Source organism: Mycobacterium sp. FW102-FHT13B02 (assembly GCF_058790275.1).
In genome coordinates this window covers 1-54481 of record NZ_JBYTCM010000007.1, presented here as the reverse complement: position 1 = coordinate 54481, position 54481 = coordinate 1, and the positions used below count along the sequence as shown (strand labels likewise).

Genomic DNA, 54481 nt, shown 5'->3' with positions numbered 1-54481 from the left:
ACTGCGGCGGCACCGGTGGGGATGGGCAGGCTCTGGCCGCTGAGCAGCCCCAGTGTTGAGGTGGGTGAGCCGGCGAGTTTGTTCCACTGGCCGCAGGTCACCGGGGCATCGACTGGGCTGAGAATTTTCAGTGGCGCGTCGGGGTAGTTGCTGGTGGCAATGGCGTGTACCGCCGGTGTTTTGGCGATTTGATCGGGTGTCAGCGAGGGCGGGTCGATCAGGCCGTAGGCGGCGTTGGCGCGCAGGATCGCGGCGATCACTGGTGAGATCGGTTGCAGCCCTTCGGCGGTGACTGCGTAGTAGCGGCGCTGGTTGTTCTCGTGGTCGGTGATCACCGAGCCGATCGCGGGGGCGGCGCCGGGGGCGGGCCAGACGAATCGGGGCGGGTCGCCGGCGTTGGCGATGAACGGCACGACCAGGGGCGGCGACTCGGGGATCAAGTTGAGCAGCTGGCGGGCGATGGGGCGGGGTGCGGGGGCGTCGACGGTGATACCGACCGAGGCGGCCACGGCGGGGTTGTTGAGGTCGATCTGGCTGCGCTTGTTGCCCCAGATCAGCCAGGTGGTGGCGCCGGCGTCACTGGTGGCCAGGATCGCCGAGTTCTCTGGAAGGCTGGAGGCGTGTCCGGGTCCGGGTGCGGGGTCACCGGCGATCACGGTGGTGCCTTCATCGGCGCCAGTGACGGCGTCGCACACGATCCAGCGTGAATTTTTGTCTGGGCTTTGCACCATGCGCTCTGGGGCGCCGAAGATTCCCATCTTGTTGCCCAGTGGGTATTTGTCGATCTCGGTGGGCTTGACGATGGTGGGCTCATCGGGACGGCCGGCGATGAGGCGGGCGCTGGCCAGGTTGGGGACGGGGTGGGCTTGATCGTTGACGATTACGTACAGGGCGTTGGTGTCGTGGTCGGCCAGGATCACGTGATTGCCTGCCGCGCCGGCACCTTTGAACATGGTCATCAGGAAGGTGCCGATGCAGACAATGACGGCCAGCGCCACTCCGACCATGGCTGCGCGGGCCTGGCGGCGCAGGGGGTCTGAGAGCATCTCGGTGTTGCGCAGCGCCACCCCGTTGGCGATGCGGCGGATCAGGAATCGCCAGCCAGACAGCTGGTGTCGGGTGACGAATCCCCAAGGCCGGTTCTTCGGTGTGGTGGGGCCGGATGAGGTCCGGGATTTGAAGCCGCGGCGTTCGGGGGGGCCGGAGGGAAAAGTCATTGTTGTCCTCCTTGCGCGGCGCCGGTAACGGTGGGTTGGCTAGCTAGGAGTTGCCGCAGCACCACCTGCACGGCGGTGGCGGCATCGTCGGCGGTGATGGTGGTGAGCAGCTCGTCCTGTTGCTCCTCGGACAGGCTGTCGAGTGCGTCGGTCGCGCCTGAGGTGTCCAGGCGGTAGTCGCGGACTTCCTGGGCATGTTTGAGCACGGTCTCGGCCGCTAGGCGCCCGTTGCCGGCGACGTCAAGGGCCGCCCGCACTTCGCCTTTGGTGTCGATGAGCGTGCGGTGGGACAGTTCGGTATAGAGCTCTCTCAGCGGCGCCGGGTCGGCCCATCGGCAGTTGTCGTTCGTGGCGGCGCGGATGCTGATCTCGACGAGCTCGTCGACGGTGTAGGACGGCATGTCGATGCGCCGGTCGATACGGGAGCGAAGGCCGTCGTTGCTGTCGAGGAACTCGTCCATTTTCGTCTTGTAGCCGGCGAAGATCATCATGATCTTGTCTTTGTGGTCGACCATGATTGTGAGAAATTCGGCGATGACGAGCGGCCCGAAGTCGTTCTTGGAGCCCGAGTCAGTCAGCGCGTAGGCCTCATCGACGAGCATCACACCGCCGCCGGCCTTTAGCAGTTCCTTGACGTGTTGCTTCACCTTGTCTTCACTGCCGCCGATGTGTTTGTCGACAAGGTCGCCGCGGGTGAGGACCTTGACCGTGTCGCCAGGCAGAACTTCGGCGGCACACAGCAGCAGGGCGATAATTTTGGCGAGTTTGGTCTTGCCAGTGCCGGTCTCGCCGGTGATCAGCATGTGCAGGGATTTGGGTGAGCCTGCCAGCCCACGGGCGGCCCGGAGTCTCTCGACCTTGAGGTTGCTCACAATCCGCGCGACTGCAGCCTTCGCCTCGGCCTGTCCGACCATGTCGGCCAGCATCTTCTCTGCTTCGGCCTTCATCGCGGCGCGTTCGCCCGCGCCGCGGGCGCGGCGATACTCGCGCTCGCCGGGTTCGGTGGCGGGGTCCCAGGGGTCGGTGCGGGCGTCGATCAGTGCCGGGGTGGTCGGCAGGATTCCGTACCCGGAGTCGCTGATGGCGCTGGCAATCTGCTCGCGCAGAGCATGATCTATGTGTGGTACCCCGTAGGCCTCGTTGAGCAGCGCGTGTGCCTGCGTGTCGTCGCCCAGGGCCCGGGCGCATAGTCCGGCGGTGAGCAGTGCCTCGGCGGTGGCTGTGGGGATGGGTCCGCGGCCGTTGAGGGTCAGGGTCTCCAGTGCCTGGTCCCACATTCCTAGTTGGGCGGTGGCCACGCCGCAGGCCACGGACATGGACTGGTGCAGGAACTCGTCGTCGATGGTGTGGGCGAGCAGCGGTTGCAGGGTGCGATTGAGGTCGTGCCAGCGCCCTGAGCTTTGGTAGATGACCGCCAGCGCCCAGCTGGCCTGTGCCGGCCACTGAGCTGTGAGTGTCTGGTCGATGACGCTGCGGGCTTGCTCATATTTCTGGTCGGCAGTCAGGGTCGCGCTGTAGGCCAGTTTCACCCCTGCTGGGCCGGGCACGCTGACCGTCGCGTAGAGGCCGGTGTAGAACACGAAGTTGACCACGTTGGGGGAGACATCGGTGGCGCGCACGAGATCGCCACATGTGTCGATGTGAGCGAAGGCGTTCTGCACTACCGCTGGGGGGATGGTCCAGTTGGTGTCTCTGGTGGACAGAGCGGCGGCCAGGCCGCGCCAGCCGTCGCACTGTTCGGGGTAGCGGGTGGTGAGTTCTTCGAATGTGGTGCGGGCGCGCGGCAGATTTGGCCTCTGCTGGCGGCCGTAAACCTCGGCGCCGAGCGCGACGCAGCCGGCGGTGAACAGTTCGGTGACTGCGGGGTCGATCATTGCGCGGGGCCTCCGAGGGCGGCTGCGGTGGCGGCGTCGGCGTGCTGCTGCACTTGTGCGAATCCTTCTTGGCACATGGCGGTGAGGACGTCGCTGAGTTGGCCTTTGAACCGGTCGAAGAGGTCATCGGGGGTGTCTGCGGCGATGATCATGCCGGTGCCGTCGAATGTCAGCGAGCCTTCGCCGTCGTCGGGGAACGGGATGGTGACGGTGTGGGTGGCGAATGATTTCAGGAGTGTGTTGACGCGGTCGAGGAAATCGTTGCCGTTGGCCAGTGCTGCGATGGTCGCGGGGTGCAGTGGGATGTCCATGGGTGATGTGCCTTCAGGAGTTGACCGTTGTAGGACTGGTGCAGACGCCCGTGCTGTTCATGGTTTCAATCTGGCACATGTTTCGGACATCCCGCGCTCACATGCTGGGTTGATCGGCGGCACCGGGGAGTTGGCGCGGCCGGGTGGCCAGTTCGGTGCTGGCTGAGCGCAAATCTGGCGGTTGGTGGTGATGTGCTCGTCGAGCTGCGAGGTGTATTAAGCGCCATCGCTGGAGGCGGCTGGCGTCTGCCGTTTGGCCATCCGGTTCATTACAGCGTTCTTGGAGGCGCTGTCCACTACGGGCGCCGGGCGGGCAGTGGTGTCGCCGACGACGCCGGGGGTTCCGATGTCTTCAACTTCGGTGCGGCTGTCCTCGGGGTATGGGCTCTTGATGGTCTTCGACTTGCCGTTGTCCATCTTGCGCCCCATGGGCATCATGCCGCCGCCCATCGATGCGCCGCCGGCACCGCTCCGAGCACCACCAGCAGCGCCGGTCGTGGCAGCGGGCTTGGCTGATGCCGGGGTTGTTGGAGGGGAGGCGGAGGCCGCGGCGGGCCGCGTCCCTGCACCGATGCCGCCGCCTTTGATGCCGCCGCCTCCGCCGGCACCTTTTCCTGCGCCCAGGTGCGGAGAGTTCAGTGCGGCGGGCTTGATGGGCGATGTCGGTAGGTGGTGCTGACCCGGGCCGCCCTTGCCGAACTGGCCGAGGCCCTGGCTGAGGGCCTGGCCGAGTTGGCCGACCGATGACAGCGGATTCGCCTTACCGAGGGATTGCATCATGGGGCCGAGGGCTCCCATGAGCGGTTTGAGCATGTCCTGGGACTTGGAGTTGACGTCGTCGGCGGAATGCTTCTTCTTGTTCTTCGTCGGGTCGTCCGGTTGCGGCTGGCCGGGCCCGTTGGGGTTCAGCGCGGGGTCGGTCAGTGCACCCGGTGGTGTGCTGACCAGTTGCCCGGTGCCCTGGTATCCGGTGGCCGACGCTGACGCCTGCTGCTGCTTGGTGGTCAGTGCGGTATCGAAAGCGTCGACGAGCCCTTGGGCCATTCCGCCGGTGGCGGCGTTTTCGGCGACGGCGTCCGAGTAACCCTGTTTGAGCACGGTCCATTCCACCGATGGCCCCACGCCTTGGGAGACCATCTGGTGCGATAGGCCGGCTGCGGTAAAGCCGGCGGACAAGGCGGCGGCATGCGTGGCCACGCCCTGGGTCCAGGCCATGGCGTTGCTGATGCGGGCCATCAGCGGTGGGTGCAGTGCTGATTGGCCCGAGGCGATCAGATGGGTCTGCGCCAGGAGCAGGTTCTCGGTGGCGGCGTTGGCCTGAGTGGCCACCGCTTCGGCGCGGGATGCGGCACTGGTGACCGGGCCTACGCCGGCGCCGGACTCGAGTAGGCGAGCGAGCTGTTCGCCCTCGTGGCCGCTGATGTCGGGGATGTCTTTGAGGGCGGGTGGCGCGGCCGGCGGGGGTGGTGCTGCACCGCTGGTGCCGGCCACAGGGCCCGCGGGCGCGGCACTGACGGGTGCGCCGTACGCGGCGGCATTCTGGGTGTCGGTGGCCCGGTATGCCTGGGCGTTGCCGCTGACCGTGTCGGCAGCGGAGAGGGCCTGCCCGCTTCCCGCCTTGAGATGTTCGGCCAGCCAGCCCTTGCGGGCATTGAGGTTGCCGACCATGGCCTTGGAGACAGCGTCATCGCCGCAGGCGGCAGCGTCGGGCCCCAGGTCGGCATTGAGCAGTGCAGCGGTGCAGCGGAACGCTTCGGCGACCCGGTGCAGGCCGTCGGGGTCCAGGTTGAGTCCGGTCATCGCAGTCTGGGGCTACACCGTCGGGTATTGGATGCCGGCGTAGTTGGCCGCACCTTCGGCGTCTCGGCTTGAGTAGGCCGCAGCGTGCTCGGTGAACCGTTCGGCGTGCTTGCCGAAGTCCGCGGCCTTGGCAGTGGCGGCTTGGTCGGCGGCGACCATACCGCGCAGGATGCCGACGGCGACCGGGTAGCCCATCGGGCCGTGAGTGGCGACGACACGCTGCACTTCGTCGGCAACACGAGGGGACATGGCGGCGACCCGGTTGGCCAGTTCTGTGTAGCTGTCGGCCGTCTTGAGCAGGTCGGCGGGGTTGACGTTGAGCTGGCCGGGGCTGTTGTTGGTGCCGTGCTGCGGGTCGTGCGGGTCGGCTGGCGCATTCTTGTCGTCGGTGTCGGCTGGCTTGGGTGTGTGGTTGGGTTGGTAGGAGGCCGGGACGGTGCTGCCCGGGGGCAGCGGCCGGTTGTCGGGGTACCACACGTGAGGGTCGTTGGGGGATTGAATGTAGTTGGGGCCGTGGGCAAGTGGGGCTGGTCCCAGTGTTTGGTTGGGCGGGGTGATGATCACACCGTCATCGCCGTGCAGCTTTTCCAGCGTCGACTCCGGCAGATGCGAGCCGTCTACCTGGCGCTCGCTGATGTACGGAGGGTAAGGCGGCAACGTCGACGGGGGCGAGTAGGGCTCAGCGGGCGGCAGCAGCGGCTCGGGTGTCGTCATAGTGATGTCCTCCCAATGGATTTCGATATCGACGAGGCGTCAGCGGGGTCAGGGGACCAGGGGGCCCGGTGGGGTGTTGAAGGCGATGCGGTGTTTGCCGTCCGGTCCGATCTCTTCGGTGACGATATTTCCGCCGCGCGGGTAGGTCCAGGATGTTGTGCCTGGTCCACAGATGGACCGATTCGCGTCAGCGCTTGGCAGCCAGCACGCCGTGGGATTTCCCTCTGACGGGCCCAGGGGGTGTATCTCGGTCTCTTCGGTTTTCAGGTCCTTGATGACGTAGCGGCCGGCTTTGTCGAAGTAGGACACCTGTTTGGTGTCGGGCGGGCAGATGCGCTTGACATCGCCATCTTCGGTGCCGATGTAGCAGATGAACGGGTTCGCCTGGCCGGGCGGGGGCGGACTGGGATCTTTGTACGCGTCTGGGGTGTTCGGGAAGCCGATGGAGTTCATACGTGCCGCGCCAGCGCGGTCGGCGGCGGTGTAAGCGGCGGCGTGCTCGGTGAACCGTTCGGCGTGCTTGCCGAAGTCCGCGGCCTTGGCAGTGGCGGCTTGGTCGGCGGCGACCATACCGCGCAGGATGCCGACGGCGACCGGGTAGCCCATCGGGCCGTGAGTGGCGACGACACGCTGCACTTCGTCGGCGACACGAGGTCCGATCATGCTGGCGCGGGCCGCGAGATCCTTGTACTGGTCGGCCATGCGTTCCAGGGTGCCCGCCTGGACGTTGAGTTGTGTCATCGCTGAGCCCTCAGTCCTTGCTTAATAGTGGATCGTAGCGCTGCAGGAACGCTGCTTGGCCGCACGTGACGAGTAGTTCGGATAGTCCAGCGCCGCCGAGTGGGCGCAGACGAGATTCGTCTGCGTAGACATCGGCCGCCTCACCGTTGGTGTACACCGAGTAGGACAGTGCGTCGGGGTCGGTGGCGGCGGTAGTGATCACGTTGTCGTCGTCGTCGACGAATTGGCCGACAATGATCTCGTGCATCGGGTTAACCTCCGGTTTATCCGATCAGCGCCGCGAGCGCCGAATCCATTTTGGCTGTGGGTATTTCGGTGATGCACTGGTTGCGCAGGTCGCGGACTGCGGCATCGTCGCGGCCGTCGAGGGCCGCCGCCAAGGCCACTTGCCACAGGTCCTGGCGGTCCGTGTCGTACCAGAGTCCTTTGCGGGCGATCTGCAGTGCGGCCGCGTGGTTTTCGTTTTGGTGGTAGTGGCTGGCCAGGGTGACCGCTGTTTCGGCGACGCGGTTGCGGATGCGCTCGCGCAGTTCGGTGGCCCAAGCCCACTCCTTGTCTCCGACGCCGCCCAGCGGTGCTCCGGTGACCAGGTTCATCGCTGCCGCCAGGTGGGACACCGGGGTTGTGGGGATGATGGGTTCGACGAGCCGGTCGAATTCCATCCAGTCGGAGCGCACCTCGGGCAGCAGCAGGAATTTTGTGTCGGAGGTTCCGCGGGGGCGTTGAGGCAGAGCGGGGGGCCCGCCTGGGTGCGTGTCGCCGAGCGAGCGGCGAAGGAGTGACATCGCCGAAGTGAGGGATTGCACCGATGTTCCGCCGTTGTAGACGGCACCGACGATTTCCTCGACGCTCGCTCCGGAGGATCGGCGCCACTGCAGGAAGGCCACCAGCTCGCAGTGGCGTTTTGCCCGGTCCTTGGCGGGAGGTCCGGGATGTGGGGGGGTCAGCGTGATTTGCCCCAGCAGGGTGTTCCAGATTCTGGCGACTTCTACCGTTTGGGTCGCCGGCAGGGGCGGTTCAGTGGCCTGCGTGCCCGGTGACGCCGCGACCAGCTGCGGGCCGGCGGGGGCGGAAGCTGTTGTCGGCGGGGTGGTTTGGATCGGATCGTCTTCGTCATGGTCGTCGATGGGCTCTGCTGTGGCGATCGCGGCGGGTGGTGCGTCGGGGTCGGCGGCGGCCGGGTCGGCCCACACGGGGCTATGCGGTTCGTCCACGTCCCAGGCTGTGGAGTTCGGGTCGAAGTAGTCGTCGTAGCCGAAGTCGTCGGGCGCGTGGGTGGTCTCGGTGGGCTCGACGAGTGCCGGGGAGGGGTCCGCCGGCGCGGGAGCTGGCGCTGGGTCGGTGGCCTCGGGGCCGGCAGGAGCTGCGCCTGTCGCCGGTTCGGTTAGCCAGCCTGGCCACTGCTTCATGGCGGCACTGGTGGGGATGATCAGAGTGACATCGGTGGGGTTGGCAGGGCGGTCCTCGTTGAGGATCTGGCCGGTGTGGTCTTTGTCGCACGTGATCACCCATTTGGTGGTCACCGCCGCGTCGGCTCCGAGATCGATCAGGATGCCGCTGCTTGAGCCTTCCACGATCTGGGTGCGCTCGGCATAGCTCAGGTGTGGTCCGAGGATCAACACGTCGGTGCCCGGGACGTGTCCGGCGGCGACGCGGTGGATGCGGCGGGTCAGGGGCCCGTCCCACACATCGGAAGAAGCCCCGATGGTGGTGCTGGGGTGGGTTGCCAGCATCTCCACTATCCAGCGGCTCACCAGGGCTCGGGCGGTGTCGATGTCCCCCGAAACGCGGATTCGTGAGAATGCGGCCAGGTTCAGGACTAACAGGTCGCCGGGGCCGGTAATGCCGAACCCCACCGCGTATACGGGGTGGTCCGGATCGGGTGGCAGGTCGGGATTGACTGTGGTGCAGTCGATTTCGGAGGCATTGTCTCCCGCTGGACGCCAGGGGTGCGGCAGCGGGGTTTTGAGGGATTCGACGAATGTCACCTTGAGCGTGTCGCGGCGCACGGTGATCACGCCGGGTTGGCTGGGTCGCGGGCTCAGGGCGTACAGCGACTCCAGGCGGCGCACGGCTTGCTCGGCGCCGCCTTGCCCGTACCACCACGATGTGATGGCGCTGCTGCTCAAGGCAGTTGACATTCGTTTTCCCTGGTTTCAGTCGTCAGGAGCCGGACGGGTCGGGTGGTGCGGATGCGCCGTCGCCGCCGAAGTCGGAGGTCTCCAGACCGCTGGAGGTGGTGTTGGATGCGGCGTTGGTGCGGCCGCCCGAGGAACCGGATGAGGATGCCGCTGCTGCCCCGGTAGTCGCCCCGCCACCGCCACCGCTGGAACCGTTCTGGCCGTGGTTGGAGCCGTCGGAGGTGGAGGAGCCGTCGGTTCCGGTTCCTGTTCCGGTCGAAGGCGTTGAGGCGAAGGGGTCCGGACTGGTTCCGGGGGTGTAGCTGGCTGTGGTGACCGGCGTCGTGCCGGGTGTCGGTGCAAAGGGGTCAGCTGCCGGCGCGCCACCGGCCCCGCCTGCGCCCGCGGGGCTGTACGCGCCGGTCATGGCGTAGGGGTCCGCCCCACCCATACCGCCGCCGAACGGGCTGCCCATGCCGCCACCCATACCGCTGCCGAACGGACTCATCATGTCGCCCATCCCGCCCATGCCGCCGCCACCGCCGCCGAGCAGTGACGACAGGATGTCCATCAGCCCGGAACCGCCCGAGCCGGAGCCGCCGCTGTCGCTGCCGCTGCCGCTGTCCTTGCTGGACCCGTTGTCCTTGCTGTTGCTGTTGTCGCTGCTGCCGTTGCTGTTGCCCTGGGCTGCTTGTTGGCCGGCTGCTTGGTTGGTCGTGGCCGCGGTTTGGACCGTGTCGGTGGACTGGCCTTGGTATTTGGCGATGATCGCGGCGATCGCCGCTTGGCCGGCCGGGGATTGAGGGTCGGGAACTTGGGCGATCTCGGCGGCTTCGGCCTGGCTGTTGGCCGCGACGTTGTTGGCTCCGGTGACGTTGGTTTGGGCGCTGGTGTTGGTGGCATCGCCGGCGGCATCTGATGCGCCGGCCATGCCGTCCAGGGGTTTGTTGTCGAATCCGGTGGCCTGAATGTAGGGGCCCATGACGGCATCGGAGAAGTTCGCGCTGATGACCCCGGCGCGAACGTCGCGTTCCTGTTGGCCGAGGCCTCGGCTGTACTGGGACAGTTCGCGGAATCCGCTGCCGTCGGCGGGGCTCTTGCCGAATAGGTCGTAGTAGCTCTGGTGCTGGGCTTGTGAGTCGAGCTCGAGCTGCTCAATGGGTGAGGTCATGCGGTCCCTCCATCGGTGCTGGCTCCGGCGAGAGCCGGGGTGGGCGTTCCGTTGCTTTGCGTGCTTTTCGGTGTCGGTGAGCTGGGTGTGATGGGCGCGGCCGCAGCGGGGTGGGCGGCGAGTTGGGGAAGTCGCTGCGTCTTCTTGTAGCCGAGCTGGTCGAGCTGATCGGCGGAAATCGCTTGGCCTTTGATGGCCGCGGTGCGTGCTTCCTCATAGAGGTCGCGGGCTGCGGATGCCGCCGCGAGCAGGGTGGCGTATTCCTCGAATGCGGCGCCGACGTTGCCGACGAGTGTGGTTTGTGTCTTCATCAGATCGGCGTATGCGGCTTCGGCGGCGGCGCGGCCGGTCTTCTTCTTGGGTGCCATGGGGAGTTCTCCTGTTTGGTGCTGCGGGGTCGGCGGTGTCGCGGACATATCGACTCTGCCTCACTGACGAGGAAGTGAGCACCTGGAGTCGCGAATTTCCACGGCGAATCCGGCGGCTCGTGCCCGTGCAAACCAGCCTTGAACCACGGCGGTTTTTCCGGTCGTGGGGCTGTGGATATGCCGCGGTCCGGTCGCCGTCCCCGCCCCGTCGAGAGCGGGCTGGCTGCGCGTCCCCGGGCTGTTCTGTTGTTCGGACATGGGCTCGCTCATTTCTGTCAGTTGATGTGGAGTTTTCGGGCCTGCAGCAGTTCGTAGGGGTCGACGTCGACGTCGTCTACGGCGCAGCTGTCGTCGAGGTCCCGGTGCGGGATGACCAGCCGCTCTGTGCCGTCATCGTCGTCGGTCACGTACGGGTCAGCGTGAACGTATCGCCAGGTTGTGACACCGTCAACGGATAGGTCGACCAGGTCGCCTTTTTCTAGATCGTTGGCGGCGATGGTGACCGGGGGGCCGTACTCGTCGTCGATTCCCGGTAGGTAATCGTCGGCGAAGCCGTCGACGGGCTGGCCGAAGGACGCGCCCTGAACGGATGCGGGGTTCTCGCTCGCCGGCGGTCCTGTCTCCAGGGAGTCGGGTTCGTCGTGGTCGTCGTCCATGGTGGGCCGGCGCTCGCCGGTGCGGGGGCGGATGTATTGGTCGCTGAGTTGGTCGAGGTCGGGGCGATCGGCGGCCTTGACGATCTCGGAATTACGGATCGCGGCGAACGACATTTCCGCGTACTGCTCAGGGTCCTCGGGGTCGTAGCCGCGCAGTGCACTGTTGACGACGCGGCGAGGCCAGAAGCTGTCCACATTGTTGAGCGCAGCGAGGACCTCGCGGTCCGTGTCGGAGAGCTTGGCTTCCTGCTCGGGAGTGGCCGGGGGCGTGGGGGTGTAGAACACCTGGATTTCGCGGAAGGTGCCGTCGGGCAGCTGCACGGTGCCCCGGCCTTTGATTCCGGGCTGGATGCGGGTGCCGGCGGTGGCGTCGCCGAACATCATCAGGGCGGCGTCCTTGGACCGCAGGCGGCCCATAGACACTCGCAGTGAAGTGTTGTCGCGGGCTTCACCTTCGATGAACTTGGTATCGGGCCGCTGGATACCGATCGCCATGTGGATGCCCACCGCGCGGGAGGTGCGCAAGATGGTGTTGACGTCTTCCTCAGTCGGCGGTGCGCCCTTGTCAACCGAAGAGTTTTTGAAGCGCAGAAAGAAGCGTTTGAGCTCCATTACGAGGTTCGCGAACTCGTCCGTTACCACGATGATCGGATCGAAGTCCTGTGCTCGGTTCGGGTTGATCTTCACCTGCTCCATGCGGTCGCGCATGGTGTCGGCGATGTACCGCAGTGCGGACGCGTGCCCCACCATCCCGTCGTCGTCGAATCCTGCGGTGACGAGCGAAAAGTTTGGATTGTCGTGCAGGCCTTGGCTGTCGACTGCTTTCGGGTCGATCCATACGACGTTCATTCCCAGGCGGGCGCACTGTTTGCCCACGGTCATGAGCAGTGATGTCTTGCCGGTGGAGGTGGCACCGGAGATCAAAAAATGTGGGCTTTGGGTGAAGTCCCAATAGATGTGGTTGCCGTAGGCGTCGACGGCGAACGGAATCTTGGCATTTTTGAACAGCTTGCGGATATTGGCGCGGGTGACCTCAGGGAATTCCAGGGGCGGGGACACCATGGTGGGCAGTCCGGGGTAGCGCACGAAGCGGGCACGCCGGGAGGGCAGTGACCATTCAGCTTCCCAGGAGCCACCGAGCGAGTCGGCGACCATGCCTTCGATCACGCCGCGGCGGTAGCCGTTGGACACCTTGGTGTTGAGCATGAATTCGACGGTGAATTCTTTGATCCGCTCGGCGATTCGGTCTGCTTCGGTGGTGGCCGCGCGCTGGGCCTGATCCGGGTCGGGAACGTCGACGTCGGTTCCGACAACCGGGTTGCCGTCCTCGTCGATCACCAGGGGCGGGTCGTTCATGACGATCGAGGGAATCGTGGCGGTGGTGTCGAACCAGAAGGCCACCAGCGGCGCCAGGACCGCTTCGGCGCCGCCGATCGGGTCGGCTTCGACGACTTGGGATTCAGTGGCCAGCAGGGTCCGGGTCAAGGGCTGATGCTCGAGGGTGTAGGTGTGGCCGGTCGTGTCCAGCAGGACCGCGCACACTTCGGCGGTCAGTTCGTCGCCGATATTGCGGGGATGCTGTCCGTAGAACAGCTTCACTTTGGCGGGGTAGGCGTCTTCGCCGCGCGGGTAGCAGCAGGTGACGGCACGGACGCGGCCCGCACGCAGGTCGGGCCAGTTGAGGGCGGGGGACAGCAGGTACGTGATGACGTTGATTTGGCGGGTGATCTTGCCGCGGGCGTAGGCCCAGCGGACGAACTGTACGTAGGCCCAGCCGCCAACGCCGAGGACAGCGACCAAGAGCAGCCGGCCCAGTAGGACGGTGGCAGCAGGTCCGGCCCAACGCAGCAAAACGCCGGCGGCGACGAGCAGGACCGCGGTGGCGGCCAGAATGAGTGGGATGGTCGGATAGGTTTCGCCGGCCCATTGTTGGCCGGGGCGGGTGTGGCCGAGGTGGCCGCGGCGGGCCCGGTGGTTGGACATAGCCAGCATGGCCCACCAGATGCCGGCGAAGGCGGTGATGGCCAGGGGTGCGGCGATGAACAGCAGCCAGAAGGAACCGACGCCGACGCCGGCGACGGTGGCGATCGGGTCTGCCGACGGGGGCAGCAAGTAATTGCGTAGCGGGGACGGTCGGTAGAGCACGCTGGCCACGGCAGGCCAGATGACGGCGTAGCCGATGATGGCGATGACAGCGAGCGCGGCGAGGGTGATCCATTGCCAGCCCTGGGCGGCTTTGCGTCGTTCAGCGGAGGATTCACCGGGGATGTAGGGGCGGTTGAGCTCGTCGCTGTAAGTGGCGTACGGACGTCCAGCGGTATCGATGCTGGCAGCTGCGGCCAGAGACTTTCCCGCGGCGGCGACAGGGCGATTGCCGGGCCGCACGGCGAGGGCTTTGGTGGGGGCTGGTTTGGTGTTGCGGGCCATCACTGACCGCTCCCTGCCGGCGGGGCTGCGGTATCGGCGGCGGCCGGGGCGGGGGCGGGGTCCTCGGTTGCGGCGGCAACGGGCACCACGTTGATGACCTTCCATCCTTCAACGCCCATGTCCACACGGATCTGCACCCGGGTGTTGTCGCTGTAGTCGACGACGAAAGCCATGGTGCCGGGCTGGTGATCGGTGGGGCCTGTCACCGACTGCACGGTGGCAGCGTTGACGTTGCGGATGTCGGTGAGGCGGTATTGAGCCTGCAGTTGAGCTGAGAGGTCTGGGGCAATCCGGGCATACCATCCGTCGAATCCGCCCGCGGGGGAGGCGAAATTGGCGGCGAAGCGCTGGACGGTGGCGCGGGCTCCCTCCACCGATGAGTCAGGGGTCAGCTGGGCCGGATCATCTTGGGGGAAAGGGCTGCTCGGTGTGGGGTTGGCACCACCGTCGGGTACTGGTGCGGGCGGTGCGCTGCTGGCGTGGGGAGTCCTGGACGTGTCGGTGGGGTCGCTGGCGGTGTGGGTGCCGTGCTGCCAGGCAAGTCCGGCGATCGCGATGGCGGCGACCACCAGGCCCACCTTGGTGCGCAGCGGAATTCGGCGCAGCAGCACACGCAGCCGCCGCCAGCCTCTGCGAATCGCGGAGCTCACCTGTGGTGCTCTGGTCATGGTGGACGGTCCCTTTCGTGGAATGCGTTGTCGCGCAGGATAGATCGCTGGTCGTCAAAGTCGAAGAGTTAGGCGTGTCTGCGGCGCCTTCAATTTGCGCTGGTGAATGTCGGCGGCGATCCCGGGCATGGTCGGCCGGGCCGGGCAGCTCATGTTCACCAGCGTGCACTACCACTGATCGGGACTGGCCCGGTCGGAATACTGTGGGCGAGAGTCCACGGCATTGACCAGATGACCAGCAGAATCAGTCCGAGCACCACGAGGTGCTTGACGGCCTTTGAAAGGTGGGCAGTGGCGAAGGTGTCGGTGCCCACCGGGTGACGCCAAGCCGCCCAGGACCCGACGATGATTGCCACGACGGCCGCGCCCAGTGCAACGAGACCGAGGACGCCGGCCCCGTCGAACACCGGCCTGGGGATCAGTTCAATATTCCATACATGCATAGCGAATTCCTGTCTCAGAGAACGCGTTTGATGGCGAGGAATTTCTGCGGGAAGGGGGATAGTTTTACCGGGACACCGAAGTCGTAGGCCTCGACGACGGTGGTGGGGTTGACAACCATCTGGACGTGTCCGGGTCCCCATCGGCCGGTGGAGCTGTCCTGCTCAAGATTGCTGTATACGAGATCGCCGGGCTGGACGGCGTTTCGGGGAACGCTGCGCCCGACGTCGACCATGAACCAGGTGGTGCGCGGCAGGACGATGCGGTGGTTGGACGCCTGGTAGATGGCGAAGCGGACTAAGCCGCTGCAGTCGAAGCCTCCGCCTGTGGGTCCGTCGAGGCTTCCGCCGCCCCAGACGTAGGGCAGCCCGATCTGGCGTTCTGCGTCTTTGGCTGCAGCAACCCCGGCCGCGGTGCCGGCGCGAGGCTCGGATGTGGCGGTGTTGTTGTTGGGGTCCTCGACGAGAGCGCCGCAGACGTCGCGGCCGCTGTTGTCTTCGACGGCCGCCGGAGGCGCTACCCCGCCCGATGAGGCGATGACTTCCTGCAGGTGGTCGTGGTAAAAGACGGTCGCGCGCGGAACAAAGGCGGCGTACGCGTCGGGAAACGCCGAACCCTGGACGGCCTGGGCCGCGGCGGTCGGTGCCATCGCTTGCCAGCCACCGACTTTCAACAGCCGGTCGTAGAACTTTTGCGCGGCAACCCCGGGCGTCATGAGGTCGCGAATCGTCCCCCACCAAGGCTGCTGCTGGAAGATACCCACCGACAGGTGATCGTGGCCCTCGCCTTCATGTGGAATCGACATCGATTCCGGCACATTGGGATTGGCGAGGTTGCGCAGACTGGACTCCTCCATGGAGGTAGCCAGAGCGATGATGATCCCCTTGTCGGGGACCTTCATGCGCACGCCGGTGGCGATGACGGCCTTGCCGTTGGCCAGTGGGCCGGCGCCGAACGAGACCCCAGGGGTGGCGCTGACGCCGTGGTCTTGCAGCTGCTTCTGGCATTGCGGGGTGATGACCGCGGCGGTGTTGCTGATGCCGCCGCCACCGCCGAGGACGACGAGCAGTATCAGCGCGCCGGTGAGAATGAATGGTGCAAGCACGGCGAGCGCGGCGTACACCTTGCGACGGTGCCGCCATACGGTGCGGGCGAATGCAGCCCATTCCATCGGTTCCACTACGCGTTACCTGTCAGGCGCTCTCGGACATGGCGTAGCGGCCGTCGGCGCCGCGGGCGGCACCGCTGTAGGCCAGTTCCCGGTCCTGTGAGTTGGATGCGCGGCGGCGCTGCTGCATGATCTGCCATGCGGCCTGCAGACTGCCCGAACGCTGACCGGCCGCGGGCTGCGCGGTGCTCGGGGTTGCACCGCCGCCGGTGCTCGGCGCCGATTCGTTCCCAGTTCCGTTGTCGGGCAACGTTGTCGGCTGTGCGGGTCCGCCGGTCGGGCCCGCGCCGGCGGAGCCGGCCGAGTCGGCGTCGACATTGGCGTGCCCATCGTCGCCGCTGCCGGAAGAATCGGCGGAGCTCGTCGAGGATTCCGAGTCCGAGTCCATGCTGACCGGCCCCCGGGATCCGGCGCCGCCTCCGGAGCCGCCGCGCCGGTCCCAGCCCATTCCTTCGCTGATCTCCTTTTTGATGCGGGCGGCGTCAGCTGCCTTATGCACCAGTTCTTTGAGTCCGCCGCCGCCGGAGGCGTTGAAGGTGCCGCGTCCAAGGGTCGAGGCCATGTTGTCGCGGCCGCGGGTGAACATCTTGTGCAGCGGGCCAAAGAACGCGAAGCCGATCGCCAACACGAACGAGGTCAGGTAGAGCGCTTCGATCGGGGAGCCGCTGTAGCGGTGGAACACCGAGTCCAGCACCACGTTGTAGGCGCCGAATCCGCCTGTGTAGACGATCATGGCCAGGTATGCCATGACGCAGTCCAGGACGGTTTTCCAGGCGAAGACCGTTGGGCCGCCAGGGATAACGCCAATCATGAACGCAGGTGGGGCCAGGGCCGCGTACAACATCGCCTGCACTGCGCACCGGACGACGTGCCAGACGAAAAAGCATGCGAACCCGATCAGGACCAGTCCCAGAAGCCATGCCACGCCGATCGCGACCAGGATGGTCCCTGGGAAGCCCATCGTCCGGTCATGCATGGCTTTGCCCTCTTTGGAGTCGCAGTTCTGCATGTCGTCTTTGAGGTTGTCGCCGTGGTCGTTCTTGATGCCGTTGGTCCAGGCCTCTTGGCATTTGCGGGAGATGGAGTCGCTGACGCGGCCGAAGTTGATCATTTGCGTGGGGGATCTGACGAAGCGGTCGGCAAGTTGGCTGACCAGGCCATCGACATCGGCCTTTCCGTCGCCGGAGTGGAAAGCGCCGCCTGACACGGTGGTGGCGATGCCTAGACCGGTATCGCGGCCCTGTGCCAGCCACCCATTGGACCCGAGCAGGTCTGCAAGCGGGTTGGCGAAAATCGTTGCGGCCAAACCGATCATCATCATGGCCATGACGATGTGTGAGACGGCTTTGGCGACTTTCCCGGCGAGCGCGGTGATCACCACGACGACGGCCAGGATTCCCAGGGCGATCGGCAGGAGACCGACTTGGTCCATCGCCTTGTTGATGCCGTCGCCGATCGTCTGGAACGGTGTGGTGAACAGATCGAGCCACTGGAATTGCAAGCAGAACTTGATGATCCAGAGCCCGGTCGCCCAGATGATGAGCGCGTTTTCGTAGAAGATGGAGTCGATCCAGGCGAACAGCCCGTTGGCGGCGCCGCTGGGAGTGGCGTTTCCTTGGTTAAGGGTGAGGGTGTACTTGGCGATGGGTACGCCCTGAGTGTCTTTGATGCCCATCCATGCGATGAGCGGGTCGCCGGGTGCGTCCGACGCACCGGTTCCCGAGTCGGCCCATGCGTGGCCGGCGGCGAGCAGGATGGCAGCGCCGATCAGCACGGTGGCCGTGAGGATCCAGTGGCGTCGGCACCAGCGCACCAACAGCCAGGGAGTCCAGGCGCGCGTCCAGGCCGCGTAGCGGGCCAGCTGCTCCTGGTCGAGGCTCAGCGTCGGAAAGGTCATAGCCGGCTCCCGGTGGTGGCGGTGCATCCGGAAGCTCGGGCGGCTTCGGCGTCATTGACATGTGTGCGGTAGAACGCCGCCGCTGCGGGGATTTCGGCGGCGTACGGGTCGGGGGTGGTTGCGCGCTGGACTAGCTGGGCGAGGCGGGCCGGTGGCGATGTCTGCCAGTCGGGGACCGTGCGCATGGCCACGTAGAAGGCGTGGGCGGCGCCGCCGGGTGTCATCAGGGTGGCGGTCGGTCCCCAGCCGGGTGGCTGTTGGAGCAAGATGCCCACTCCGAGGTGATCGCTGGCCAGGGCATCGTGCGGAATCGTCAGGGAGGCGGGCACGTTCGGGTTGGCCACGATCTGCAACCTGGTCTCGGTCAGGGCGGCGGTCAGGGCCGTGGTGATGCCGTGCTGATCGATGCCCATGTCCAGGCCGGTGGCGATCACCGTGGTGCCGTTGGCGGTCGGCCCGGCCGCCGCCGGCGGGCAGTGCTCTGTGACTGCGATGTCGGTGGAGCCGGTGGTGGTGGCGAGCTCGGCGCCTGTAGCCGCCGCGGCAATGGTGCAGACGGCGGCAATCGCGATCCGGATGCCTGTGCTGGTGGGTTTCATGCGCGGGTGCTCCGATGACGGGTTAGGCGACGTTGTCGCGCTGTTCGGGGGGTGTGGTGGTCATGGCCAGGCGGCGGTGTTGTGACGACGGGCCGAGGACCTTGATGCGGCCGATGCGGCCGCGGGCGTCCTTGAGGTAGCCCTCGCCTTCGCGGCCGGGAATAACCCTGTTGTCGGCACCTTTGGGGGAGGTGTTGGTCATCAGGTCGTTGAGGATGTGCTCGCTCTTGTCGGGGTCGATGCCCAGCCAGTTCAATGAGCGGCGGGCCAGCGGCTCGGAGCGGTGGCGCATGGCGATCCGGATGGGGATGAGGTCCAGCGCGGTGTTGGTGGGGTAATCGTTGACCGGGTCGTGGCTGCCCAGGATCAGGGACGTGTTGTCTTTGCGGCCGTCACGGATGATGCGGGTCACTGCGGCCAGGCCACGTGGAGAGCTGGTGACGTGGTAGGCCTCGTCCATCACCACTGCGCCGACGCGGTTCTTGTTGTTGCCGAACGCTTGTCGGCCGATCTCGGCGGCCAGGCCGTAGATGGCGCGGCCGAAAACCTTGGATGGGTCGAGCGGTTCGGCGGACTTGATTTCCTCCTGGGTCGGGACCTCGACACGGTTGGTGCGGATGACGATGCCCTGAGCGTTGAGGTCCATCGGCGGCAAGTTGATGTCCATCAGGGCGGACGCGTAGCGCCGGGTGGACCAGAAGGACAGGGCGCGGCAGAGTTCGGACCAGCCCATCGGCAGGGCGCGGCCGTCGCTCATCCGGCCCTCGTCGACGCCGCGTTGAAGAACGCTGAGCATCTCGGGGATGGAGCGCAGTCCGTGTTGGGGGTGCAGCAGCTCGCCGAGGGTCAGTCCCATGGGGGAATCTGGCGGGCATCCGAACAGGGGCAGCAGCAGCTCGACGGCTTTTTCGACGCCGATGTCGGCGGAGAAGATGCGCAGCGGGTCCATCGACCACTGCGGGGAGTACAGGTCGACGATGACGTGCCGGCCCAGGGTCTTGGTGGGGTTGGCATATTCGCCCTGGTCGGTTCGGTCGATCGCGAGGTATTGGCCGCCGTTGTCGATCAGGGCGAACAGCAGTGTGAGGATGGCCCAGGTCTTGCCGGCGCCGAGTTCGCCGCAGAACGCCACTGAGGGGGAGGCGTCTTTGATGGCCTCGCGCCACCAGGCCAGGTGCACGGGCTGACGGCGTCGGCTGGAGAGGTTCTCGGCGAAGATCGGTCCGGTGTCGTCGCCGACCACGTTGGTGGTGCACGGGACGCAGGCGGCGGCGTGTTCGCTGATTGTCTCGTGGGCGTAATCGGAGACGATTTTGAGGTTGTGCCCGCCGGGGTTCATGGCTGCCCATGCCTCGCGCTGCCCGCCGGGAGGGGCGACCAGCTTGATGCGCTTGTTCTCGAATCCTTGGGCCAGGGCGAGTGCGTTGTGCTCGCATTCGGTCCTGCTGCTGGAGCCCACCGCGAAGAACGGCGTCAGCAGGACGGCGATCTCGCTGTCGTTTTTCTCCAGCAGGCCGACATATTCGGCGAGATCGTCGCGCTGATCGAACAGGACATCTTGGGCGAAGCTGATTTCGGCGTCGCGTTCGCCCAGCTGTTCGGTGAGCCGCTTGAGTTTCTTGTTGATGTTGGTGACGGCTTGCTCGCGCGGGACTTTGTTGATGCGCACGGCCCAGTCGACGTTGACGAGGAACTTGACTTCTCTACCGCCGATCTTGCGGCGTCGCTCGATCCGGTCGGCGATTGTGAAGAATTCCGCGCCGGGGAAGAGCATGCCGTCCGCTGGCAGGGATTCGATGGCCATGAGCGTCTGGTAGGACTCTGTGGCCCCGACACGGCCGGGCCGGGTGATGTGCACCATCTGGGCGAAGCTGCCGGGTAGCCATTTGCGTTCGGTGCCGATGCGCAGTCCCTCATCGAACTGCGCTACGCCGAATGCACCGGCCGGGGCGCTCACGTTGGAGGTCACCGCGTCGGGGAATACCTCGGTCATCTCGCTGCGAGATAGTGCTTGGTCCCAGAGCCAGACCTTTTGTGCGGTGGTCAACGGACGGAAGTCGAAGACGCTCGGCAGTTTGGCGACGATGTCAGCGGCCTGCTGGAACGCTCTGACCATTTCCTGGCGGTCGCGCTCGCGGGAGCGCCGGGCGCCGCCAAGGCCGTCGCTAACTTCAGGGGCGGTCACCGGGAAGCTCAGGGTGAAGATGCGTTCGGTGGCCTGGCCCTGGGTAGCGAAATGGGCGTACTTACCTTCGCACTCTTGGCGCCAGGAGGGGTGTGTGCTGGGGTCCACGCCATCGGCCATGGCGGCGGCCATGATGCGGTCCGGGCACATCGCCGCAACTGGAGCTGTGATCAGGGAGTTGTTGGGCAGCTTGTGGAACAGGTTCTTGTGGTGGACCAGGGTTTGGTATTTGTCTTTCTCGCTGGTGAATCCGTAGGCCAGCCCGGTCATCTGGTAGTCGGCCCAGATTGAACCGTCCGTCGTGCGTCGCAGGTTTCCCATTGAGCGGGTAGTGGGTTGCAGGCTGCGGTCAAGCGCGCTGGGCATGGGCGTGGTGTTCCTTGTCGTCGGGGTGGTCAGCCGAAGAGGTCGGCCGCTGGGCCGGATTGGTGGTCGAAAAGCCCCGCCAGGGTCATCTCGGGGTGCGCCGTTGTGGCGTTGGGGAAGTGCGCCTGGTGCAGCGCGGCGTCGTCGATGAGGTCGTCGAGAATCTCGACGTCGGCGCGGACCACCGAGACGGCCGCTTGGGCGCGAAGGTCATCGACCCCTGTGACACTGACGGGGGCGCTGTAGAGGCGGCTGATGCGCTGGACTCTGGTGAGAAACGGCACGGGCGAGTACGGCATCTTGCGCATCACCGTGACCATTACTGCGGTGGCCCCCAGACCGATCGCCGCGGTGATGATGGCGTGACCGGTGCGGGGCAGCAGGTACAGGGTGAGCAGGATCCCGGACGCGAGTGCCAGGAGCTCGGGTATCGGATACGGTCCGCCTGGCAGGGTCCATCGACCGTCGAATTTGGCGATGACGATCCGGACTCTTGTGGCGCGGGTGTACCACTTGGCGACGAACATCGACCTCGCCCTACCAGCGTGGTCCGCTGCTGCTGCCGCCGGCGAACCCGTTCCAGGTGTCTCTGGCGATGTTGGCCAGCGGTCCCAGGGCGCCGATGGCTCCGGCGATGACCAGGCCGATCACTAGGGTCTTGATGGCGTGGGTTTTGTCTTTGGCGATGAAGTAGTGGTGGCCGGCCATCAGCGCCGTGCCGCCGATCATCAGGTACATCGCGAACTCGACGGCGTGGGCCTTGAAGTCTCGGCCGATGTCCCAAATGGGTGCCGCCACGATGGTGGTGTGGGTGGTGGCCAAGGTCCCCATAACTGCGTGTGGGGAGTCGACCAATAGTGGTGCGATGAGGGTGATCACTGTGCGTTCCCTTCGGTGGTGGTGGGCTGTGCGGCTGTCGTGGTCGGCGGTTCGGTTGTCGACGTGGCAGTGGTGGCCGTGGTGGGCGTCGGCTGCAGGGTTGTGGTCGGTGTGGTCGGGGTCGGTTCGCTGGTGGTCTCTGAGGACGAGTCCGATGGCGGGACAAATCCCGGGGTGTCGTTGATTTGGTCGACCTGCCAGTGGCCGGATGCGACGGACATCACGAGCGGAAAGTCCATTGGCAGTTGCACGCCGCTTTTGGTCTTGACGGTCACGCGGGCGGTGACTTCAACGCCGTCAGCTTTGGGCGGGACGTCCTGGGCGACGGCGAGGTCGGAGTTTGCATGGACTCGCTCGACTGTCATGTCAACGAAATCGGGATTCTGGGGGGCCTTGAGTGTCGATCCGGAGGCGATGAACGGCGTGGTGTCGCCGGGCTGGCAGCGGCATGGTCCTTGGCCGACCAGATAGGAGTTGAGGAAGCCTTTGACGGTCTTGTAGACGGGCCGGTCTTCGGACACGGCGGCCTGCGTTGCGATCTCGACAGGTTGTCCTGGTGGACGGTCCCTGTGGAGGTGCGGAAGCGTGAAGGCGCGGAAGCGATTCAGACGGTCGACTGCGATGTCAACTTGCAGCGGAATGTGGACCATGTTGGTGGCGCGAGCTTCCTTGGGGAACTCGGCGTCGATGGTGACCGTCCAAGTGCGAAATCCGTCGTTATTGAGGCCCGGAAGTGCGCGGGCAATGTTGAGTGCACGACCGCCCGCTGGGAGCGCGGTTGCGGGGATGTCGCCGTCGTAGAACTCGCGCAAGGAAGCCGAGCTTGATGGGTTCCGCAGGTATGCGTCGACGAATCGGAAGGCGTAGTCCGATACTGCGGTCTTTTCGTCAACTTGGTCGGCGGTATCGGAGGCGCCGGAGGTGCTCACGAACATGAGGGCGACGACGGCTAGCAGTGGCACGTAGGTGACGGCGATGAGCGTGACGAAGATGCGGATGATTCGGGATCGAAGGTCGTCGGCTCTGATCGGGTCATTGCCGCTGAAGCGCAGCAGCAGTGACTCGAATAGACCGTTGATCGATCCGGTCAGCATGGGCCGATTCCCGGTGTGGAGGCTTCCAGGGATCGGTAGATCTGCTCGGCGGTGGCGCGGCCGTTGACGATGTGCGCGACCAGGGCACTGCTGATGGCTTCGTCGAGAGGGTCGTTCTCGAGTTGCTTGGCCAGTGCGATGGCGCGTTCGGTGTAGCTGCGGACAGCGCCGATGGCACGGCGGGCTGGTTGCAGGTCGGCCCGGTTTCTCAGGGCGAGGTTCGTTTGGTCTCCCACACCCTTTAATGCGGGGTTTTTGGCCGTTTTCCCGACATCGGCATACGTAACGATTCAATAACGCATACGGGCGTATGCGGGTGTGTATGTTTGCCCACTGCTTGACAAGGGGATTACGCTCGGCCGACCGCGCCGCCGTAAGCGGACGCGGCTTCTTGGCCGAGCGACATCCCTATGTAGCGATTGCGCGCGCCGGTATTCACCAGCCGCATCCGGCCGTATTCCCGCCCCGCATTGGCAGTGCCATCAGCATGTGCGCTGGCGCATCACGTCCTCACACCGTCGCGATCTTCGGGTAAGCGGCGCGTGTGCCCGTGCGATGCGCGCTGTTACCTGCGTCGTATGGCCAATTGATGCGTCCCAGCGCCGCCACGCCTCTCGCCCAGCGCCGAACCACGCACCGCTGGGACACCCGGCGCCGGCCGCCACGTCCTGGCGCGGGTTCCGGCAGCCAGCAAAGCGACAGTCCAACTCACCGGTTTCTTGTCAAGGTTTCCGTCAACATCATCAGCCCAGGTCGCAGGCTCTAATTGTGACGCACATCACACTATTTCCAGCTCTTTGACAACCTCGTCGGAAACCTCCACGTAAAGGTCTCTGCAAACGTCCGCGGATTCCATGGGCTCGTCCACGCCTCATGTGACGTCAGGAATCCGATGAACATCTGGAACGAGCTCGCCGCCCAAGCCCACCTACTGCTCACCCGCCCACAGCGCAGTGATCTGACCCCGTCGGTGACCCTGGTTCAGTCCCTGCACCCGCAGCCGCCACGCACCCCCGCCGCGATCTGCGCCCACCTCGGCACCGCGACCGCCGTACTGCCGACCCTGGCCCGGTATGCACGCAGCGGTGACCGCCACGCGCTGCTGATGGCCGCGGTACTCATGCGGTACCCCCTGCGGCGGATCGCGGACCTGGCCGACCCAGACGGCCGCCGATCATCCGAGCGCGATGCCCGCGACAACGACACCCTCGGAGTGTTCTTCACACTCATCCGCACAGCCGGCGAACCGGAGATCCTCACCGCTCGCTACCTGTACAACCGGACGCTGCGCACCGTCCTGGCCAACGCGGCCGGCGCGCGAGCAGCTGATGCGATCCCCGTCGAACCGCACAGTCCGGTCCTCGATCACATTGACTTCGGCGCCGACTGCGATCGGGCCGCCCACGTTCTGGCGCAGGCACGGGCCGACAACATCATCACGGCCTTGGAGCTGGAGACCCTGACCGCGCTGTTTCTCAACACCGACATCTACAGCGTGAAAACTGCGGCGATGACCCTGGGGGCCAACGTCGGCGCAGTAGAGCGTCGCGCTCAGCGGGCCATCAGAAAGCTGGTCAAGTCCCATACCGATTCCACCGTCGCGGCATGACCGTGCGGCGCATTGTCGGCGGCCTTGTCACTGCCCTCCTGACCCTCATCGTTGCCGTTGCCGCGGCGATACCAGCTGGTGCAGCGCCGGATTGTCCGAGTATCGATGCGGTCGCGGTTCCTGGGACCACCCAGACCTCAACGGATGCCAATCCACGTACGCCGGTCGGGATTCTTGCAAGCATCCTGGAGCCGATAAAGCAGCGCGCAAAGATCGCGATATCGACGTTCTACACCCCGTATCCGGCGACCATTCTTGGCTCCGATGGTGTGGGCTATAAGTCATCGAAAGACGCCGGTATCGACAGCACAAATGCTCATCTCAAGGCCACTGCGGCCCGGTGTCCAAAGACTGATTTCATCCTCACTGGCTACAGCCAGGGAGCCGACATCGCAGGCGATGTAGCGGCCGTGATCGGCCACGACCGCGGCGTCATTCCGGCCAATCGGCTGCTCGGTGTCGCACTACTTGCCGACCCATCTCAATCGCCGGTCGATCAACCTACGATCGGCCTACGCGACCCCGGAATGGGATTCGCCGGCGTGCGCACCGGAGGATTCGGAGCGCTGGCCGCACGCGACGGAATCTTGTCGGTGTGTGCCCCGTTGGACTACTACTGCAACCTTCCTCAGAACGATCTCGTGATGCGCTTCATCGGACATCTCGGCTCCCAGATCGATGACTCAGACCCAGCCGGATCAGCCCAGAAACTGTCCACCCTGTTCATGGCAGGTCTGATCGCCCCGGCCACCGCAGCCGTCAGCCAGATACTGCAGCTGGTGAACGATCCGCAGCTCATTCCGCACCTGATTCAGCGCGGCGTCATGTTCGCCAAGGCCCTGGCTGATCAGCTGTTCTTTCTCGGCGGACCACAGGTCGCTGCCACAGCATCAGACCTGGTAAACACAGCGACCCAAGCCATCGCTTTGGTGCGCTCACGATCCTGGATGGCCATCCCCGCACTCATCGCAGCCATCTCAACCAAGGCGGCCGCAGTCGGCGATGCCCTCTCGCGGATGCGCGATCAAACCGGATCTATCAACACCAGCGGTTTCGGCCCCGTCGGCACCGCTTTGGTCGGTGCCCACGGCAATTTTGCCGATGCCGCCACCGCCGTCCTGAACGCCATCAGCGTGGCCACCGGCGGGCTTGGGCTGCGCTCCACAGGCGTCTTTGGACCCACCTTCGGTCAATTCACCGCAGCCTCAGTGGCCGCGGCCTTCAAGCATTTCGCCGAGTTCATCAACGGGGGCTTTCACACCAACTATGACACCGCCATCCTCGACCAGTCCGGCCACACCGGAACCCAGATTCTGCAGAAATTCATCGTCAACAAAATCCGCGAAGTCTGATCTGAAAGGCCTCCGTGCACGTCATGAGGAGCTCGTCTTTGCACTCGCTTCCGCCTTTGAGCCGCCCAACCCTGAAGGCCCGGCACACCGCGCCGTTGACCATCGTTGGCGCGCGCGTCAGTGATCAGCGCGCCAACCGGCGGCACAGTCGGGGTGCTGCGGCGCGGTGGCCTGCCGACCCAGGCGGGCCTGGTGCGCCAGCACTGGGCGCACACGCCTTTGTCGTAAGCCAGCCGCCGCGACAACTTCCTTACATGCCGCGCCAACTCTGCGGGGCGTCGGCACTCTTGGCTCGCGTGGGCGCCGCGGGTGCAGTCCAGTGGCCACGCAGTGGCGCGGTCAGCGTGCCACTGGGCCAACCCGCCACCAATGCTGAGCCGAGGAGCGGGGTGTGCACATCGCTGAGCATCGGAGCGCGTCACTCCGGCGCACCCGCGCAACCAGCCCAAACACGCCTGCATCTGACTGCGGTGAGCCCCTCGCCTACGACTACGGGCAGCGCGGCGCTTGTTGTCGGTGGCCCCGTACTGCGCCCGCGTCAGCGGCGCGCTGGTGATTGGCGCACATCCGGTGGCACTCGGCGCGGACCGTAGCGGCCTGTCACGGTGCGGTGCACCGGCCCTGGAGCACCGCACCACCCGTCCGCGTCACACTGCGCCGAGGCGCTCCAACTCATCCCAAGGAAGGAACCGAATTGCCCCATGATCCATCACATTCTGACCCGAGTTTCGATGCGGACGATGTCATGATCACTGCCGTCGCGCACCGCCTGTGGCTGCTGATCGGAGCCCAGGGGAGCGTCACCTTGACCGGTTTGTCCGAATCGGATACCGCGACCGGTGCACGCACCGAACACTGGCCGGCCTACCCGCTCTGCGATCACGCGGAGCAGCTGCCGGCGCGGCTGGAAGAGCTGGGACTGACCCTGGCCCCAGGTGCTCAGTTGTCCGACCTCGATCACCGCTGGGACGTCTACGTCCGCCACACCGACCCGGTTGCGCTGCGGGCGCAACTTGAAGACCAGTCATCTCACTGATCCGAAGGAGTACTGATGATCAACTACCACACGCTGAGCGCCCTGGCCGCCAACGCCGTGCTGTCCATCCTGGCCATTGGCGCGAGCATTGCCGCGACGTACTTTTACCGCCGGGCGTGGCGTAACGGCCGGGGTGGGCAGTGCGCGATGCCGGCCACGGCGACCGGGCTGCTCCTGATGGTCTACTTCATGTTGCGCACCGGGGCATTGGTGCCTGCCGGGGCACCCGAGCAATGGCAGTTTGACAGGATCGTCGACGTTCCCGACGCGCTGTTTGCGACGACCGTTCTGGTGATCCAGGTGGCATCTCCTGTGGTGCTGGCCTGGGCGCTGCTGTACCTCTTTCCCCTGGGCAAGGGTGCGCTGGTCTGGTTGGGTCAGTCTGGGCAGGACCAGTGGGCGGGGGTGAATAACCTGCACCGTTTGCACCGGTCGTGGTGCCTGGGTCGCGGTGAGAAGCTGCTTGGCGAGCAGCTCGTGGCGCACGCCGGCGCGTACTCCGCCGAGGGGTCCATCACCCTACGCCGGAACATCACCGCCGAAGCAATCAGCACATCCGTACATACGGACCCTCCGTTCCAGCAGATCGAGCCGCTTGTCGATGTCGTGGCCTCGGGACGATGGGTTCAGACCGTCGATGTGGACACCGAGGAAGACACTCCGGTGCTGCGGGTGCAGTGGAACGTGGCGGCGATGGACGCGGCAGCATCCGCACGCCTGGCCGCTGTTACGGGACCTTCGCCCGGTGACGGGACTTCAGTGATTCGTTTCGGGACCCGGCGGCGGTCCTCGGCGCTGCCGGTCGCGGCGCTCGCCGTCGCAGTGGTGTGCGCGGTGGGCATTGTCGTCGCCGGTATGCCGTCTGTGGCGAACCAGCACGCCGGTTCCGGGTCACTTGGCGGAGCCGGCCTCGGTGGCGGGGGGCTGGTAGAGCCCCGCCCGGTAGCGCCCCGGCCTGGGGGACTGCCGCAACAGCCCCCGGGTTTCCTCGTTGACCCGCCGTCACATCCGGTCCAGCCGGACCCGGACCCGATCGACTCAGGCGGTTACTACCCCGACAGCGTCGATCACTTGCTGCGTCCGGCTGGCATCAGTGGGGATGCGTGCGCGCTGACCGGTCCGGATGCCGATCTGCCGGCCCGCAACCGCCCCGCCGCAGCTGATCCATGCAATGCCGCGGGGGCGGCCGGGGACTCCTACTCGCTGGAGTTCGAGAACCGGAAAGTGGTATCCGCGGTCGAGGTTTTCCCCGCGGGCCTGGACGTTCTGCGCGTGCCTACACGCGTGATTTGGCGCTTCGACAATGACCCGAGCACCGACGTCGAGGTCGCGGTGGGGCCCACATCAGCGTGGAATCATTTCACTCTTCCCGCGCCGCGGCGCGCGGCGCGGGTCACCGTGTTTGTGGCGCAGGCTGTGCCGGCGCGGCGCGCCTCGGGCTTTCACGACGGGGATGGTGTGCAGGTGATTGGGCACGATCTGCCCGACGCGACGTCGACGGCTTTTCACTGAGGTGCGCCGTCGTAGATATAAGAGAGGCAGGACCGCGGCCGGGGGGATGTCCGCAATGTCCTGCCTCTCGCCCCTCGCCGCGCCGTTGGGGGGAGGGGGCGCAGTGGAGGCCCGGCTTTGAGCCGGTCACTAGCCAGGTTAGGCCCGAGATATGACATCCCGTGTTCCTCGCAAAGAAGCTCCCGCGGCCACACCCCACCCCAACTGTGTACACACAGTGCCACAGCGGGTTACCGTGTGTTACATGGGTCAGATTCGGCAGGTTGGCGTCCGGGAACTGCGGCAGAACACCAGCCCCTTGCTGCGCGACGTCGCCGAGGGTCAAACCCTCGAAATCACCCACCACGGCCACCCGATCGCCCGTTTGATCCCCGTGGCCGCCAACCTTTGGAGCGCACTGATCGCTTGCAACGAAGTCATCCCGGCCCGTATCGCGGCGGCTGACATTTTCGACCGGCCCGCGCGCGACTACCCGGATCCTGTTGGGGGTCGCCCGTGATCTACCTCGACAGCACCGCACTGATCAAGCTGATCCGCGCCGATCCCCTCACTCCCGCGTTAACCACCTACCTACAGCCCCGAGCCGAGGGCACGACGTTGTTCAGTTGCGCCATAACCCGCGCCGAGTTGGCACGCGCCGCGGCGCACCTGCACCCGGACGCGATCGAGCACGCACAGCACCTGCTGTCCGGCTTGGACCTGGTGGCGGTCACCGACCGGCTTCTGGATGCGGCGATCGCCCTAGATCCCGCCCCGCCGCGCATCGTTGACGCACTGCACCTGGCTGCCGCGCTCACCGCCGGGCCTCAGCTGCGCACCGTGCTGACCTATGACTCCGATCTGACCGCAGCCGCGGCCGCTCTCCATATCCCCACCATCTGTCCTGGAGGTGCACCATGATCCGCGCACTTGTCGCGGGTGTGCTGTTCGCACTCGTGGCTATCCATTTCGGCGCACCGCCTGACGGCGCGCTGGGCATCAGCGTGCCGCTGTGCTTCGTCCTGTGGCTCACCTGGCCGCTCCTAGAGCGCCTGGCGCGAGCGATGCGCCGTATTCGGCGCGCCATCGCGCCGCGGCGCGCCGGGCGTGCGCCACGGCCGGCGGCCGCCGCACCCGTAGTGCGCGCCCCGCAGCAGGCGCAGCCCCAAGTTGTTCACAACTACTACTTCTTCGGGGTCGACCCCGCTCACCCCGCGCCCGACCTGAACCGCTTGGCACTGCCGCACATCCGGCCGCAGCAGGCGGTGCACGACTCGTTCTATGGCAATGTCATCGACGCCGACTGAGGAGATCATGAGTACTCCGCCCGATCTCGACGGCCCTCCCGACTACGGGTGGGAAAACCGGCGGGCGCTGATGGCGTCCCTTATCCCCAAGACCGCGTCCCGGCCCGGTCGGCGCGGGGCGCCCGCCGCCGCCGCGGACGATGGGGATGAGAAGCCTTCCACACCGGGCCTCTTCGCCAAGGGCCTGGGTGCCGCGCGCCGCGCGGGCCAGGCCGGGCGGGGCCGGTTCAACAAGGCAGTACCGCCCGGGCGCCGGGGGCGGTCGGCCGTGATTGCTGGTGCGTCGATTGTGGTGCTGGTGGTGGCCGTTGGCGTTGTGAAGAGCCTGTCCTCGGATGTGTCGCCCCCGGCGCCAATTCGCAGCAGCACTGCTTCATCGACGCCGATCAGTTCACCTGCTGCGGCACCGATGGCGGTCTTGACCGGGATTCACGCGACCGATAAGTGCCCTCACGATCCGGCCTACGCCGACGCGAATTTGGCGTTCGACGGTGATCTGAATACGGCATGGGTGTGCACCCGGGTGCACAACAAGGACGGTCAGTACATTTTCGCGGACTTCGGCCGGCAGGTCATGGTGTGCCAGATGCGGGTGTACAGCGGTGCCGAGGGCACCGATCCAGATGGGTCCGATCGCTGGTTCAAGCATCGGATTGTCACTCAGCTCGATGCTTGGTTCCCAAAAGAGCTCAACCGCAGGCCACTTGAGGTGCGTACCGGCGGCGAGCGGGACTATTTCCCCGCCACCATCGATCCGCCGGCTATTGTCACCAAGCTGCTGTTGCGGGTGGCGGCGACAGCAGACCCTGGGACCCCGGCGACTGCGGCCAGTCAACCCCCTGCGGCGCCGGGCGGGGACCAGGCCACCACCGTGGCGCTCAAGGTTCAATTTCTCGGCTTTGACCTGTCCCAGCAGCCAGCGCCGCCGGGGGGATGTGGGTGACCACGGTTCGGTCCGTGATGTTCCTCGCTCATCGACAACGGCGCCGCGGCGTTGGCGCGGAGCGCCGGACTTGCGCCGCGTGAGGCAGTGGCCGCGGGGGTAAGCTGCGGTCCTCGAAGCGGTGGAATCTGTACTGCTCCATCGCGAATCCGTCCCGCGATTCGCTCTTCGGGAACCGTCCCCGTATAGACCAGCCCGCCCGGGGACACTTGGCATTCGGCCGCCAGTTCGCCGTGAGGTGACGCGCGCCAGGCGAAAGTGGCGGTGATTCACGATGAATCTCGGCGCGCCCTAGAACAGCCGCCGGGGCGGCGGCTTTGGCCACCAATGACTTTGCCCGCTAACGACTCTCGTGATCCCGTAGTGGACAGGGTGTTGGGCAGGGTGGGCAACGTGGTCAACTCGCACGCTTTGCCTGTCCGGCGTTGACCCCAATCCTGCTGTCGCCGTGGAAATTTCAGTCGCGCGCCGACGCTACCAAGGGGTGCGCGTGCGGTGCGACGTCGAGCGGCCGATCACCAGGGGAAGAATCGTTATCGGATTGTTACCGCGAATGTGTCGGCAGAAAGTGGGTCGACTTTCGTGACTTTCACCCTCTCGGGGTGTTGTGATTTTTGTAGAGGCATTCCGCACGGGGCGGTCGCAGCACACGAAATCGGGAGGGCGAGATGGTCTTTCATGCTGACCTCAACTCGCACACCGCGTCGGCACTGTCGATCGCTGCCGCGCGGCCGGCAGTTCGCGCGCACCTAGACGGAGGTTCCTGGGGGCCGCTGGCGGGCTCGCTGGTAGGCGGCTCGATACTGCTCGGCCGTGATGTCGAGCAGTTTGGCCAACGTGGCAGCGTTGGCGTCGGTCAGACCGATGTCGGCGCGCTCGATGCCGCGCAGGCTGGTGGTCGCGATGCCCGCTTTGGCCGCGAGCTCCGGTTGCGTCATGCCTTTGACGACGCGCCAGTCGCCGGGGTAGCGGTCCTCAACGGGCACCTTCACGACGCGGTCGATTGGCGTCTGGAGGATCTTCATGACCTTGGCGAGCAGATCGACTTGGGGCGTGTATCGGCCGGCCTCCCAGGCGTGGATCGTCGATTGGCCGATGTCGGCCATGCGTGCGAGGTCTTGAACACTCAGGCCCTGCCCGTCTCGGACGGCGGCGAAGTCGGCGGCACACCATCCGCGCAGGACTCGCCGGCTCATGCGGCGTTTTCCGTGCTCATGGTCAAACAGGTTCACCGAGGTCTCCGATATTGTGTCAATGCGGTTGTCTTATACAGTTGTCGTAGTCTAGAGTACGGTGAAGTTGAGAGCGCTATAGCCGAGGAGATTCCGATGAGGATTCGTCGATCAACACCCTCAGCGGTTACGCCGGCCCTGCCGCCCGTGGCCGGCATGAAGCCCTGCTTCGAGGCGATTCCCTTCGCCGCAGACATGCCCCGCGCCGTCCGTCCGCTGTACTGGTGGGTTCACGACCTGCATCAGAGCGGCTACCGGCTCCTGGCCGCGCAATTCGACACCGTCACCGCCGGGGCCAGCCTGCAGCTGCCGTCATACCGGGTCCTGGACTCACGGCGCCCGGCGTATGGACCCCGGCGCGGGCCGCTGACCATCGCCGACGAATTGGCCGAGGCGATCTGGAAGCTCGGCATCACCGGCTGGGCTGACGAACTCGCGGCCATGACCGCACTGCTGCGTTCGGCCGGCCTGCTCGCCGAGCCCGACCCGGTCCAGGTGTACACCGCCCAGATCAATGGCATGCCCGCCGAACCCATTGTGCGAACGGCCTATTGGTGGGCGGTCATCCTCATGGGCCACGGCTGGCGGCTGCACATCCTCGATACCGACGAGGCCGCCGGCGGATTCTTCGCCGAGATTCCCGCGGACTCGGGTTCAGACCTCGTGCTGTATCCGGCGGGCATGGGTGATGACCGCACCGCAGCCTCCGCACTGGCGAACTTCCTACCCCAACTGAGCGCGGGCCAGCGGGAAAACCTCTCGTGGCTAATCAACGCCGCGATGACCGACAGGGGCCGGGTGGTGTAAATGCCTGGCACACAGATGGATTCAACGGAGGCGGTGGTGCGACTGCGCTGCTAGCTGCGCCCTGAGCGCACGCACCACATCTACATAGCCGAGACCTCGCCCCAGATACACGGAAACCCCCCGAAGGGGGCCCCGTTGGGTGGATCGAAAGTTAGGAGCTTCCGGTCCGGGTCTCCCCGTTAGAGGAGATGACTTTGACTTTGCCGAGTCGATCTCAGGGTAGGCGCTTGGCCAAGGACGCCGCAAGAGTTCCCGCCCCGAAGATCCAGAAACAGACACTGACCTGCCCTAACAGTCGCCGCGAAGGTGACAGCAGGGTCACGAACCGGCCCGGCGGGCCTCGTTGCTGGGACAGCTCGACCGTCGCCAACGAGTGCCCCGTGTGCGCAGAGCAGCCGACCGAACCGGTGACCGTCGACGGACAGTTCGTGTGCCTGTCGTGCACCGAGCCGTGCGCCGTGTGCGGGCACGGCGTCCTGCCGGGCGACACCATGTGCACCTCGTGCGTCCGCGAGCTCGGCCTGGATCAGGCGGTGGGACTGTGAGAAGCCCCCATCTGCTCGCCGCGGCGTGTGTCACCGACAACCCCGACGCCGCTTACCGTCACGCCGAGTCGGCCGTGTGGGACGAGGTCGCACAGTCGCTGATCGACTACCCGCGCGCCTGGACCTCCCCAGAGGAGGGCGCGATGGTCCTCTTTGAGGAAATCGACGAACTCTGGGATGAGGTCCGCCGCAACCACATTGGCCTGGCGCGCGGCGAAGCCGCCCAGGTCGGCGCGATGGCCGTCCGGTTTATCGCCGATATCTGCGGGCCTCGATCGGCCCAGTCTTCGAAGCGCTTGTGTCGGGCCGGCGCCGCTCGCCAGCGCGATCTGCGCCACGCCGGCGTCGGCCCGGCGAGGGCTTTCAACTCAAGCCACGAGGCCGCCGGGTACTTGCGGCGCGCATACGACGCGCTATGGGCGGCTGTGTGCTCCGATGCCGACACCGCCCAGCTCGGCGAACTGACCGCGCGCGTGGCCGCCTTGGCGGTGCGCTTCATCGCCGAAATCACCACGGACGCACCGATTGTGAGGGCTATGCGATGACCGACAACTGGCAATCCCGGGCGGTGTGCCGGTGGGAGACGGGCATACCCCCTGAGGTATGGACCTCGAACCGCAAGCCCCGCGACGGGGACATGCGCATCATGCGACAACTGTGCAGCCAATGCCCGGTGCGGCGGGTCTGCGCCCTGGAGGCCGTGGTCGCTGAGGCCCAGGCCGGCGTGTATGCCGGGGTTCGGGTTCCCGCGCGCAGCGAGATTGTGAGCTGGGCTGACGCGATGCGCCAGCTGCGCGTCGTCGCGGGTCTGCCCCGGCTGGGCGAACCCTTGGCACTGGGGGTGCCGGCATGAGCGCCTCAACGGCCGTGCCGCGCAATAGCGCGCTGCCGCATCTGAGTAGCCAGCGGTATGGCCCGGTCAACAATCGACTGCGACTGGACCTGTGCACGATCGCCGACGAGCCGGGTCCGGTACGGGTTCAGCATGTGGCGGCCTTCCTGGCCTGGTCACCGAAGGTGGTGCACACCGGCCACCGGATGGTGGTCCGGATCAATCACGGCCCCACCGCACTGTGGCTGACCGAATCGCTACCGCGGCACGGCGTCGAGCTCGTCGACGTCGACGGCTCCAGCGGCACCGTGCTGATCAATCGACCGCACATGGTCCTGGGCCGGTATGGCTACCGCGCTGGTCGTTGGGCATTCGGCCAGGGCGCCGCCGCCACGCTGGGCATCACCCGCGGCGCGATCGCCGCGGCTGGAACGCTCAGCGGCAAGGGCCTACGGGTGCAATGCCCATCGGCCGGCTTCATGCTGATGCTCACTGCGCTGCTGCGCCGGATGGAAATCGCTTCCACACCGCAGGCACAGGAGCCACGCGTGATCGTCGGGGACGCATCTGTCCCTGAAACGCTGGCGCGCCTTGGCGTTTCGGCCGAAGCAATCGCGCTGTACCGCAGTCAGCGGGCCGCTGACAACAAGGGGGCGCAGTCATGAGCACCTGCGGCCAGGAAAGCAACCTGCTTCAGCACAGGCGCGCCCGGGCCAAGGCCTACCAAGCGCACCAGATGAATCAGCGGGGCATCCCGATCTCGGTGATCGGTGAGCAGCTCGGCGTGGGCTACCGCACCGTGCACCGGTATTTGACCGCTCCGTGCCCGGAGCGACCCACCGACGAGCCCAAAGCCGTGGACATCAAGGACTTCTTTGCGTGGGGATCGTGCCGAGACAAAGGCGATCTGATGTTCGCCGAAAGTCCACGAGCGCAGGCACGCGCCAAGAACGTATGCGCCGGCTGCCCGGTACTGGCCGGCTGCCGGATGTGGGCCCTGACCACAGGAGTGAACGAGTCCGGGATTTGGGGAGGGCTCAACAAGACCGACCGCCGCAAGCTCGCCAAAGCGAACGCGCGGGAATGCGGACAACAGCAGGGAGTGGCGTGATGACCGCTATTGCAGTACAAGTACTTCCGGCCAACGATGGCGTCGACGGCGGTCTGGACGCGGTGACCACCGCGCAGAACGCGTACTTCCACGCGGTGGCGGTGGACGACCTGTTCGTCGATCCGAGCTATCAGCGGGCTGCCGACATGTGCCGGGCCCGCAAAGTGGCCGGCACATGGGACCACAAGCTGGTCGGCGTCATCGAAGTCAGCGACAGGGGAGCCGGGCAGCACCCGCGGTACGCGGTGGTGGACGGTCAACATCGTTGGCGTGCAGCACTGTTGGCCGAGGTTCCGGTGCTGGTGGCCAAGGTGCACGAGGGTTTGTCGATCAGCGATGAAGCCGCGCTGTTCGATCGTCTCAATCGGCAGCGCGTGCGCACCGGTACCTGGGATCACTGGCGGGCGCGGCGTAGTGCCGGCGACGAGACGGTCGTGGCAATCGAGCGGGTGGTCAACGCCTCGGGGCTGCGAATCGAGAATGCGCCACGGGAAGGCTGCGTGCGGTGCACCGCGACACTGGAGAAGCTTGCCGCCCTCGGCGGCCCCGAGCTCGTCGAGGCGACCTTGAAGGTCATCTTGGACGTGTGGGACATACGGATCGACGCCTACGACGCGCCCATCGTCCACGGCATCGGGCTCATCTTGCACCACCTGGGCAGCCAGATCGACATGGAGAAGCTCACCGACACGCTAATTGAGCAGATGCCCGCGTCCCTGAAGTCCCAGGCCAGCACGGCGCTCATCCTCAGCGGAACGCGGCCGGTTCGGGTGGCGCAGATGATCATGCATCTCTACAACCGCAACCGCAATGTTGCAGGACCCCGGATTCCGGTGACGCCGCGCAGCTTCGGCGGTGGGTCCCGCAATGCCCGTTCGGTTCCGATTACCGCGAAATCAGCTTGATACCAGCGCTGTTCGATTCGATGTTTCGAGGTGAGTGTCATGACTCTGACGTTGGATTTTCATCTTCTCCCCCGTCCGCTCTACCGCGGCCGACCATATCTGGAAGCTGATGCGAAGTTCTCACCTGACGGGCGCTACCGCCACTGGCTGACACGGCGCTGGTCAGACGGGCCGTCGTTGATGTTCCTTCAGCTCAATCCGTCGCGCGCTGACGCTCACCATGACGATGCCACCACCCGCCGCAACGTGCGGTTCGCCGACGACTACGGCTACGGCGCTTTGATCCTGCACAACCTGTACGACCTGGTCTCCACCGACCCGCAGGGGTTGAAAGCCGTCGACGATCCCGTCAGCGAGGGCAACGATGCGCGTATCGCCGCCGCGGCCGCCGAGCACAACGTGATTGTCTTCGCGTGGGGCGCCAACGCGGATCCGGTCCGGGCCCGTGAGGTGGCCAGCAGGGTGTGGCGCGTGTGCACACGGACAGGCGGCGCCGTCGCGGTGTTCGGCTGGACGCTCGCCGACCAGCCGCTGCACCCGTTGCGGCTAGCCGCGGACACGCAGTTGCACACGTTGACCGCCGGAGCACACGCGGATTTCAACGACGTCGACCGGCGTTGGGCCGGCCTTTTGGCCGACACCCGCGAGCCCGGGCAGTACGCGGACGAGCAGGCCCCGCGGTGATTCGGGCCATTGTGCTGAGCTGGATGGTCGTCGGGGCGGTGATCGGAGCGCTCTATCTCGCGGTAGCGTGGCCGGTTTTTGGTGTCGCGCTGGTGATCTCGGCGACGTTGATAGGCGTCGCGCTGGGCGTGCGCCAGGCCCGCGTGACCCGGGCACACCACGCGATGGTTGTACAGGAATGCCGCGGAGCCCTCACTGACGCCGCGCTAGCCCGCGTGGTCGATCACTGGTCACAAGGGAGGTCCTGATGACACTGGGGACTTGGCACCGCCATATTGAGGCGATCGCCACACTCTTGGAAAGCCGTAGTGGCGGTGAGCTCGGTTGGGCCGCAGCTATTTTGCATATGACCGAGGAAGCCGGCGAATCGGCCACCGCGGCACAGGCATTTGTTGACGCCGACAGCCTTGCGCAACGCCGGCTGCGGTCTGAATTGATGTCCGAACTCGCCGACACCGCAATCTCGGCGATGGTGGCTTTGGCCCGCCTCGACGCGCCACTGTGGCGCACGTTGATCGACACCTTGTTCGAGCCGCTGATGCGGATCCGCGGCTGGTCGGGCACCGGGGTCGTCGTGCCGCTGATCGGCCCCCGGTACGGCAGCGTCGTCGCGCGGCCGTCCCTGGAGTCGGTGGTGTTGCAGGTCAACGCCGCCACCGGACGGGTAGCCCAGGCATACAACCGTTTCCTCGGTGCCAATCCCCGTCACGAACGCGCACCACAGGCGGCCGTAACCCTCGCCCTGGAGGACACCGCCGTGGCGGCGATGGGAGCGATGGCATTCACAGGGGGAGACGCCTGGGTTCCACATCTGGTCGCCCGCCTCGCCGAATGCGGCGAACGCATCTGCGGGACAACGCCTTCCGTCACCCCGCGGCGGGCCGTGTGATGGCCGCGACTGACCCTGCCGCGTGCCCAGACTGGTGCCCAGACTGCGTGCTGGCACGCACCGGCGCGGTCGTCGCGCGGCTGCGGTCGTTCATTCACCGTGGCGATCGCGAAGTTCAGATCCAAGACAGCATCGAGCGCGTGCTGCGCGCCGGACGTCAATGGCGGGTGCAGCGCGAATTCAGCCTCTCGCGAGAGGACCGGCCCGACTTTCTGATCGACGGGCACATCGTCATCGAGGTCAAGATGCGGGCCTCGGGCAGTGCCGTGCTGTGGCAGCTTGGCCGGTACGCCCTGGACCGGCGAGTGCATTCCATTGTTGTTGCCTCACCACGGTTGTCGTCCCTCGGTGGCATTCCAGCGGCGATTCACGGCGTTCCGGTACAGGTGGCAGCGCTTCAAGGGGGAGGGCTGCTGCGGTGAGCGCGCGGACCGTGGGCCAGTTCGAGTGGCATCCCAGTGGTGTGTGGGAGGTCTCGGCCAGCCCGGACATCATGGTCCGGGCCAAGCGGTGGTTCCTCGGCGCCATGCCGACCACACGAGGCACGATCACCATCACCGCCAATCTGGAAGCGGCACGGGACCTGGAGTGCTTCATCGACCGGTACCCGATGCGCGCCAGCGAGCAGGATCGTCGGCGGCTGCGGTCTATGGCCTGGGATCATCGCGAGAACGAAAGGACCGTACAGGAGATTCTTGCCGGCGGCGGCGCCCCGGTCGTCGGCGGTCCGGGATGGGTCTCCTCGGCCATTGAATTGCGCGAACCGCAGCGCGTCGCAAGAGATTTGGTGTGGAGCACCGGCGGGGTGCTCATCGCCGATCGTCTCGGTGCCGGTAAGACACTGATGGCACTGTCACTGCTGGAGGATCCCGAAGCGCGTCCGGCGCTGGCGGTGACCTACGCCGGATTGATGCCGCGGCAATGGCGCCGCGAGCTGGCCAAGTTCTACCCGGATCTGACCTCGATCGAGGTGCAGGTCGGGCCAATACATTCGCTGAAGCGCCACGGACGTACTGCCGATTTGATCGTGATGAACTACGCGAAATTGGCGAAGTGGCAGCACCACCTGCGTGGGTTGGTGCGGACGGTCATTTTCGACGAGGTCCACGAGCTTCGCGGCGAGACCTCCGACCGTTACAAGGCGGCGGTGAGCATTGCCCACGCGGCACAGTGGCGCGTCGGGCTCAGCGGCACACCGGTTTTCAACTATGGCGGCACCGAGATGTACAACATCATCGATGCGCTGCGGCCGGGCGTGCTGGGCAGTCGCGAGGAGTTCGCGCGGCAATGGTGTGGCGGTGCATCCTCGCTAGGCCCCAAGACACGGCTGACGAGTACACGGGCTTTCCGCTCCTATCTGAAGACTCACGGCCTGTTGTTGAAGCGGCGGCCCAGCGAGCTGGGGATCGATCTGCCTGAGCCGAAGGTGATCGAGCAGAGTGTGCCGTCCGATCCGGAGGTGCTGCGCCGAATCGAGGGCAATGCGGTGGCACTGGCCCGGCTGATCCTGGATCAGTCCGTCAGTGGTCGCGAAAGATGGTCGGCTGCTCGTGATTTCGATGTTCTGCTGCGGCAATCCACCGGTATCGCCAAGGCCCCGTTCGTTGCTGATGTGGTGCGCCTGTTGCTGCAGACCGAAAGGCGGGTCATTTTGTTGGGCTATCACCATGCGTGCCACAACATTTGGGGGGAGCGGCTCGCCGACTTCAAGCCGGCGTTCTACACCGGGCGCCAGAGTGTCCCGCAAAAGGCGGCGGCACTGCAGGCGTTCGAATCTGGGCGTTCACGGCTACTGATCATGTCGGTCCGATCCGGGGCGGGCCTCGATGGGCTGCAAAAGCTCACGCGCACTGTCGTCTTCGGCGAGCTGGATTGGTCGCCAGCACCCCACGCGCAGGCGATTGGGCGAGTCGATCGGCCGGGGCAAACCGAGGAAGTGCAAGCCATCTTCTGCATTACCGACGCGGGTGCAGATCCAGTGATGCTCGAAACCCTTGATGTGAAGAAGACACAGTTCAGAGGGCTGATCGAGCTGGATGAGGACGACTACGACGAAGACGTCAGCGACGAATACGACGAGCTGGAGCCTGTGATGACCCCCGATCGCTATGCGCTGATCCAGCGCATAGCGGCGAATTACCTGGCCCAGGTCGGCCAGGACGGCAGGAGGACTGCATGAATCCGCGCGAAGCGCTAGATACCCATCAGGCCGCAGTGGAGGCCAAGTATGCGTCGGTGCGTCAGCGTCATCTCGACGGCTTGGCACGGGAGGCCGGTTTCGCCGACGCGGCACAGCAGGCCGCCTACGACCGGCAGGGCTGGTGGTTGCTCATCGATGGCCAGGGCCGCATCCACGGCGTCACGTCGCGGGTGGATTGTCCCACCAAGAGCAACGCGTTCGAGCAGTTCTTTCCGCGCCGGAAAGACCGCCTGGCAGCCGCGGACAGTGGCTGGCACGTCGAACCCGACGACGAACAGGGCGGCCGATTTGCCGCGTGGGCAAAGGAATTGCAGTCACCGCAACAAGACACTGGCGAGTCCCTTCGCGACACCCAGCCCAAGGCCGGAGCCCAGGACTCGGCCCCCGGCCCCGCCACCGTTACGACGTCAGAAGCAGGCATCTCATGAACCACCTCGACGAGTCCCGGCCACCATCACCCCGCGCCACTACGTCGGGCACCACGGACTGTGCTGACCCAATTCCTGGAGTGGTCGCCGCCCGCGACGCACACGAACGCACTCAGCAGGCAAGGACTGTCAAGGACCAGCAGCTGATCAGCGTGCGGCTGCACGGCTGGCAAGTCGAGGTGAACCTTCACACCCGCGCGGTGACCATCCCCATGCAAGACGCCAGCGGCTTGAGTGCGCAGGGCCTGGCGGACTGCCTGGATCAGGCCTACCTGTTGGTCGGCATCGTCACCCACCATGGCGCACGCCTGCGCAGTGCGGCTATTGCGGGGCGCCGCGAGCCCGCGCGCACCGAGCTGCTCGAGGTCCTCGAGACCGGGCGCGAGATCGCCGCACGAGTAGGACGCCGAATCGACGTGTTCACCTGCGCTCATTCGGCGTGGCAACCACACAGCACCGCAATACCTTTCGCACTGGTTACCGCCGCGCTAAGAGGCGCCCTGCCGGCGGGAACAACCCTGACCCGCTACAGCCAACAGTTCCCCGACGAGCAGCTGAGTGACCTATTCGACCGCGCGGCCGCCGATATCCGCGGCGCCGCCCGGATCACCACACACAGGGGTGTGGCATGACCAGGGCTATAGACCGGCGGCGGATCGTTCCCGCCGGTTGCCGGGGGCCGGCGGTTGGCGCCGCCGGTGGCCGCGGCGAACGGCGGTCCCGCCAGCTGCGCGTGCTCACTAGCGACGGGGCGAGCTTGGCCGTGCGCGACGAAGGCCCTCTGGGTGCGGAACACATCGTGGTGTTTGTGCACGGCTTGTGCCTGTCGGATCTGGAATGGGAACTTCAGGTGGAGTACTTGCACAAACGATACGGCGGCGGGATTCGCCTGATCCGCTATGACCAACGCGGACACGGGAATTCGAGCCAAGCTCCTATGAGCAGCTACCGGGTTCCACAGCTTGGGCTGGATTTGGCGGCGGTACTGAGGGTTGTGCAGGTGACTGGGCAAGTAACGCTTGTGACCCATTCGATGGGTGGCATGGCGGCATTGGAGTACTTCGGTCTTGCGCCGGCGGACCGCCCCCTTGAGCCACACGGCCTGGTTCTGATCGCGACGGCCGCCGGCCAGCTCGCCGAGCGAGGGCTGGGCAGGCTCCTGGCGGCCCCTGTGACGGCCGCCCTGGTGGACGTGGTCAATCACACCCCACAGGCCGCCTGGCGGCTGCTGGCGGGCCCACTGGGCGCTGCCGTGGGACATTTGCGGACGCACAGCGCACAGCGCAAAGCACTGGTGGCACTGACTGCCGGCGCGCTGCTGAGCACCCCGGTTGCGACCGCGGTGGGATTCTTACCGAGCCTCAAGGAGTTTGACCAAGCCGCGGTACTCGGAACGATCCGGGCCAGAACAGTCGTGGTCTCGGGAGAGGCCGACTTACTCACCCCGCCGGCGCACAGCGTGCAGATGGCGGCCGCGATCCCTGGTGCGGTACACGTCCAGCTGCCAGGGATCGGGCACATGATCCCGCAGGAGGCCCCGCAGGTAATCAATGCGGCGATCAGTCGCGTCATCGAGGCGGCACCAGATCCTGTCAACGCAAGCTCGGGGATCGGCGATGGGGCTTCTGCGTCATGATTTTCGGCTCTACTGCCACAGCGCGGCTGTGGCTGGATCACGCAGCCCAACAACCGGTTTCAGATGCCGTGCGACGCGCGAGCGCAGCGCTGAGCACCGGAATGCCGGGCGTGGCGGTAATTGCGTGAGTCGTTCTGGGCCCAGGATGCCGCGGCGCGGCGGTGCCCCGGCACGGCGGACGGTGGCCGCACTGTCAGCGATGTCCGACGCGGATTTCGCGGCCGTCCTCACCGCGCAGATCAGCGACCGCGACGCGGCGGTGTGGGAACACCTGGTGTCGGAGGACCTGATCGGCCGGACACGCGCGGCGCTACAGAGTCTGCTCACCGCGCATCTCGCTGAGGTCCGAGACCGCCGGCAAGCGTGGCGCCGAGTGCAGGCCTCCTTGACCAATCCAGACCGGCTACAAGAAGCCAGGGCGGACTATTCGGCTCAGCGTCACCACGATTCAACGCTCACCGCCTCACTACACGCCACCATCGCGGAGGCGAACGCCGCACAGAAGCTGGTTAACCGCGCCGCCGCCGGCAGCCGTGCACGCTCCGAACGAGATCTCTACCGCGCGGTAGTGCGTTCGTTGGCCGAAGGGATCGCAGAGCACCGGCTGACTCTGGGCGATCGTCCTAGGGAGGCAACCGCCGATCAGAAGTTGTGGTCTCTGCTGGACACCGTGACGGTTCCGCACGGAAGTGGTCACGTGCCGCTGAGTGCGCTCCTGGAAGACACCGAGCCGCCGGCGAGCGGATCGCAGAGGTGATCATGCGCACATGGGTCTACGTTCAGACGGTTTCTGCCGCCGCCGCTGTAACACGTGTGACGTATGAGGTAGCCGGTGTTGGCGGCCGGGAGGGGCGCAACGGTGCTGCTAGCGGCGTTTCTGCGAGCCCACGGCCCGGGTTGCCGACGATCGCGGCGGACATTTCAGACCATCTACCTGGAGCTTTAGGCACACCCCTGGGTGTGTCGAAGCGCGGATCCCGACCATTGGCGTGGTCGGATTGGGTAACGACCCGATTAAGGAGGTTCGAACAAGCATTCTAAACCCCTGCTATGCAGGGACTTTACAACTGAATCAGTGGAAACCGCCGAAAGGCACAAAGTGGGTCCCCCGGAGGGGGAAGGGAATTCAGTCCTCGAACGAGAGCCCCCCGGAGTTGACAGCTCCGGGCCGCGGTGAAAGCGAAGCGCCAACTTCTCTTTCAGGTTTCCTCCGTCATACGAAGGAAAATTACCTTGCCAGGTACTTCCGATAGTAGACGCTGGGCTCAAACAGGTGCAATAGGACACCCTGATTTGGCGTGGGAAAAACCTCCCACCAGCGCAAAACCACACCACGGCGTGTCGTATTTACGACCCCGTGGGCACGATCGGACCTCGCAACTGCGGGATCGGATCAGCGTTGCTGACGCAGCACGGGTTCGTTCCCGTGTCGAGACCGCGGCGGCGCCATTGAAGCTCCGTGGCGCTCAAGCATGGGCGCTCAAGGCTGTGCTGATGCTGACGTGCGACTACAAAACCATCACCGACACCCAGCTGGCTCTGCGTCATGTCGCCTCCCGAATCGTCAAAGCCGGCGGCCGGGACTACGACTTCAAGACGATCGGGCGGGCACTGGCCGCACTCACCCGCGCCGAGCTCATCACCTACCAGGCCGCGCGTGGCCGGGGGACCAAGGCGACCCTGGCGATACACGAGCGGTTCGTCGCCGATATCTCCGTACTCGAACGTGACGAACGCGGGCGAGTCATCGTGCCGAAATCAGCTGCCCAAGAACGCGATTCCGTCACCTTTTTTTCGCGGCCCTATAAGGAAAATAATTCCAAGAAAAAAGATCTACCCCCTACCCCCACGGCCAGTTCAGATTCGCAGGCCTCACGGCCGGCGAGGGTCGATGCATCCAGCAACGACACCCGGAAGGTTCTTTGCGAACTGCCCGAGGCCCTAGCGGACCTGCCTCGGCAGCAGCGCTGGGCACTTGGAGCGGCCATCAAACGCAAATTGGCGAAAGGGTTTCTGCCTGAACAGATTTCACGGGTCCTGCACGCGCCGATGCCCGCAGACATGCGCGATCCGCTGGGGGTGGCGCTGTGGCGGCTGACCCAGAACATGCCCGGCGTGGGGCCACGGCTAGCGCCGTTGCAGGCCGAGTGGGATCGCGCTGAGAAGCTGCACGCCGCGGCCGCGGCCGCGGAAGACCAGAGCCGCTGGTACGGCGAGGTCCTCGCGGTGACCAGCGACGACGACCGGAACCGGCTTCTGCAAGCCGATGAAGCCAAGTTCGGCCGGGCCGCAACGGTTCCGGTCGCGGCCCTGGCTAGCGCGGGACGCCGCGCAGCGCGGTTGTTCCCAGGTTTGCCCCTGGGCTCGGCGCTGGCGCGCTGGGCCGATGAGGTGCTCGGGCGTGAACTCCAGTCGGCCGCGGTCGATGTCCGTCCCGCGCGGGATCTCGCCAGCGAACTGGCGATCGGCGGATGTGCCTGCCTGGTGTGCAACACCGAGCACGGCATCCCGCGCCCTGTACTACCGCTGCGGTCGGCAGTGTGCGACCTGTGCTGGCCCATGATCGCCGCTGAGCTTGCCGGCGAGGAAACCCCCGAGCAACACAACGATGATTCGAGCGATTGGGAAGTGCCGGCATGACTGAACTGGACCACCGAGCCCCTACAGAGTCCCGGCGCCGCGGCCGCGGAGATCCGCCGAGCGAACCCGATGACGTGCGCCAGCCACCCCAGGACATGCACGCCGAGCAGTCCGTCCTGGGCGCCCTCCTACTGAGCAAAGACGCGGTCGCCGATGTGTTGGAAGTCCTTGGGCCCGACGATTTTTACCGGCCAAGCCACCTGTACATCTACGATGCGATTCTTGACCTGTTCGGCCGGGGAGAGCCGGCCGACGCCGTCACCGTCGCCGCCGAGCTCGATCGCCGCGGCCACCTCAATCGCATTGGCGGGGCCCCCTACCTTCACACTCTGATCGCGATGGTGCCGACCGCTGCCAACGCCGGCTACTACGCGGCCATCGTCGCGGAGAAAGCCGTTCTCAGGCGACTGGTGACTGCTGGTACCCGGGTCGTGCAATTCGGCTATGCCGGCGCCGCAGGAGCCGAGGTCGCCACAGTAGTCGACCGCGCGCAAGCCGAAATCTATGACGTCACCCGCCGGCGCACGGCCGAAGACATGATCGTCCTGGACAACTTGCTGCAGCCGACCATGGACGAGATCGATGCGATCGCCTCCAGCGGTGGACACGTCAGCGGGGTACCCACCGGATTCGCCGATCTCGACGCCCTCACCACCGGTTTGCACGGCGGTCAGATGATCGTCGTGGCCGCCCGACCCGGCGTGGGCAAAGCCCTGGCGCTGGATACACCGCTGGTCACCCCAACGGGCTGGACAACGATGGGACAGGTCGCCGTTGGCGATGAACTCGTTGGCACCGACGGCCGGCCTACTCGTGTGGTCGCCGCTACCGACGTGATGCGCGAGCGGCCCTGCTACACGATCGAGTTCGATAACGGCACGACGATCATCGCCGACGCAGAACACCAGTGGCCGACCGACCGCGGAACACGGATCACCACCGAGCTGCGTCCCGGCGTCGACGTGATCACCGCCGCAGCGCCCCTGGCCGGAAACCATCTCGCTAGCGATATACATCCGGCAACCGCATACGCGGCTGGCTCCTGGCTGGCTGACCGGCCGGCGGCCCGTCACCTGCACTTGACGGTCAACGATCTGCGTCCGTACTTGCGAGCAGACCGGAGCCAGCGCGCATCACTACTGCAGGGACTCCTCGCCGGACTCGGCTACGCGACCCTTGACGGTCCGGTCGTCATTCACGACAATCCTCGCCGACCTGGAGTGCTGGACTTCGTCGAAGAACTTCTCGCCGCCGAAGGTATCGTCGCCCACCGAGACAGCACCACCATCCGGTATGGCGCCAACGAACTCCAACGGGGGCACCGCATCGTCGCGGTCACCGCCCGCCCGCCCGTGCCAGTGCGCTGCGTCCAGGTGGACAATCACGACCACACCTACTTGGCCGGCCACACGATGGTGCCCACACACAACTCAACCCTCGGTCTGGACTTCATGCGGTCATGCTCCATCCGTCATGGGATGGCCAGCGTGATCTTCTCCCTGGAGATGAGCAAGACCGAGATCGTCATGCGCCTGCTCGCCGCCGAGTCCCGCGTGAAGCTGCAGGCGATGCGCTCTGGGCGGATGACTGACGAGGACTGGGTCAAGATGTCCCGGCGAATGGGCGAAATCTCTTCCGCGCCACTGTATATCGATGATTCTCCGAACCTGACGATGATGGAAATACGAGCAAAAGCCCGCAGGCTCAAACAGAAAACCGACCTGCGCCTGGTGGTCGTGGACTACATGCAACTGATGACGTCAGGCAAACGCTTCGAATCCCGGCAGGCCGAGGTGTCCGATCTGTCCCGCAGTCTGAAGGTGATGGCAAAAGAACTCGACGTTCCTGTGGTTGCCATCAGCCAACTCAATCGCGGTCCCGAACAACGCGTCGACAAGACGCCAGTGGCTTCGGACCTTCGTGAAAGCGGCCAAATTGAACAAGATAGCGATCTGATAATCATGATCCACCGCCCAGATGCGATCGATAAAGACAGCCCCCGGGCCGGCGAAGCGGACCTCCATTTGGTCAAGCATCGCAACGGACCGCAAGCCGTCTTGACTGTTGCCGCCACCCTTCACATCGCCTCGTTCAGGGATCTGGCGCGCGGTCACTGATGATGAGAGAGATTGTCGGCCCCCGCTTGTAGCGTCGGCGGCAACTCATTGGAAAGGAACGAGCCATGATGGCCACCGCGCTCAATGCTGAGGAGTTTGACATCCTGCGGGTCTTCATGACTGCCGGAGCTGACCCAAATCTGTTGGCGCAGTGGGTTGCCGACAATACCGAGACCGCTGTGCCGGTGGCGACTCTCGCGGCTGTCGCCGGTGGCTGGCGTCGCTGTACGCCGGAGGCCCTGCCTGACAGGTAAAAGCCCCGTTCGTCAGCTGCGGCTGCGCAGCATCCTGTAGCCGACGTAGACGACGATGGCCAGGATGATGACCACCAAGAGGCCGGCCGGGATGAGGTGAGCGGCATCGCTGCCAATGCGCCAGCCAAAGCCCCGCACAACGGAATTGATGAATTGCTCGATGATGCTGTGATGGCTCGAGGCTGTGTGGGACGTGGACAGGGCGGGCGCAACGTGGTGTGTCATGAGAAGTGATTCCTTTTCAGTGGTGAATTGATGGGGCTGAAGGTCGAGGTGACTCACTGAGCAGTGGGTGGCCGGCCGCGCGGCCTTCCACCGTGTCGGGTGGGGCTGGCATTCCAGGCGTGCTCGAAGGCCTCAATGGATTCGCGGGTGTACACCGGCCGGCCTGATGGATGCCCTACCGGTTTCGGGAACTGGCTATGGGTCTTGGCGAGCTGGCTGGCCCGCTGGGTGCTTGTCTTGAGCATGCCGGCGATCTCGCTGAGTCCCACCAAATCGATGACCGGTGTGCGCTGGCTCCCGTCGCGAAAGTCTGCGCTGAGCTGGATAGTCAAGGCGGTAGGTTTGAGCAGCCCGGTGGCGGCCGCGGCCGCCGGCAAGGTCCGTTCCAGGGCCTGGTCGAGGCTTTCGGCCTGACATTGGATTCGGACGCTCAAGATGGCGGCATTGCGGTCGTACCGGACCGTAGCCGCCGTGAGGCGGTCTGCCAGGTCGGCGACGTCTTGCACGGTCAACGTGGCGGCCGCGTAGCTCATGCGGATAGTCCAATCCGACATGACCACCTCCTTGCTAGACCCCAACCGTCTCACATAACTATTGAAAACGTCAATAGTTATGTGAGGCTTCGGTAGCGTGGCGCGGCTACATCAATCCGTACGTCCGAGTGATGGGAAGGGGCGCATCCCGCGCGTCTAGTGGTTTTGAACGATGTGCACAATCAAGGCTATACGCGGATAGTGAGCTGATACCTGAGGCCTTGCGGCAAGGTCGGAGCCGGCACAGATGCGGCGGCGCAAGTACGGTAAATAATACTTGGGAAAGACAAGAGATATTGGCACGGCCGGCCACGTGCGCCGCCCGTTGTTGCGGATGAGCTGCGCGCGGTCCTGTCTGGGTTGGCTCCGGCGCGAGCTGGGATGTCCGAAACCGCTGTTAGCATCCAGATTGCTGCGAGAGCGGCGGCTATATCTTTTGTGCACCAACATGATTGAGTCAGGTATCCGATGATTCGGCGAGGAAATCAGCGATGACGACGATGCTCGACAAACCCCGCATCTACACGGACGCCCGTACGCCGAACGCGGTGCTTGCACGCGATCGCCGCGGTGAGGGTGGGCGGCTTTCTGCAGCTTGGCGCAGTTGGCGCCGTAACCGCGAAGGCATGCAGGCGCCGCCGGAGTCACCCCTGGGGTCGGTGGCAGCCAAAGATGCCGAAAGGACGCGTGCCGTCGCGGTGCGGTTCTTCTGGGCGTGGCTTGCTCTATCGACGACGCTGTCCCTGGCCGGAAATTTCGCTGATTCATGGCTCACCGCGCCGCCGAACATGCGCATTCTGGCCTCGGTGGCGGCGCTCGTCCCGCCCACTATTCTCTTTGGTTCGACGCACTCGGTTGCATGCCTAATTAAGGCCGGCCGCGTTGGGTACACCTTTTGGGTCGCGGCGAGCCTCACCACCGGAGTTGCCGTGTGCGCCTTCATATTGAGCTACGACAAGATGCGGCACCTAGTCATCATGCTGGGCACCAGGGAAGAAATCGCTGGCCTGTGGCCTGTGGCCGTGGACCTTTCGATTGTCAACGCCACCATTGCCCTGCTGTCGCTGTCCATGACGCACCGGAAGCCGGCAGCGCCGGCTGAGCGGGCGCCGGGGGCCGAGGTCATCACCGCGGCGGCTGCGCCGCAGGCCACGGGCGGTGATCCCTTGCCGCAGATGGACATCGATGTGGTCTCGCTGACTCAGGCCATTCGGCGAGACCACGGGGATAGCCGCGAGATTGCGGCGCTGTCCGACGATGACATCACTGAAGTGCTCGGCCTACTGATGCGTGGCGAGTCCCAGCGCGGCGTCAACCGTGAGACCGGTCTTCATCACCGCAAGATCAGAGCGGTCCAGTCCGCTGCCCAAGAAGCCACCCGTGGACAGACCGGCCCGTGGAGCATGGCACCGTCGCCGGCGGAAACTGAGGCATGGGCCGATAGTGCCATGGGCAGAGCGGCCCAGGTTGAGGTGGCGCTGAGCTCGTGACCGTTACCAATCGCGGCGGCTGCCCAGACAGCCCCTGCGCCGACATGACGAACCGCAGAGCCAGTTCTATGCCTCCGTTCCGCGCGAATCATGGGAAAGCAGCGCTGAATACGCCAAGCGGGAAACGGCCCACCGCAAGCACGGCGAATGCGAAGAAGTGCCATGCCCGACCCGCGAAGGCCTCAGTGGTCACGGTCAGCTGGCCACCAGCCTGGCGACGTTAACTGCCTCTGCGTGGCAATCTCGCCGGCCCACAGCGGCCGTATGTGGCCGGCGACCGGGCGGCCGTCCTCGAGGCGGCCGCAGCGTGCCGCGACAACTGCGGCAGTGATCGTCCGGGCACAACAGTCCTGGGACGACCTTCAACACCGGCTTGGCGCAGCGCGGAGCTAGGGGGCGAGGTAGTTCAGTAGTTCAGAGCGACCAACCACTAGCCTCTCCGCCCCTCGCCGGGGCGGAGAGGCTAGTTTTCAAAGATGGTGCGGGGCTGAATGTTTCAAGCCATTTGTGTCGGGGGCGCTTGATAGACTGAGGAGGTCAGGGCACGCCATCCGGGTGGGCCGCGATTGTCAGGAGTTTGTCATGAGTGCTGGTGTGATCGATGGTGTGGCGACGGTTGTCGCTCGGTCCGTGGCGGAGCTACTCGGGGCCGGTGAGGTTCCTGAAGTGCCGTCAGTGGTGGTTGTCGGCCAGGGCCCGTCTGGTGCGTCGGGGTGGTTGGTGGTTCAAGAGGCTGTGGCACGCGAACGCCGGTGCGCTGTCGTGGGCTTGGGTGGTGGCGTCTTGGCGGCAGGCCTAATCACGGAGGTCATGGTGGCCTCGTCGCCGGCGGCGGCAGCAGACCCGTTGCCAGCGTGGGTGATGCCGCTGGCTGGCGCTCTCTGGGATGCGCAACGTGTTCAGTCTGAGCTGGCGCGGTTTCAGGCGGCGACGGCGGCACATTTCGAGGCGGCGTGCGAGTTCGCCGATTCGAAGGGCTACTGCTCGGACTTCGACGAATTCATGGAGGACCGTGGGTTGCCGGGGCGTAATCGCCCGTACACGGTCACAATTCGGGCCTCGGTCGACGTAGAGGTGCAAGTGAGGGCGCGCAGCGTCAGCATGGCCGAGGACAGCGTGGGTGATAGCGAAATCGCGGACGCGCTCTCAGAAATGGGGAGCCACGAGATCCTGTGCGCGGTCGGGTCTCATGAGGTGCTGCGGACCGAAACTGTGGATTAGACCGAGGGTGTCTCCGGTGCCGCGAGCGCGGCACTGGAGACACCCTCCCCGCCCCTCGCTGGGCCGGGGAGTTGGGGATGTGTTGCACTGTCTCAGTGCGTCTTTCGGCTCAATTTCTTGTCGGTGGTGAGCTTTATGCTCAGAGGTGTAAGGGCACGCCATCCGGGTGGGCCCGCTTCAAACTCAAGGGAGTTTCTTGTCATGACGATCTCTAGCGACTTGTCGGTGGTGGGTCTGCGCATCGGGCTCGACGGGACGGTCGAGGATGTGGTGCTGGCCGCCGATGAATCCGGTGGCTACATGGATGCTGTGCGCAGGGCGATCGGCTGCCGCTGGATTGAACGGGTGCAGCTGACCCCGTATGTGACGATGTGGCTCGATGAGGACGGGATGCCCGACTTCGAGGATGCTGAGCGATTCTCCGCGGCGGTTAACCGCAAGGCCACGCTGATCGCGGCCCGGTTCGGCTTGACTCACCAGCCGTACTTCGGGAACGCCGTGTTCGTAGGCGGTGACGCGCGCATCTGCGGTCTGAGCGTGGAACGTCTCGACGCGCTGCGGACGTTGGCGGCATTACTTGGCGTTCTGGTCGATCTCGCCGAGGACGCCAAGACGGCTGGCGGTGCCCGATGAGCGCGCCGGATCGCAGCTTGGTTGATCGGGCCCGGGCCCGGGCGTTGGGGTCGGTTGCCGCGTTGTCGCAAGCGCAGCGGGCTAGTGGCGGGTGCGAATCGGTCATCTCTGACGAGCTCGCGGACCTGGCCGCCACTATCGCGGAGATGGACGCGTTCGCGGTGTCGATGCACGGGGCCGACGGCGACATTGCCGCCGAGGATTACCCCCGGTATGACGAACGGATGGCCGATTTTCGGGTGTCGGTCTCTGAGTGCGCCGTAGCGGTCCTGTCGGCCCTGCTGGGCGCCAAGGGGACCGATCGGGCGGTTCCGTTCGGTTGCGGGCCCGCTGGGGGCGGCAGCGATGTGGTCCTGCCGAATGCGGAGACCGGCGAGCCCACCGATTTAGTCAGCATGGTCGACCTTGGGGCCCGGTGGGGCTGGCAGCTGGAAGGGGCCGAGAATAACCGGCTGTCGTGGACGCGGGCGGCCAACCGGATCATCGCTGTATTCGCCGGATCTTCGCAGCGCGTGCGCTATGCCGCGCTGCTCAACTACACCGTCCAGCACGACACGGGAGCCGCGGAATTTGGGACGGCCGTGTGGCGGGGTATCGGCAACGGGGGCGACCGCGCCGAGGCGCTGGACTCTTTGGGCAAGTGGTTCCGGCAGGAGCCCAGACAACTCGACGGGCCGACCCAGTGGTGACCGCCGGGCCAACGCCAGAGGTCCAGGGCCCGCCGTATTGCGCACGGCTTCTGCAGGCGGCGTGCGTCGAGGAGCTGGCCGCATTGTTCGACGGTCAACCGAAGCGGTCCCTGGCAATGACGCACGAGGGTGTGAATATCCAGCGCGACAACGATATTCGTGCCGGATGGGCGGCGCGCGCGGTGATTGCCTACGGCAAACACCTGGGTAGTGGGGAACTGACTGAGGACCTGACGACGGTCATCGGCGATTTGATCGGGGATCTGCTGCACCTTCTCGACGCCGTTGAAGTCGAGTGGGATGACGTGCGCGAGCGGGCCGAACGTTTCCACGGGCAGGAGGTCACCGGCGACCTATAACCGCATCGTCGCGGCGGCTGGGGGATCAGGGTTTCTGCTCTGGCCCCCAGCCCTCCGCCCCTCGCGGAGACGGGGAGGCGAGAGACCAATTGTGTTGCCCTGTTGTGGGTTTAGGTGCGTGCCGGACTTGTCGGTGGGCGGTTCTAGCATGGGTGGCAGTTGGGGCAGCGCCACCAGGGCGGGCCCGGAACCCGAGAGGGGAGCTTTTCTCATGGAGCAAGTCATGGTGGTTTTGCAGGGCCTGGCGGGCGCGGGTAAGTCGACGTGGGCCAAGGCCTGGAGCGAGGCGGATCCGCAGCGGCGGGTAGTGGTGAACCGCGACCAGATTCGCTATCAGCTGTTCAGCCGGTATAACGACCTAACCCCGGAGCAGGAGGCCGTCGTCACCGATGTGGAGTTCGGCCGCGCGTGTCAGTCGCTGCGTGCCGGAAAGTCGGTGGTGATCGATGCAACCAACCTGAAGCGCGAATATCGCTCCGTGTGGGCGGAACTGGCTGTCCGTCACGGTGTGCGCTATGAGCTCGTCACGATTGATACGTCGCTGGCGGAATGCCTGCGCCGCAACCGCGCTCGCGCGGCTGCCGGTGGTCGATTTGTGCCGGAGGACGCTATTCGCGCGATGTATGAATCCGCCGAGCAGGATGCGGAGGTCGAGAACTCGGCTGTCGTCACAGTGGGAGGTCTCCCAGCGGACCTCGACGCCGTGGCCGCGCAGGTGGACCCGATTAAGGCGCGGTATGCCGTTGCCCGGGTGTGTGCCGCGCTGGGCTGCCAGTTTGACTGGAATCCGGACACGCTTGATTGGGTTGCAGAGGCCGTGGTCCCGGCTGCACCCGGCCACTGCCCGCCGTTTCTCGATCAGAACCCCAAGGCCGTCATTTTCTGGCAGAACATTGCCGGGCGACGGTGACAGGCACGAAGGTTAGAAAGGAGAGGTGCGAGATGGCCGAGGTAGCGAAAAAGGCCGGCGTTGCGCGACCCGGACCGCCGTTAACCCGAGCTCGCCCGTCACGCCTCAACGCTGTTGTAGCGCTCCGTGTTTGGGCTTTGGCGGGTGGTCATAACTTGTCGGTGGGTGCCGCTAGCATGAGTGCTAGTTAGGGCAGTGCCACCAGGGCGGGCCCGGATCCCGAAAGGGGAATGTTATGACCGTCGTCGTCAAGACCTCCGCACCCGCCGGTCGTGGCCGCAACAAGCCCACTGCGCGTCGAGGAAAGTCCCCCGAGCGTCGTGAGGTCGACTGGCCCCAGATGCTGAACGGTGCGCTCACCGTGCCTGGTCAGCTCACTGACACCTATTGCCGCTTCTACCGGTATTCCTTCCTCAATCAGCTGATGCTGCTGGCGCAGGGCGTGACTGAGCCGTGTGCATCATTCGCCACGTGGATCAAGCTCGGCCGTGTCCCGGTCCGTGGTGGTGGCCGCGCCGTGCTGCACCCGTACCCGGTCACCGAGGTCGATGAGAAGACCGGCGAGAAAAAGGTTGTGCGAACACGGTTTTTCCCGAAGGCCACGGCGTTCCCGTACAGCCAGACAACCGGGCCGGAGGTGGAATGGCCGGAGCTACCCGCGTGGGACTGGCAGCAGGCCTACGACGCACTCGGCGTCCAGCTCGTTCCGTTCGACGGGATCCTCGATGGCAACATTCAAGGCCTGAGCTACGGGAACACGCTCATGGTCAGCCCGATCGCCAAGTACCCGGCCAAGACCGCCCTGCACGAACTTGCTCACCTGGTGCTTGGCCACTGCGCAGATGATCCGGCGGCCGAACGGCCGTGCCGCGACGTGTGCGAATTCCAGGCCGAGGCCACGGCGCACCTACTGGCCCACGAACTGGACCTGTGCGAGTGGGACCCCAGTGAGTCGCGCGCGTACATCCAGGGATGGCTTGGCGGCGAGGACGTCAAGGAGCGTGACATCAGGGCCGTATTCGCGGCCGTGGACAAAATCCTGCGTGCCGGGCGCACTACGTCGGCAGCGGAGGAGTGAAGACCATGACAACGTCGCAGATGCACGGCCGCGCGCGGGTCGAGAAAACGACGACAGAGCTGGTGCGCGGCGAACGTATCGAGCTGTGCAACGGGCTCTTGCCCACGATAGGGGCGATCCGCCATACCGGGTACGAGAACGCCCGCAGGGTCGGCATCTGGGGAATCTGGTACCAGGAACCGGCCACCAATAGGTGGGGCGAGGGGAACTCGTGGACAGCAGACCAGGTTTGGGAGCTCGGCGAGGATGAGATCTACCGCCAGGTGCCGTGCAGGGAGAGCGCCGGCGGGTCATGACAATCAGGTCAGGTAAAGAATTGCTGCGGCTGGCGTTTACCGAGCCGGCTGAAGACGCGGGCGAATTCGCCGGCCGTCTCGTTGACTACATCAGCGACCAGGTGATGTTGATGGCAGTTGAATCGTCCCTGAATGACTCGTCAGTCGGTGTAAGTCGAGAGTTCTCACGAGTGTTCGACAACCTGTTCCGCAGCGTCCTGGAGCACCTCGACCGGATCAATCCGACTGGTGCGGCGTACCTACGGCGCGGAGTTCTGATGCTCCTGTTCCCAACGGTGGACAAGGAGGGTGGTTCCGGTCCGATCACAGTGCGGGTCGGGGAGGACTTCATCG

At 65.6% G+C, this 54481-nt stretch carries 61 protein-coding genes (1 of these 61 cut by a window edge); 36 read left to right on the top strand and 25 right to left on the bottom strand.

Features of this window, described 5'->3' with window-relative positions; translation table 11 throughout:
* From eccB to AC3WTE_RS14035, 21 genes are all read right to left on the bottom strand, one after another.
* Positions 1 to 1217, bottom strand: the 5' portion of a protein-coding gene (gene eccB / locus AC3WTE_RS14135) for a type VII secretion protein EccB (protein WP_492438384.1). It extends 292 nt beyond the left edge of the window; only the first 1217 of its 1509 coding nucleotides appear in the window; it begins with the start codon at positions 1215 to 1217; the stop codon falls past the left edge of the window.
* Positions 1214 to 3091: an AAA family ATPase gene (locus AC3WTE_RS14130; RefSeq protein ID WP_492438383.1), complete on the bottom strand. Its 1878-nt coding sequence runs from the start codon at positions 3089 to 3091 to the stop codon at positions 1214 to 1216. The genes eccB and AC3WTE_RS14130 overlap by 4 nt, the downstream gene beginning before the upstream one ends.
* The gene (locus AC3WTE_RS14125) at positions 3088 to 3402 is read right to left on the bottom strand and encodes a hypothetical protein (protein ID WP_492438381.1); all 315 of its coding nucleotides are present in this window, start codon (positions 3400 to 3402) and stop codon (positions 3088 to 3090) included. The genes AC3WTE_RS14130 and AC3WTE_RS14125 overlap by 4 nt, the downstream gene beginning before the upstream one ends.
* A gap of 216 nt (positions 3403 to 3618) precedes the next feature.
* Positions 3619 to 5202, bottom strand: a complete 1584-nt coding sequence (locus tag AC3WTE_RS14120) for a Fis family transcriptional regulator (RefSeq protein ID WP_492438379.1) — start codon at positions 5200 to 5202, stop codon at positions 3619 to 3621.
* A gap of 12 nt (positions 5203 to 5214) precedes the next feature.
* Positions 5215 to 5916 (bottom strand): type VII secretion target, encoded by a 702-nt coding sequence (locus AC3WTE_RS14115; RefSeq protein ID WP_492438377.1) that lies wholly within the window; start codon positions 5914 to 5916, stop codon positions 5215 to 5217.
* 48 nt (positions 5917 to 5964) lie between these two features.
* Positions 5965 to 6657, bottom strand: coding sequence for a type VII secretion target (locus AC3WTE_RS14110; RefSeq protein WP_492438375.1), 693 nt, complete (start codon positions 6655 to 6657; stop codon positions 5965 to 5967).
* A 10-nt stretch (positions 6658 to 6667) separates the two neighbouring features.
* Positions 6668 to 6904 (bottom strand): hypothetical protein, encoded by a 237-nt coding sequence (locus tag AC3WTE_RS14105; protein ID WP_492438373.1) that lies wholly within the window; start codon positions 6902 to 6904, stop codon positions 6668 to 6670.
* 16 nt (positions 6905 to 6920) lie between these two features.
* The gene (locus AC3WTE_RS14100) at positions 6921 to 8798 is read right to left on the bottom strand and encodes an AfsR/SARP family transcriptional regulator (protein WP_492438372.1); all 1878 of its coding nucleotides are present in this window, start codon (positions 8796 to 8798) and stop codon (positions 6921 to 6923) included.
* Positions 8799 to 8820: 22 nt separating this feature from the next.
* Entirely contained in the window at positions 8821 to 9948 is a 1128-nt protein-coding gene (locus tag AC3WTE_RS14095; RefSeq protein ID WP_492438370.1) for a hypothetical protein, read from the bottom strand.
* Positions 9945 to 10316 (bottom strand): hypothetical protein, encoded by a 372-nt coding sequence (locus AC3WTE_RS14090; protein WP_492438369.1) that lies wholly within the window; start codon positions 10314 to 10316, stop codon positions 9945 to 9947. The genes AC3WTE_RS14095 and AC3WTE_RS14090 overlap by 4 nt, the downstream gene beginning before the upstream one ends.
* 275 nt (positions 10317 to 10591) lie before the next feature.
* Positions 10592 to 13399 carry a cell division protein FtsK gene (locus tag AC3WTE_RS14085; RefSeq protein WP_492438798.1) on the bottom strand — a complete coding sequence of 936 codons (2808 nt, stop codon included), beginning with the start codon at positions 13397 to 13399 and terminating at the stop codon, positions 10592 to 10594.
* Entirely contained in the window at positions 13399 to 14067 is a 669-nt protein-coding gene (locus tag AC3WTE_RS14080) for a hypothetical protein (protein WP_492438367.1), read from the bottom strand. The genes AC3WTE_RS14085 and AC3WTE_RS14080 overlap by 1 nt, the downstream gene beginning before the upstream one ends.
* Before the next feature lie 155 nt (positions 14068 to 14222).
* Positions 14223 to 14510: a hypothetical protein gene (locus tag AC3WTE_RS14075; RefSeq protein WP_492438365.1), complete on the bottom strand. Its 288-nt coding sequence runs from the start codon at positions 14508 to 14510 to the stop codon at positions 14223 to 14225.
* Between the two features lie 14 nt (positions 14511 to 14524).
* Positions 14525 to 15679: a C40 family peptidase gene (locus AC3WTE_RS14070; protein ID WP_492438363.1), complete on the bottom strand. Its 1155-nt coding sequence runs from the start codon at positions 15677 to 15679 to the stop codon at positions 14525 to 14527.
* A 22-nt stretch (positions 15680 to 15701) separates the two neighbouring features.
* Entirely contained in the window at positions 15702 to 17573 is a 1872-nt protein-coding gene (locus AC3WTE_RS14065) for a hypothetical protein (RefSeq protein ID WP_492438361.1), read from the bottom strand.
* Positions 17570 to 18172 carry an ACT domain-containing protein gene (locus tag AC3WTE_RS14060; protein WP_492438359.1) on the bottom strand — a complete coding sequence of 201 codons (603 nt, stop codon included), beginning with the start codon at positions 18170 to 18172 and terminating at the stop codon, positions 17570 to 17572. Before AC3WTE_RS14060 ends, AC3WTE_RS14065 begins: the two co-directional genes overlap by 4 nt.
* 22 nt (positions 18173 to 18194) lie before the next feature.
* The gene (locus AC3WTE_RS14055; protein ID WP_492438357.1) at positions 18195 to 20723 is read right to left on the bottom strand and encodes an ATP-binding protein; all 2529 of its coding nucleotides are present in this window, start codon (positions 20721 to 20723) and stop codon (positions 18195 to 18197) included.
* A 29-nt stretch (positions 20724 to 20752) separates the two neighbouring features.
* Complete coding sequence (locus AC3WTE_RS14050) at positions 20753 to 21250, bottom strand: hypothetical protein (RefSeq protein ID WP_492438355.1); 498 nt, start codon at positions 21248 to 21250, stop codon at positions 20753 to 20755.
* Between the two features lie 10 nt (positions 21251 to 21260).
* Positions 21261 to 21602, bottom strand: a complete 342-nt coding sequence (locus tag AC3WTE_RS14045; protein WP_165682285.1) for a hypothetical protein — start codon at positions 21600 to 21602, stop codon at positions 21261 to 21263.
* Positions 21599 to 22696 carry a hypothetical protein gene (locus AC3WTE_RS14040; RefSeq protein ID WP_492438353.1) on the bottom strand — a complete coding sequence of 366 codons (1098 nt, stop codon included), beginning with the start codon at positions 22694 to 22696 and terminating at the stop codon, positions 21599 to 21601. Before AC3WTE_RS14040 ends, AC3WTE_RS14045 begins: the two co-directional genes overlap by 4 nt.
* On the bottom strand, positions 22690 to 22932 hold the full coding sequence (locus tag AC3WTE_RS14035) for a hypothetical protein (RefSeq protein WP_492438351.1): 243 nt from the start codon (positions 22930 to 22932) through the stop codon (positions 22690 to 22692). Before AC3WTE_RS14035 ends, AC3WTE_RS14040 begins: the two co-directional genes overlap by 7 nt.
* A 656-nt stretch (positions 22933 to 23588) precedes the next feature.
* Between AC3WTE_RS14035 and AC3WTE_RS14030 the strand changes: the two genes are divergently transcribed.
* On the top strand, positions 23589 to 24305 hold the full coding sequence (locus AC3WTE_RS14030) for a hypothetical protein (protein ID WP_165682282.1): 717 nt from the start codon (positions 23589 to 23591) through the stop codon (positions 24303 to 24305).
* Positions 24302 to 25657, top strand: a complete 1356-nt coding sequence (locus AC3WTE_RS14025) for a cutinase family protein (RefSeq protein ID WP_492438349.1) — start codon at positions 24302 to 24304, stop codon at positions 25655 to 25657. Before AC3WTE_RS14030 ends, AC3WTE_RS14025 begins: the two co-directional genes overlap by 4 nt.
* A gap of 250 nt (positions 25658 to 25907) precedes the next feature.
* Here AC3WTE_RS14025 and AC3WTE_RS14020 read toward each other — a convergent pair whose 3' ends face one another.
* On the bottom strand, positions 25908 to 26066 hold the full coding sequence (locus tag AC3WTE_RS14020; RefSeq protein ID WP_492438347.1) for a hypothetical protein: 159 nt from the start codon (positions 26064 to 26066) through the stop codon (positions 25908 to 25910).
* A 336-nt stretch (positions 26067 to 26402) separates the two neighbouring features.
* Between AC3WTE_RS14020 and AC3WTE_RS14015 the strand changes: the two genes are divergently transcribed.
* The 6 genes from AC3WTE_RS14015 to AC3WTE_RS13990 all read left to right on the top strand — a co-directional run bounded on the left by AC3WTE_RS14015 (position 26403) and on the right by AC3WTE_RS13990 (position 30434).
* Positions 26403 to 26693, top strand: a complete 291-nt coding sequence (locus tag AC3WTE_RS14015; RefSeq protein WP_492438345.1) for a hypothetical protein — start codon at positions 26403 to 26405, stop codon at positions 26691 to 26693.
* Between the two features lie 15 nt (positions 26694 to 26708).
* A complete protein-coding gene (locus AC3WTE_RS14010) occupies positions 26709 to 28205 on the top strand; it encodes a hypothetical protein (RefSeq protein WP_492438343.1) in 1497 nt (498 codons plus the stop codon).
* Positions 28206 to 28449: 244 nt separating this feature from the next.
* Positions 28450 to 28704: a type II toxin-antitoxin system Phd/YefM family antitoxin gene (locus AC3WTE_RS14005; RefSeq protein WP_205895691.1), complete on the top strand. Its 255-nt coding sequence runs from the start codon at positions 28450 to 28452 to the stop codon at positions 28702 to 28704.
* Entirely contained in the window at positions 28701 to 29105 is a 405-nt protein-coding gene (locus AC3WTE_RS14000) for a PIN domain-containing protein (RefSeq protein WP_492438341.1), read from the top strand. The genes AC3WTE_RS14005 and AC3WTE_RS14000 overlap by 4 nt, the downstream gene beginning before the upstream one ends.
* The gene (locus AC3WTE_RS13995) at positions 29102 to 29491 is read left to right on the top strand and encodes a hypothetical protein (RefSeq protein WP_492438339.1); all 390 of its coding nucleotides are present in this window, start codon (positions 29102 to 29104) and stop codon (positions 29489 to 29491) included. Before AC3WTE_RS14000 ends, AC3WTE_RS13995 begins: the two co-directional genes overlap by 4 nt.
* Positions 29492 to 29498: 7 nt before the next feature.
* Positions 29499 to 30434, top strand: coding sequence for a discoidin domain-containing protein (locus tag AC3WTE_RS13990; protein WP_492438337.1), 936 nt, complete (start codon positions 29499 to 29501; stop codon positions 30432 to 30434).
* Between the two features lie 749 nt (positions 30435 to 31183).
* On the opposite strand, the gene AC3WTE_RS13985 is transcribed toward AC3WTE_RS13990, so the two are convergent.
* Entirely contained in the window at positions 31184 to 31630 is a 447-nt protein-coding gene (locus tag AC3WTE_RS13985; protein WP_492438335.1) for a helix-turn-helix domain-containing protein, read from the bottom strand.
* 132 nt (positions 31631 to 31762) lie between these two features.
* Between AC3WTE_RS13985 and AC3WTE_RS13980 the strand changes: the two genes are divergently transcribed.
* From AC3WTE_RS13980 to AC3WTE_RS13890, 19 genes are all read left to right on the top strand, one after another.
* Positions 31763 to 32473, top strand: a complete 711-nt coding sequence (locus tag AC3WTE_RS13980; RefSeq protein ID WP_492438333.1) for a hypothetical protein — start codon at positions 31763 to 31765, stop codon at positions 32471 to 32473.
* 380 nt (positions 32474 to 32853) lie between these two features.
* A complete protein-coding gene (locus tag AC3WTE_RS13975; protein ID WP_492438331.1) occupies positions 32854 to 33018 on the top strand; it encodes a hypothetical protein in 165 nt (54 codons plus the stop codon).
* A complete protein-coding gene (locus AC3WTE_RS13970) occupies positions 33015 to 33563 on the top strand; it encodes a hypothetical protein (protein WP_492438329.1) in 549 nt (182 codons plus the stop codon). Before AC3WTE_RS13975 ends, AC3WTE_RS13970 begins: the two co-directional genes overlap by 4 nt.
* A complete protein-coding gene (locus tag AC3WTE_RS13965; RefSeq protein ID WP_492438327.1) occupies positions 33560 to 33871 on the top strand; it encodes a WhiB family transcriptional regulator in 312 nt (103 codons plus the stop codon). Before AC3WTE_RS13970 ends, AC3WTE_RS13965 begins: the two co-directional genes overlap by 4 nt.
* Positions 33868 to 34515 (top strand): hypothetical protein, encoded by a 648-nt coding sequence (locus AC3WTE_RS13960; RefSeq protein WP_492438325.1) that lies wholly within the window; start codon positions 33868 to 33870, stop codon positions 34513 to 34515. Before AC3WTE_RS13965 ends, AC3WTE_RS13960 begins: the two co-directional genes overlap by 4 nt.
* Positions 34512 to 34961, top strand: coding sequence for a WhiB family transcriptional regulator (locus AC3WTE_RS13955; RefSeq protein ID WP_492438323.1), 450 nt, complete (start codon positions 34512 to 34514; stop codon positions 34959 to 34961). Before AC3WTE_RS13960 ends, AC3WTE_RS13955 begins: the two co-directional genes overlap by 4 nt.
* Complete coding sequence (locus tag AC3WTE_RS13950) at positions 34961 to 35866, top strand: DUF6551 family protein (RefSeq protein WP_492438321.1); 906 nt, start codon at positions 34961 to 34963, stop codon at positions 35864 to 35866. The genes AC3WTE_RS13955 and AC3WTE_RS13950 overlap by 1 nt, the downstream gene beginning before the upstream one ends.
* A gap of 39 nt (positions 35867 to 35905) precedes the next feature.
* The gene (locus AC3WTE_RS13945) at positions 35906 to 36550 is read left to right on the top strand and encodes a DUF1643 domain-containing protein (protein ID WP_492438319.1); all 645 of its coding nucleotides are present in this window, start codon (positions 35906 to 35908) and stop codon (positions 36548 to 36550) included.
* On the top strand, positions 36547 to 36798 hold the full coding sequence (locus AC3WTE_RS13940; protein ID WP_492438317.1) for a hypothetical protein: 252 nt from the start codon (positions 36547 to 36549) through the stop codon (positions 36796 to 36798). Before AC3WTE_RS13945 ends, AC3WTE_RS13940 begins: the two co-directional genes overlap by 4 nt.
* On the top strand, positions 36798 to 37439 hold the full coding sequence (locus AC3WTE_RS13935; protein ID WP_492438315.1) for a nucleoside triphosphate pyrophosphohydrolase family protein: 642 nt from the start codon (positions 36798 to 36800) through the stop codon (positions 37437 to 37439). The genes AC3WTE_RS13940 and AC3WTE_RS13935 overlap by 1 nt, the downstream gene beginning before the upstream one ends.
* A 47-nt stretch (positions 37440 to 37486) precedes the next feature.
* Complete coding sequence (locus tag AC3WTE_RS13930) at positions 37487 to 37861, top strand: hypothetical protein (RefSeq protein ID WP_492438314.1); 375 nt, start codon at positions 37487 to 37489, stop codon at positions 37859 to 37861.
* Between the two features lie 188 nt (positions 37862 to 38049).
* On the top strand, positions 38050 to 39618 hold the full coding sequence (locus AC3WTE_RS13925; protein ID WP_492438313.1) for an SNF2-related protein: 1569 nt from the start codon (positions 38050 to 38052) through the stop codon (positions 39616 to 39618).
* Positions 39615 to 40067 carry a hypothetical protein gene (locus AC3WTE_RS13920; protein WP_492438311.1) on the top strand — a complete coding sequence of 151 codons (453 nt, stop codon included), beginning with the start codon at positions 39615 to 39617 and terminating at the stop codon, positions 40065 to 40067. Before AC3WTE_RS13925 ends, AC3WTE_RS13920 begins: the two co-directional genes overlap by 4 nt.
* On the top strand, positions 40064 to 40699 hold the full coding sequence (locus tag AC3WTE_RS13915) for a hypothetical protein (protein ID WP_492438309.1): 636 nt from the start codon (positions 40064 to 40066) through the stop codon (positions 40697 to 40699). Before AC3WTE_RS13920 ends, AC3WTE_RS13915 begins: the two co-directional genes overlap by 4 nt.
* Positions 40696 to 41703, top strand: coding sequence for an alpha/beta fold hydrolase (locus AC3WTE_RS13910; protein WP_492438307.1), 1008 nt, complete (start codon positions 40696 to 40698; stop codon positions 41701 to 41703). Before AC3WTE_RS13915 ends, AC3WTE_RS13910 begins: the two co-directional genes overlap by 4 nt.
* 199 nt (positions 41704 to 41902) lie before the next feature.
* A complete protein-coding gene (locus AC3WTE_RS13905; protein WP_492438306.1) occupies positions 41903 to 42460 on the top strand; it encodes a hypothetical protein in 558 nt (185 codons plus the stop codon).
* A gap of 416 nt (positions 42461 to 42876) precedes the next feature.
* Positions 42877 to 44343 carry a hypothetical protein gene (locus AC3WTE_RS13900; RefSeq protein ID WP_492438305.1) on the top strand — a complete coding sequence of 489 codons (1467 nt, stop codon included), beginning with the start codon at positions 42877 to 42879 and terminating at the stop codon, positions 44341 to 44343.
* On the top strand, positions 44340 to 46460 hold the full coding sequence (dnaB, locus tag AC3WTE_RS13895) for a replicative DNA helicase (RefSeq protein ID WP_492438304.1): 2121 nt from the start codon (positions 44340 to 44342) through the stop codon (positions 46458 to 46460). The genes AC3WTE_RS13900 and dnaB overlap by 4 nt, the downstream gene beginning before the upstream one ends.
* Before the next feature lie 65 nt (positions 46461 to 46525).
* Entirely contained in the window at positions 46526 to 46714 is a 189-nt protein-coding gene (locus tag AC3WTE_RS13890) for a hypothetical protein (RefSeq protein ID WP_280109344.1), read from the top strand.
* A 12-nt stretch (positions 46715 to 46726) separates the two neighbouring features.
* On the opposite strand, the gene AC3WTE_RS13885 is transcribed toward AC3WTE_RS13890, so the two are convergent.
* Complete coding sequence (locus tag AC3WTE_RS13885) at positions 46727 to 46939, bottom strand: hypothetical protein (protein ID WP_165682462.1); 213 nt, start codon at positions 46937 to 46939, stop codon at positions 46727 to 46729.
* 53 nt (positions 46940 to 46992) lie between these two features.
* Entirely contained in the window at positions 46993 to 47493 is a 501-nt protein-coding gene (locus AC3WTE_RS13880) for a hypothetical protein (protein WP_492438302.1), read from the bottom strand.
* Between the two features lie 470 nt (positions 47494 to 47963).
* Here AC3WTE_RS13880 and AC3WTE_RS13875 point away from each other — a divergent pair, with 470 nt between their 5' ends.
* The 9 genes from AC3WTE_RS13875 to AC3WTE_RS13835 form a co-directional block, all read left to right on the top strand.
* Complete coding sequence (locus tag AC3WTE_RS13875; RefSeq protein ID WP_492438300.1) at positions 47964 to 48962, top strand: DUF2637 domain-containing protein; 999 nt, start codon at positions 47964 to 47966, stop codon at positions 48960 to 48962.
* 810 nt (positions 48963 to 49772) lie between these two features.
* Positions 49773 to 50183, top strand: a complete 411-nt coding sequence (locus tag AC3WTE_RS13870) for a hypothetical protein (protein ID WP_492438299.1) — start codon at positions 49773 to 49775, stop codon at positions 50181 to 50183.
* Between the two features lie 201 nt (positions 50184 to 50384).
* Positions 50385 to 50816, top strand: coding sequence for a DUF3846 domain-containing protein (locus AC3WTE_RS13865; protein WP_165682458.1), 432 nt, complete (start codon positions 50385 to 50387; stop codon positions 50814 to 50816).
* A complete protein-coding gene (locus tag AC3WTE_RS13860) occupies positions 50813 to 51505 on the top strand; it encodes a hypothetical protein (protein ID WP_280109349.1) in 693 nt (230 codons plus the stop codon). Before AC3WTE_RS13865 ends, AC3WTE_RS13860 begins: the two co-directional genes overlap by 4 nt.
* Positions 51499 to 51864 carry a hypothetical protein gene (locus AC3WTE_RS13855; RefSeq protein WP_492438297.1) on the top strand — a complete coding sequence of 122 codons (366 nt, stop codon included), beginning with the start codon at positions 51499 to 51501 and terminating at the stop codon, positions 51862 to 51864. Before AC3WTE_RS13860 ends, AC3WTE_RS13855 begins: the two co-directional genes overlap by 7 nt.
* A 211-nt stretch (positions 51865 to 52075) precedes the next feature.
* Positions 52076 to 52774, top strand: coding sequence for an AAA family ATPase (locus AC3WTE_RS13850; RefSeq protein WP_492438295.1), 699 nt, complete (start codon positions 52076 to 52078; stop codon positions 52772 to 52774).
* Between the two features lie 235 nt (positions 52775 to 53009).
* The gene (locus tag AC3WTE_RS13845) at positions 53010 to 53852 is read left to right on the top strand and encodes a hypothetical protein (protein ID WP_492438294.1); all 843 of its coding nucleotides are present in this window, start codon (positions 53010 to 53012) and stop codon (positions 53850 to 53852) included.
* A 5-nt stretch (positions 53853 to 53857) separates the two neighbouring features.
* Complete coding sequence (locus AC3WTE_RS13840) at positions 53858 to 54148, top strand: hypothetical protein (RefSeq protein ID WP_492438292.1); 291 nt, start codon at positions 53858 to 53860, stop codon at positions 54146 to 54148.
* Positions 54145 to 54481: hypothetical protein (locus AC3WTE_RS13835; RefSeq protein ID WP_492438291.1), on the top strand; the 337-nt coding region annotated here is incomplete at its 3' end. The genes AC3WTE_RS13840 and AC3WTE_RS13835, both read left to right, overlap by 4 nt.

Excerpts from the sequence above, each read along its gene's own strand:
- AC3WTE_RS14130 (WP_492438383.1), bottom strand. The coding sequence starts at position 3,091 with ATGATCGACCCCGCAGTCACCGAACTGTTCACCGCCGGCTGCGTCGCG.
- AC3WTE_RS14125 (WP_492438381.1), bottom strand. The coding sequence starts at position 3,402 with ATGGACATCCCACTGCACCCCGCGACCATCGCAGCACTGGCCAACGGC.
- AC3WTE_RS14120 (WP_492438379.1), bottom strand. The coding sequence starts at position 5,202 with ATGACCGGACTCAACCTGGACCCCGACGGCCTGCACCGGGTCGCCGAA.
- AC3WTE_RS14115 (WP_492438377.1), bottom strand. The coding sequence starts at position 5,916 with ATGACGACACCCGAGCCGCTGCTGCCGCCCGCTGAGCCCTACTCGCCC.
- AC3WTE_RS14110 (WP_492438375.1), bottom strand. The coding sequence starts at position 6,657 with ATGACACAACTCAACGTCCAGGCGGGCACCCTGGAACGCATGGCCGAC.
- AC3WTE_RS14105 (WP_492438373.1), bottom strand. The coding sequence starts at position 6,904 with ATGCACGAGATCATTGTCGGCCAATTCGTCGACGACGACGACAACGTG.
- AC3WTE_RS14100 (WP_492438372.1), bottom strand. The coding sequence starts at position 8,798 with ATGTCAACTGCCTTGAGCAGCAGCGCCATCACATCGTGGTGGTACGGG.
- AC3WTE_RS14095 (WP_492438370.1), bottom strand. The coding sequence starts at position 9,948 with ATGACCTCACCCATTGAGCAGCTCGAGCTCGACTCACAAGCCCAGCAC.
- AC3WTE_RS14090 (WP_492438369.1), bottom strand. The coding sequence starts at position 10,316 with ATGGCACCCAAGAAGAAGACCGGCCGCGCCGCCGCCGAAGCCGCATAC.
- AC3WTE_RS14085 (WP_492438798.1), bottom strand. The coding sequence starts at position 13,399 with ATGGCCCGCAACACCAAACCAGCCCCCACCAAAGCCCTCGCCGTGCGG.
- AC3WTE_RS14080 (WP_492438367.1), bottom strand. The coding sequence starts at position 14,067 with ATGACCAGAGCACCACAGGTGAGCTCCGCGATTCGCAGAGGCTGGCGG.
- AC3WTE_RS14075 (WP_492438365.1), bottom strand. The coding sequence starts at position 14,510 with ATGCATGTATGGAATATTGAACTGATCCCCAGGCCGGTGTTCGACGGG.
- AC3WTE_RS14070 (WP_492438363.1), bottom strand. The coding sequence starts at position 15,679 with ATGGAATGGGCTGCATTCGCCCGCACCGTATGGCGGCACCGTCGCAAG.
- AC3WTE_RS14065 (WP_492438361.1), bottom strand. The coding sequence starts at position 17,573 with ATGACCTTTCCGACGCTGAGCCTCGACCAGGAGCAGCTGGCCCGCTAC.
- AC3WTE_RS14060 (WP_492438359.1), bottom strand. The coding sequence starts at position 18,172 with ATGAAACCCACCAGCACAGGCATCCGGATCGCGATTGCCGCCGTCTGC.
- AC3WTE_RS14055 (WP_492438357.1), bottom strand. The coding sequence starts at position 20,723 with ATGCCCAGCGCGCTTGACCGCAGCCTGCAACCCACTACCCGCTCAATG.
- AC3WTE_RS14050 (WP_492438355.1), bottom strand. The coding sequence starts at position 21,250 with ATGTTCGTCGCCAAGTGGTACACCCGCGCCACAAGAGTCCGGATCGTC.
- AC3WTE_RS14040 (WP_492438353.1), bottom strand. The coding sequence starts at position 22,696 with ATGCTGACCGGATCGATCAACGGTCTATTCGAGTCACTGCTGCTGCGC.
- AC3WTE_RS14030 (WP_165682282.1), top strand. The coding sequence starts at position 23,589 with ATGAACATCTGGAACGAGCTCGCCGCCCAAGCCCACCTACTGCTCACC.
- AC3WTE_RS14025 (WP_492438349.1), top strand. The coding sequence starts at position 24,302 with ATGACCGTGCGGCGCATTGTCGGCGGCCTTGTCACTGCCCTCCTGACC.
- AC3WTE_RS14020 (WP_492438347.1), bottom strand. The coding sequence starts at position 26,066 with ATGCTCAGCGATGTGCACACCCCGCTCCTCGGCTCAGCATTGGTGGCG.
- AC3WTE_RS14015 (WP_492438345.1), top strand. The coding sequence starts at position 26,403 with ATGATCACTGCCGTCGCGCACCGCCTGTGGCTGCTGATCGGAGCCCAG.
- AC3WTE_RS14010 (WP_492438343.1), top strand. The coding sequence starts at position 26,709 with ATGATCAACTACCACACGCTGAGCGCCCTGGCCGCCAACGCCGTGCTG.
- AC3WTE_RS14005 (WP_205895691.1), top strand. The coding sequence starts at position 28,450 with ATGGGTCAGATTCGGCAGGTTGGCGTCCGGGAACTGCGGCAGAACACC.
- AC3WTE_RS13995 (WP_492438339.1), top strand. The coding sequence starts at position 29,102 with ATGATCCGCGCACTTGTCGCGGGTGTGCTGTTCGCACTCGTGGCTATC.
- AC3WTE_RS13990 (WP_492438337.1), top strand. The coding sequence starts at position 29,499 with ATGAGTACTCCGCCCGATCTCGACGGCCCTCCCGACTACGGGTGGGAA.
- AC3WTE_RS13985 (WP_492438335.1), bottom strand. The coding sequence starts at position 31,630 with ATGAGCCGGCGAGTCCTGCGCGGATGGTGTGCCGCCGACTTCGCCGCC.
- AC3WTE_RS13980 (WP_492438333.1), top strand. The coding sequence starts at position 31,763 with ATGAGGATTCGTCGATCAACACCCTCAGCGGTTACGCCGGCCCTGCCG.
- AC3WTE_RS13965 (WP_492438327.1), top strand. The coding sequence starts at position 33,560 with ATGACCGACAACTGGCAATCCCGGGCGGTGTGCCGGTGGGAGACGGGC.
- AC3WTE_RS13960 (WP_492438325.1), top strand. The coding sequence starts at position 33,868 with ATGAGCGCCTCAACGGCCGTGCCGCGCAATAGCGCGCTGCCGCATCTG.
- AC3WTE_RS13955 (WP_492438323.1), top strand. The coding sequence starts at position 34,512 with ATGAGCACCTGCGGCCAGGAAAGCAACCTGCTTCAGCACAGGCGCGCC.
- AC3WTE_RS13950 (WP_492438321.1), top strand. The coding sequence starts at position 34,961 with ATGACCGCTATTGCAGTACAAGTACTTCCGGCCAACGATGGCGTCGAC.
- AC3WTE_RS13945 (WP_492438319.1), top strand. The coding sequence starts at position 35,906 with ATGACTCTGACGTTGGATTTTCATCTTCTCCCCCGTCCGCTCTACCGC.
- AC3WTE_RS13935 (WP_492438315.1), top strand. The coding sequence starts at position 36,798 with ATGACACTGGGGACTTGGCACCGCCATATTGAGGCGATCGCCACACTC.
- AC3WTE_RS13925 (WP_492438313.1), top strand. The coding sequence starts at position 38,050 with ATGCGCGCCAGCGAGCAGGATCGTCGGCGGCTGCGGTCTATGGCCTGG.
- AC3WTE_RS13920 (WP_492438311.1), top strand. The coding sequence starts at position 39,615 with ATGAATCCGCGCGAAGCGCTAGATACCCATCAGGCCGCAGTGGAGGCC.
- AC3WTE_RS13915 (WP_492438309.1), top strand. The coding sequence starts at position 40,064 with ATGAACCACCTCGACGAGTCCCGGCCACCATCACCCCGCGCCACTACG.
- AC3WTE_RS13910 (WP_492438307.1), top strand. The coding sequence starts at position 40,696 with ATGACCAGGGCTATAGACCGGCGGCGGATCGTTCCCGCCGGTTGCCGG.
- AC3WTE_RS13905 (WP_492438306.1), top strand. The coding sequence starts at position 41,903 with ATGTCCGACGCGGATTTCGCGGCCGTCCTCACCGCGCAGATCAGCGAC.
- dnaB (WP_492438304.1), top strand. The coding sequence starts at position 44,340 with ATGACTGAACTGGACCACCGAGCCCCTACAGAGTCCCGGCGCCGCGGC.
- AC3WTE_RS13890 (WP_280109344.1), top strand. The coding sequence starts at position 46,526 with ATGATGGCCACCGCGCTCAATGCTGAGGAGTTTGACATCCTGCGGGTC.
- AC3WTE_RS13885 (WP_165682462.1), bottom strand. The coding sequence starts at position 46,939 with ATGACACACCACGTTGCGCCCGCCCTGTCCACGTCCCACACAGCCTCG.
- AC3WTE_RS13880 (WP_492438302.1), bottom strand. The coding sequence starts at position 47,493 with ATGTCGGATTGGACTATCCGCATGAGCTACGCGGCCGCCACGTTGACC.
- AC3WTE_RS13875 (WP_492438300.1), top strand. The coding sequence starts at position 47,964 with ATGACGACGATGCTCGACAAACCCCGCATCTACACGGACGCCCGTACG.
- AC3WTE_RS13870 (WP_492438299.1), top strand. The coding sequence starts at position 49,773 with ATGGTGGCCTCGTCGCCGGCGGCGGCAGCAGACCCGTTGCCAGCGTGG.
- AC3WTE_RS13865 (WP_165682458.1), top strand. The coding sequence starts at position 50,385 with ATGACGATCTCTAGCGACTTGTCGGTGGTGGGTCTGCGCATCGGGCTC.
- AC3WTE_RS13860 (WP_280109349.1), top strand. The coding sequence starts at position 50,813 with ATGAGCGCGCCGGATCGCAGCTTGGTTGATCGGGCCCGGGCCCGGGCG.
- AC3WTE_RS13850 (WP_492438295.1), top strand. The coding sequence starts at position 52,076 with ATGGAGCAAGTCATGGTGGTTTTGCAGGGCCTGGCGGGCGCGGGTAAG.
- AC3WTE_RS13845 (WP_492438294.1), top strand. The coding sequence starts at position 53,010 with ATGACCGTCGTCGTCAAGACCTCCGCACCCGCCGGTCGTGGCCGCAAC.
- AC3WTE_RS13840 (WP_492438292.1), top strand. The coding sequence starts at position 53,858 with ATGACAACGTCGCAGATGCACGGCCGCGCGCGGGTCGAGAAAACGACG.